General features: G+C 58.0%; 58 protein-coding genes and 3 pseudogenes (2 of these 61 cut by a window edge). 38 read left to right on the top strand and 23 right to left on the bottom strand.

What is annotated here, in order from left to right:
* The 5 genes and pseudogenes from CKW19_RS09125 to CKW19_RS28370 form a co-directional block, all read left to right on the top strand.
* Positions 1–49 carry the 3' end of a helix-turn-helix domain-containing protein gene (locus CKW19_RS09125; protein ID WP_008439377.1) on the top strand. 302 nt of this gene lie to the left of the window's left edge, so only the last 49 of its 351 coding nucleotides appear in the window; its start codon lies beyond the left edge, outside the window; its stop codon occupies positions 47–49.
* A complete protein-coding gene (locus tag CKW19_RS09120) occupies positions 50–1,066 on the top strand; it encodes an ImmA/IrrE family metallo-endopeptidase (RefSeq protein WP_095057606.1) in 1,017 nt (338 codons plus the stop codon).
* A complete protein-coding gene (locus CKW19_RS09115; protein ID WP_095057605.1) occupies positions 1,063–1,713 on the top strand; it encodes a C1 family peptidase in 651 nt (216 codons plus the stop codon). Before CKW19_RS09120 ends, CKW19_RS09115 begins: the two co-directional genes overlap by 4 nt.
* Positions 1,691–2,491, top strand: coding sequence for a hypothetical protein (locus tag CKW19_RS09110; RefSeq protein WP_095057604.1), 801 nt, complete (start codon positions 1,691–1,693; stop codon positions 2,489–2,491). Before CKW19_RS09115 ends, CKW19_RS09110 begins: the two co-directional genes overlap by 23 nt.
* A gap of 200 nt (positions 2,492–2,691) precedes the next feature.
* Positions 2,692–2,787, top strand: a pseudogene (locus CKW19_RS28370) (transposase domain-containing protein); the annotation flags it as partial.
* 33 nt (positions 2,788–2,820) lie between these two features.
* Here CKW19_RS28370 and CKW19_RS09105 read toward each other — a convergent pair.
* The 4 genes from CKW19_RS09105 to CKW19_RS09090 all read right to left on the bottom strand — a co-directional run bounded on the left by CKW19_RS09105 (position 2,821) and on the right by CKW19_RS09090 (position 6,034).
* On the bottom strand, positions 2,821–3,525 hold the full coding sequence (locus tag CKW19_RS09105; RefSeq protein WP_143500301.1) for an HNH endonuclease: 705 nt from the start codon (positions 3,523–3,525) through the stop codon (positions 2,821–2,823).
* 297 nt (positions 3,526–3,822) lie between these two features.
* Positions 3,823–4,494, bottom strand: coding sequence for a uracil-DNA glycosylase (locus CKW19_RS09100; RefSeq protein ID WP_095057602.1), 672 nt, complete (start codon positions 4,492–4,494; stop codon positions 3,823–3,825).
* Positions 4,495–4,499: 5 nt separating this feature from the next.
* Entirely contained in the window at positions 4,500–5,711 is a 1,212-nt protein-coding gene (locus CKW19_RS09095; RefSeq protein ID WP_095057601.1) for a nucleoside triphosphate pyrophosphohydrolase family protein, read from the bottom strand.
* Between the two features lie 29 nt (positions 5,712–5,740).
* Positions 5,741–6,034, bottom strand: a complete 294-nt coding sequence (locus CKW19_RS09090; RefSeq protein ID WP_095057600.1) for a DUF4031 domain-containing protein — start codon at positions 6,032–6,034, stop codon at positions 5,741–5,743.
* A 44-nt stretch (positions 6,035–6,078) separates the two neighbouring features.
* Here CKW19_RS09090 and CKW19_RS29445 point away from each other — a divergent pair, with 44 nt between their 5' ends.
* Both CKW19_RS29445 and CKW19_RS09080 read left to right on the top strand, forming a co-directional pair.
* A complete protein-coding gene (locus CKW19_RS29445) occupies positions 6,079–6,465 on the top strand; it encodes a helix-turn-helix transcriptional regulator (RefSeq protein ID WP_095057599.1) in 387 nt (128 codons plus the stop codon).
* Positions 6,466–6,918: 453 nt separating this feature from the next.
* Positions 6,919–7,530, top strand: a complete 612-nt coding sequence (locus tag CKW19_RS09080) for an HAD family hydrolase (RefSeq protein ID WP_095057598.1) — start codon at positions 6,919–6,921, stop codon at positions 7,528–7,530.
* Positions 7,531–7,898: 368 nt separating this feature from the next.
* Here the strand turns inward: CKW19_RS09080 and CKW19_RS09075 are convergent, their stop codons facing one another.
* Genes CKW19_RS09075 through CKW19_RS09065 form a run of 3 tightly spaced genes read right to left on the bottom strand, consistent with a single transcriptional unit; the run spans position 7,899 to position 10,839 of the window.
* On the bottom strand, positions 7,899–8,996 hold the full coding sequence (locus tag CKW19_RS09075) for an AIR synthase related protein (protein ID WP_095057597.1): 1,098 nt from the start codon (positions 8,994–8,996) through the stop codon (positions 7,899–7,901).
* Positions 8,945–10,204 carry a phosphotransferase gene (locus tag CKW19_RS09070; protein ID WP_095057596.1) on the bottom strand — a complete coding sequence of 420 codons (1,260 nt, stop codon included), beginning with the start codon at positions 10,202–10,204 and terminating at the stop codon, positions 8,945–8,947. The genes CKW19_RS09075 and CKW19_RS09070 overlap by 52 nt, the downstream gene beginning before the upstream one ends.
* Positions 10,201–10,839 (bottom strand): HIT family protein, encoded by a 639-nt coding sequence (locus CKW19_RS09065; protein WP_095057595.1) that lies wholly within the window; start codon positions 10,837–10,839, stop codon positions 10,201–10,203. The genes CKW19_RS09070 and CKW19_RS09065 overlap by 4 nt, the downstream gene beginning before the upstream one ends.
* 431 nt (positions 10,840–11,270) lie before the next feature.
* Here CKW19_RS09065 and CKW19_RS09060 point away from each other — a divergent pair, with 431 nt between their 5' ends.
* The 3 genes from CKW19_RS09060 (at position 11,271) to CKW19_RS09050 (ending at position 14,553) form a co-directional block, all read left to right on the top strand.
* Positions 11,271–12,596, top strand: coding sequence for an AAA family ATPase (locus CKW19_RS09060; RefSeq protein WP_095057594.1), 1,326 nt, complete (start codon positions 11,271–11,273; stop codon positions 12,594–12,596).
* A complete protein-coding gene (locus CKW19_RS09055; protein WP_095057593.1) occupies positions 12,583–13,248 on the top strand; it encodes a retron system putative HNH endonuclease in 666 nt (221 codons plus the stop codon). Before CKW19_RS09060 ends, CKW19_RS09055 begins: the two co-directional genes overlap by 14 nt.
* A gap of 573 nt (positions 13,249–13,821) precedes the next feature.
* Positions 13,822–14,553 (top strand): ABC transporter substrate-binding protein, encoded by a 732-nt coding sequence (locus CKW19_RS09050; RefSeq protein WP_159953400.1) that lies wholly within the window; start codon positions 13,822–13,824, stop codon positions 14,551–14,553.
* A gap of 496 nt (positions 14,554–15,049) precedes the next feature.
* On the opposite strand, the pseudogene CKW19_RS09045 reads toward CKW19_RS09050, so the two are convergent.
* A pseudogene (locus CKW19_RS09045) lies at positions 15,050–15,901 on the bottom strand (YifB family Mg chelatase-like AAA ATPase); the annotation flags it as partial.
* Between the two features lie 228 nt (positions 15,902–16,129).
* On the opposite strand from CKW19_RS09045, the gene CKW19_RS09040 reads away from it, so the two are divergent.
* Together CKW19_RS09040 and CKW19_RS09035 are read left to right on the top strand one after the other, a co-directional pair.
* Positions 16,130–16,408, top strand: a complete 279-nt coding sequence (locus tag CKW19_RS09040) for a type II toxin-antitoxin system RelE/ParE family toxin (RefSeq protein ID WP_095057591.1) — start codon at positions 16,130–16,132, stop codon at positions 16,406–16,408.
* Between the two features lie 8 nt (positions 16,409–16,416).
* Positions 16,417–16,722, top strand: a complete 306-nt coding sequence (locus tag CKW19_RS09035) for a HigA family addiction module antitoxin (RefSeq protein WP_095057590.1) — start codon at positions 16,417–16,419, stop codon at positions 16,720–16,722.
* A 155-nt stretch (positions 16,723–16,877) separates the two neighbouring features.
* Here CKW19_RS09035 and CKW19_RS09030 read toward each other — a convergent pair whose 3' ends face one another.
* Positions 16,878–17,138, bottom strand: a complete 261-nt coding sequence (locus tag CKW19_RS09030; protein WP_095057589.1) for an accessory factor UbiK family protein — start codon at positions 17,136–17,138, stop codon at positions 16,878–16,880.
* Between the two features lie 409 nt (positions 17,139–17,547).
* Between CKW19_RS09030 and glnK the strand changes: the two genes are divergently transcribed.
* From glnK to sutA, 4 genes are all read left to right on the top strand, one after another.
* Positions 17,548–17,886 carry a P-II family nitrogen regulator gene (gene glnK / locus CKW19_RS09025; protein ID WP_002555808.1) on the top strand — a complete coding sequence of 113 codons (339 nt, stop codon included), beginning with the start codon at positions 17,548–17,550 and terminating at the stop codon, positions 17,884–17,886.
* A 35-nt stretch (positions 17,887–17,921) separates the two neighbouring features.
* Positions 17,922–19,259 carry an ammonium transporter gene (locus CKW19_RS09020; RefSeq protein WP_095057588.1) on the top strand — a complete coding sequence of 446 codons (1,338 nt, stop codon included), beginning with the start codon at positions 17,922–17,924 and terminating at the stop codon, positions 19,257–19,259.
* A 214-nt stretch (positions 19,260–19,473) separates the two neighbouring features.
* Positions 19,474–19,899 (top strand): secondary thiamine-phosphate synthase enzyme YjbQ, encoded by a 426-nt coding sequence (locus CKW19_RS09015; RefSeq protein ID WP_095057587.1) that lies wholly within the window; start codon positions 19,474–19,476, stop codon positions 19,897–19,899.
* 101 nt (positions 19,900–20,000) lie between these two features.
* Complete coding sequence (sutA, locus tag CKW19_RS09010) at positions 20,001–20,327, top strand: transcriptional regulator SutA (RefSeq protein WP_095057586.1); 327 nt, start codon at positions 20,001–20,003, stop codon at positions 20,325–20,327.
* Between the two features lie 171 nt (positions 20,328–20,498).
* On the opposite strand, the gene CKW19_RS09005 is transcribed toward sutA, so the two are convergent.
* From CKW19_RS09005 to CKW19_RS08980, 6 genes are read right to left on the bottom strand one after another with little or no spacing between them, the layout of a single operon-like run.
* Positions 20,499–21,215 (bottom strand): HAD family hydrolase, encoded by a 717-nt coding sequence (locus tag CKW19_RS09005; RefSeq protein WP_095057585.1) that lies wholly within the window; start codon positions 21,213–21,215, stop codon positions 20,499–20,501.
* Entirely contained in the window at positions 21,212–22,111 is a 900-nt protein-coding gene (gene xerC / locus CKW19_RS09000) for a tyrosine recombinase XerC (RefSeq protein ID WP_095057584.1), read from the bottom strand. Before xerC ends, CKW19_RS09005 begins: the two co-directional genes overlap by 4 nt.
* A gap of 2 nt (positions 22,112–22,113) precedes the next feature.
* A complete protein-coding gene (locus CKW19_RS08995) occupies positions 22,114–22,839 on the bottom strand; it encodes a DUF484 family protein (protein WP_095057583.1) in 726 nt (241 codons plus the stop codon).
* Positions 22,840–22,852: 13 nt separating this feature from the next.
* Positions 22,853–23,683, bottom strand: a complete 831-nt coding sequence (dapF, locus tag CKW19_RS08990; RefSeq protein WP_095057582.1) for a diaminopimelate epimerase — start codon at positions 23,681–23,683, stop codon at positions 22,853–22,855.
* A gap of 3 nt (positions 23,684–23,686) precedes the next feature.
* On the bottom strand, positions 23,687–24,934 hold the full coding sequence (lysA, locus tag CKW19_RS08985; RefSeq protein ID WP_095057581.1) for a diaminopimelate decarboxylase: 1,248 nt from the start codon (positions 24,932–24,934) through the stop codon (positions 23,687–23,689).
* A gap of 9 nt (positions 24,935–24,943) precedes the next feature.
* Positions 24,944–25,120, bottom strand: a complete 177-nt coding sequence (locus tag CKW19_RS08980) for a lipoprotein (protein ID WP_095057580.1) — start codon at positions 25,118–25,120, stop codon at positions 24,944–24,946.
* Positions 25,121–25,329: 209 nt separating this feature from the next.
* Between CKW19_RS08980 and cyaY the strand changes: the two genes are divergently transcribed.
* From cyaY to rnk, 3 genes are all read left to right on the top strand, one after another.
* On the top strand, positions 25,330–25,662 hold the full coding sequence (cyaY, locus tag CKW19_RS08975; RefSeq protein ID WP_095057579.1) for an iron donor protein CyaY: 333 nt from the start codon (positions 25,330–25,332) through the stop codon (positions 25,660–25,662).
* Between the two features lie 4 nt (positions 25,663–25,666).
* A complete protein-coding gene (locus tag CKW19_RS08970) occupies positions 25,667–25,891 on the top strand; it encodes a DUF1289 domain-containing protein (RefSeq protein WP_095057578.1) in 225 nt (74 codons plus the stop codon).
* Between the two features lie 126 nt (positions 25,892–26,017).
* Positions 26,018–26,428 carry a nucleoside diphosphate kinase regulator gene (gene rnk / locus CKW19_RS08960; protein WP_095057576.1) on the top strand — a complete coding sequence of 137 codons (411 nt, stop codon included), beginning with the start codon at positions 26,018–26,020 and terminating at the stop codon, positions 26,426–26,428.
* 5 nt (positions 26,429–26,433) lie between these two features.
* Here rnk and CKW19_RS08955 read toward each other — a convergent pair whose 3' ends face one another.
* From CKW19_RS08955 to CKW19_RS08945, 3 genes are all read right to left on the bottom strand, one after another.
* Complete coding sequence (locus CKW19_RS08955; protein ID WP_095057575.1) at positions 26,434–29,280, bottom strand: class I adenylate cyclase; 2,847 nt, start codon at positions 29,278–29,280, stop codon at positions 26,434–26,436.
* Between the two features lie 193 nt (positions 29,281–29,473).
* Positions 29,474–29,719: a TIGR02647 family protein gene (locus CKW19_RS08950; RefSeq protein WP_095057574.1), complete on the bottom strand. Its 246-nt coding sequence runs from the start codon at positions 29,717–29,719 to the stop codon at positions 29,474–29,476.
* Positions 29,720–30,049: 330 nt separating this feature from the next.
* The gene (locus CKW19_RS08945) at positions 30,050–30,334 is read right to left on the bottom strand and encodes a hypothetical protein (RefSeq protein WP_053163768.1); all 285 of its coding nucleotides are present in this window, start codon (positions 30,332–30,334) and stop codon (positions 30,050–30,052) included.
* 124 nt (positions 30,335–30,458) lie between these two features.
* Between CKW19_RS08945 and CKW19_RS08940 the strand changes: the two genes are divergently transcribed.
* Complete coding sequence (locus CKW19_RS08940; protein WP_095057573.1) at positions 30,459–31,118, top strand: glutathione S-transferase family protein; 660 nt, start codon at positions 30,459–30,461, stop codon at positions 31,116–31,118.
* A 181-nt stretch (positions 31,119–31,299) separates the two neighbouring features.
* Positions 31,300–31,974 (top strand): glutathione S-transferase family protein, encoded by a 675-nt coding sequence (locus CKW19_RS08935; protein WP_095057572.1) that lies wholly within the window; start codon positions 31,300–31,302, stop codon positions 31,972–31,974.
* Positions 31,975–32,025: 51 nt separating this feature from the next.
* On the opposite strand, the gene argH is transcribed toward CKW19_RS08935, so the two are convergent.
* Positions 32,026–33,420: an argininosuccinate lyase gene (gene argH / locus CKW19_RS08930; protein WP_095057571.1), complete on the bottom strand. Its 1,395-nt coding sequence runs from the start codon at positions 33,418–33,420 to the stop codon at positions 32,026–32,028.
* Between the two features lie 345 nt (positions 33,421–33,765).
* On the opposite strand from argH, the pseudogene CKW19_RS29440 reads away from it, so the two are divergent.
* The 8 genes and pseudogenes from CKW19_RS29440 to rsd form a co-directional block, all read left to right on the top strand.
* Positions 33,766–33,888: pseudogene (locus CKW19_RS29440) on the top strand (sensor histidine kinase); the annotation flags it as partial.
* Positions 33,885–34,631, top strand: coding sequence for a LytTR family DNA-binding domain-containing protein (locus tag CKW19_RS08925; protein WP_095057570.1), 747 nt, complete (start codon positions 33,885–33,887; stop codon positions 34,629–34,631). The pseudogene CKW19_RS29440 and the gene CKW19_RS08925, both read left to right, overlap by 4 nt.
* Before the next feature lie 138 nt (positions 34,632–34,769).
* Positions 34,770–35,711 carry a hydroxymethylbilane synthase gene (hemC, locus tag CKW19_RS08920; RefSeq protein ID WP_095057569.1) on the top strand — a complete coding sequence of 314 codons (942 nt, stop codon included), beginning with the start codon at positions 34,770–34,772 and terminating at the stop codon, positions 35,709–35,711.
* The gene (locus CKW19_RS08915) at positions 35,708–36,475 is read left to right on the top strand and encodes a uroporphyrinogen-III synthase (protein ID WP_095057568.1); all 768 of its coding nucleotides are present in this window, start codon (positions 35,708–35,710) and stop codon (positions 36,473–36,475) included. The genes hemC and CKW19_RS08915 overlap by 4 nt, the downstream gene beginning before the upstream one ends.
* A 16-nt stretch (positions 36,476–36,491) precedes the next feature.
* Positions 36,492–37,649, top strand: coding sequence for a uroporphyrinogen-III C-methyltransferase (locus tag CKW19_RS08910; RefSeq protein ID WP_095057567.1), 1,158 nt, complete (start codon positions 36,492–36,494; stop codon positions 37,647–37,649).
* Positions 37,646–38,884, top strand: coding sequence for a heme biosynthesis protein HemY (locus tag CKW19_RS08905; protein WP_095057566.1), 1,239 nt, complete (start codon positions 37,646–37,648; stop codon positions 38,882–38,884). The genes CKW19_RS08910 and CKW19_RS08905 overlap by 4 nt, the downstream gene beginning before the upstream one ends.
* A gap of 241 nt (positions 38,885–39,125) precedes the next feature.
* Positions 39,126–39,677 (top strand): disulfide bond formation protein B, encoded by a 552-nt coding sequence (locus tag CKW19_RS08900; RefSeq protein ID WP_095057565.1) that lies wholly within the window; start codon positions 39,126–39,128, stop codon positions 39,675–39,677.
* A 177-nt stretch (positions 39,678–39,854) separates the two neighbouring features.
* Positions 39,855–40,313 (top strand): sigma D regulator, encoded by a 459-nt coding sequence (gene rsd / locus CKW19_RS08895; protein WP_095057564.1) that lies wholly within the window; start codon positions 39,855–39,857, stop codon positions 40,311–40,313.
* Between the two features lie 61 nt (positions 40,314–40,374).
* On the opposite strand, the gene CKW19_RS08890 is transcribed toward rsd, so the two are convergent.
* Positions 40,375–41,040 (bottom strand): FKBP-type peptidyl-prolyl cis-trans isomerase, encoded by a 666-nt coding sequence (locus tag CKW19_RS08890; protein ID WP_095057563.1) that lies wholly within the window; start codon positions 41,038–41,040, stop codon positions 40,375–40,377.
* A 193-nt stretch (positions 41,041–41,233) separates the two neighbouring features.
* Here CKW19_RS08890 and CKW19_RS08885 point away from each other — a divergent pair, with 193 nt between their 5' ends.
* Entirely contained in the window at positions 41,234–42,277 is a 1,044-nt protein-coding gene (locus CKW19_RS08885) for an AlgP family protein (RefSeq protein ID WP_095057562.1), read from the top strand.
* Here the strand turns inward: CKW19_RS08885 and CKW19_RS08880 are convergent.
* Positions 42,274–42,738: a TIGR02444 family protein gene (locus tag CKW19_RS08880; RefSeq protein ID WP_095057561.1), complete on the bottom strand. Its 465-nt coding sequence runs from the start codon at positions 42,736–42,738 to the stop codon at positions 42,274–42,276. The two genes, CKW19_RS08885 and CKW19_RS08880, sit on opposite strands and share 4 nt — an antisense overlap.
* 50 nt (positions 42,739–42,788) lie before the next feature.
* Between CKW19_RS08880 and CKW19_RS08875 the strand changes: the two genes are divergently transcribed.
* From CKW19_RS08875 to CKW19_RS08855, 5 genes are all read left to right on the top strand, one after another.
* Positions 42,789–44,699: an ATP-binding cassette domain-containing protein gene (locus CKW19_RS08875; protein WP_095057560.1), complete on the top strand. Its 1,911-nt coding sequence runs from the start codon at positions 42,789–42,791 to the stop codon at positions 44,697–44,699.
* Positions 44,699–45,280 carry a mechanosensitive ion channel family protein gene (locus tag CKW19_RS08870; RefSeq protein WP_095057559.1) on the top strand — a complete coding sequence of 194 codons (582 nt, stop codon included), beginning with the start codon at positions 44,699–44,701 and terminating at the stop codon, positions 45,278–45,280. The genes CKW19_RS08875 and CKW19_RS08870 overlap by 1 nt, the downstream gene beginning before the upstream one ends.
* Positions 45,281–45,458: 178 nt before the next feature.
* Entirely contained in the window at positions 45,459–46,091 is a 633-nt protein-coding gene (gene rhtB, locus CKW19_RS08865; protein WP_095057558.1) for a homoserine/homoserine lactone efflux protein, read from the top strand.
* Positions 46,092–46,250: 159 nt separating this feature from the next.
* Positions 46,251–48,149, top strand: a complete 1,899-nt coding sequence (locus tag CKW19_RS08860) for a cytochrome c/FTR1 family iron permease (RefSeq protein ID WP_095057557.1) — start codon at positions 46,251–46,253, stop codon at positions 48,147–48,149.
* Positions 48,150–48,258: 109 nt separating this feature from the next.
* Positions 48,259–48,714: a YaiI/YqxD family protein gene (locus CKW19_RS08855; RefSeq protein WP_095057556.1), complete on the top strand. Its 456-nt coding sequence runs from the start codon at positions 48,259–48,261 to the stop codon at positions 48,712–48,714.
* Positions 48,715–48,785: 71 nt separating this feature from the next.
* On the opposite strand, the gene elbB is transcribed toward CKW19_RS08855, so the two are convergent.
* Positions 48,786–49,454 carry an isoprenoid biosynthesis glyoxalase ElbB gene (gene elbB / locus CKW19_RS08850; RefSeq protein WP_095057555.1) on the bottom strand — a complete coding sequence of 223 codons (669 nt, stop codon included), beginning with the start codon at positions 49,452–49,454 and terminating at the stop codon, positions 48,786–48,788.
* A gap of 115 nt (positions 49,455–49,569) precedes the next feature.
* Between elbB and CKW19_RS08845 the strand changes: the two genes are divergently transcribed.
* Positions 49,570–50,805: a sterol desaturase family protein gene (locus CKW19_RS08845; RefSeq protein ID WP_095057554.1), complete on the top strand. Its 1,236-nt coding sequence runs from the start codon at positions 49,570–49,572 to the stop codon at positions 50,803–50,805.
* Here the strand turns inward: CKW19_RS08845 and CKW19_RS08840 are convergent.
* Entirely contained in the window at positions 50,786–51,418 is a 633-nt protein-coding gene (locus tag CKW19_RS08840) for a DedA family protein (protein WP_095057553.1), read from the bottom strand. The genes CKW19_RS08845 and CKW19_RS08840 overlap by 20 nt on opposite strands.
* A gap of 207 nt (positions 51,419–51,625) precedes the next feature.
* Here CKW19_RS08840 and hemB point away from each other — a divergent pair, with 207 nt between their 5' ends.
* A complete protein-coding gene (gene hemB / locus CKW19_RS08835; protein ID WP_095057552.1) occupies positions 51,626–52,639 on the top strand; it encodes a porphobilinogen synthase in 1,014 nt (337 codons plus the stop codon).
* 18 nt (positions 52,640–52,657) lie between these two features.
* On the top strand, positions 52,658–54,679 hold the 5' portion of the coding sequence (ppk1, locus tag CKW19_RS08830; RefSeq protein WP_095057551.1) for a polyphosphate kinase 1. 201 nt of this gene lie beyond the right edge of the window; only the first 2,022 of its 2,223 coding nucleotides appear in the window; it begins with the start codon at positions 52,658–52,660; its stop codon lies off the right edge, out of view.

The raw sequence follows: 54,679 nt of genomic DNA, 5'->3' as shown, positions 1-54,679 counted from the left end.
TGATGAGGTAGCTCGCTTCGCCGAGTTTCTCAAGCACAAGGGACAGTAAATGGGCTTCCGCGATGTTGTTTTGCGAGCCGCACAGCGTGCGGTCGAGGTCATCAATGAGAGCGGTGCGATGGCCCGCATCGAGCAGGACGGATACACGCGAATAGACCCTTTCCAGATCGCTGCTGATTCTGGGGTGATGGTCATGCTGCGCCCCATGGAGAAGCTGCTCGGGGCATTTCTGAGTGATGAAACGCCTGGAATATTGGTCAATGTGGATCGCCCAGCAGGCTTGGTTCACATGACCTGTGCCCACGAGCTGGGTCATTTTTTCATGGGGCACGGCAGCAGCGCCGACGAGAAAATCTATTACGGTTCTCAGGCTGCGCTCGTCGAGCAGGAAGCGGATCAGTTCGGGTACAACCTGCTGGTGCCTCGCAAGCTGATCGTCAAAATCATGCAGCGCAAGCAATGGACCAAGCAGGCGCTGTTCCGGCCTGACGTCCTTTATCAACTGGCGCTACGCATGGGGGTCAGCTACGAAGCGGCGGCATGGTCGCTCAGCCGGCATGGCGTCATGAGCGCTGATCAAGTCCGGGAAATGTTGCGGACCAAGCCCGCGATGATCAAGAAAGCGCTGCTCGGCGACCGTTTGGTGGATGCCCGCAAAGAGGTGTGGCTGCTCGACAGCGATGATCGAACTTCAATCCTTGAGCCTCGCCCGGATGACCAGCTGGTTGTTCGATTGCCAAGCCGTGCACCGTCAGGATATCTCTGGGAAGCCGATTCCGAAGAGTTAAAGGCGCAGGGATTTCAGCTGGAACCGTTGACCGTACCCTCGACGCCTTCAGTGGATAAGTCGCCGGTTTTCGGCGGTACAGAGATGATGGACTACCTCCTCACTGGCGGAAGGACCAGCGATTCAGAGCCCGTAGGCGTGCGGCTCTCGGAGCGTGCGCCATGGGATGCCTCGAGCTCAGCCACTGATACATTCAGCTCATGCGCCAAGTTTGAGTCGTTGAATCTCGGGCTGACACCGCACTCGCGTAAGCAGTTGCTCAAGGACGGGCTAGCGTGATCGTCCCTAAGGTGTTGCTCGATGGCTTCGGTTCGCAAGCAAGGCCTCAGGGGCGGCGTCCGACCTGCCTGGCATTTGCATTATCGGATCTGAATCGATCGAAATCGCCCGCCGATTTGAGTCCTGAATACCTTTATCGGGCGGCCGCCATTTTGACACCGGGTTGGGCGCCGGGCGGCGGAATCACTTTCGATGCGATGCGAGAGGCATCTCGTGTCGGTCAGCCTGAGGAAGCCGCATTCCCCTACTGCTCTGAAGAGCCTTCGCTCCCAATTCCCGATCTGCCCTCGGGACTTCAGCATTACGGTGACTTATTGCAGTGCGTATCGGCTGACCCTACCGATATCGCCTATTTTATAAGTGCCGGTCAGCCGATCGGATTGGGTCTGCGGGTAACGCCTGAATTCTTCAAACCTAAAGGGGGCCTAGTGGCTTTCGGTGATCAGGTCATGCCAGGACTTCTCCATGCGGTAGTCGCTATTGGCGTGGGGCATGAAAATGGAAATAGTGCGCCATGGTTCTACGTGCGCAATAGCTGGGGCCCCCAGTGGGGTGTAGACGGACACGCCTGGATTTCAGGCGCCTATGTAAGCGCGCATGCCGAATGTGCTTTTGGAGTAGAGAATGGCAAAACTGATCGCATCTGAAAGTTTGGGGCAGGCTTGGGTGGCTGCGGCGCGACATCTGGCGGGATGCAAGCAGCGCAAGGATCGGAATTTGATCCTGGAAATCAGCGCTCCTCAGAAGCTGGGCAAGGATGATCTGAAAATCATCAAGGCTGTGGATGCGGCGTTGCGCAGCAGTCGTGAGGACCTGAGTGTCGAGACCGTGGCGGGCACCATTTTCCCCAATGGGTTGGCCCGACGGTTTTCTCGTCCCGAGCTATACACAAATTACTTGGCGTTGCTGGCCAAGGGCAAAAAGCGCAGTTCGTGGGGCACGTATGCTCAGCGCATGATGAGTCGTCCGAGCCGAAACGGTACAGGGGCCATTAACCCATTGGACGACCTGATTGAGCGTCTGCTTCAAACGCACAACGGTACCAAGTACCAATCGGCGTTCGAGCTGGGGGTCAGTGATCCCGATATTGATCTGGCACCGCCACTCGACGGACATGGGTATGAATTACCGGTGTTCGACCCATCTCGAGATGCAAAACCCCTCAACGTCCCTTGCTTGAGTCATCTGAGCTTCAAAATTACAGATGGCAAGCTGGATCTAACCGCGATCTACCGCTCTCAGTGGTACTGCCAGCGTGCGCTGGGCAACCTTATCGGGTTGAGCCAGCTTCACTCGTTTGTGGGTAAGGAATCCAAGTATGAATGTGGAGTGCTTACCTGTATCGCAACACATGCGTATTTGGATACGGAGACCTTTGGCAAGGTAGGTGTCACCAAAGATCTCTTGGCTTCTCTACCTGGTTGAAAGCAATCGTTAGAGCAGCCAAGCCTAGCGACTTCGCCAGCAGATGTTTGGATGATAGGTGATTCCAAGGAGTGCGATTGCAATGACCCAAATGCGTTCGGGATGCGAGGGTTCTGGCTGGATCGGCAAGGCCGAAGCCCCCATAGCTCTCTAGATCAATTTGCCCAGGGTGTGCTTGGCTTTCGCTAATGGCTATGTCGCCGTATGCCTATTTTAAGGACGTGCTCACAAGCTTGCCGGCGCAGCAGGAGAGTGAAATCGATCATTTGCTGCCGCATAAGTGGCAGCCGGTTTAATCACGCAAGGCTTGATGGCCGGACGCTTACGTTTTAAGGCTCATCATAGTCATCAGCGGTGATATGCGTAGGCAGGTCTCCTAATGCCACAGGCGGCATCCAGCCCATCGCCGATATGCACTCCATGCATGCCGGATCAGGTCCGCCTTCCTGATTGATTGGTTGAAAGACCCGCTGCATCGATCCACACACGCTGCACCCATTTTGCAGTTCCTCCTCCCTCAGAAGCACGACCAAGGCTGCCTCTCCCTGCTCAAAAGGGGGTATGGACCAGTGCGTTACCCCCCAACTCCTCGCGTCCTCGACTGTTGTTGTCCTTAATTGATACGACTGCGTGAACATGAACGGTTGCCCCTTGGGTATCAGTCCCTGCTCTGAAGAAAATTGCACGATGTCCGACAATCGTCGTCGTGTTTCCTCATCGAAGTCTTGACCGCTTTCGTGTGCTTTTTCCAGCGCGCCAAGGGCAAGGGACACCTGCCTGTTGTTAACAGCCTTGGCGGCAATGGCACTTGTCTTAGCAGCTTTCTTCGCCGCCTTTTGCAGCTCAATCTGGATGAGTGGAGTAGGCGCAAATTCAGTCTGCCCTTTTTTCAGATTGCATGGCCCGCACGCCGGCATCCAGTTTTCATATGAGTCGATGTCGAATGAATCCTCGAGGCCGAATATCGATCGAGTAATCCCAAATTGGACGTCATCCTTGAGAAGCCGCTCGGGCAAAATGTGATCCACTTCCATTGAAGTGAGGTCCAGTGGGCGGCCGCACATGTAGCACTTCATACCGTGGTTTAGAAATATGGCGTACCGTTGGGCAGTGGTGAATTTATACATCGACATTTGCAATCCCTATCGTTCAGGCAGCGTAAATGCTGGGCTCCATTGATGATCCATAGCCTAGCTTGAATACTCTGAAGCCAACGCTCGCGGATTGGGAGTCGCCTGTCGCTCCCTTATCTACTTCCTCACCTTTCTCAAGAATTTGGTAGAAACATAACTAAAGAACTCTTGGCTTCTCTACCTGGTTGAAAGGAATTGTTAGAGCAGCGAAGCCTGGCGACTTGCTTGAGAAATCAGGGGGCGCAGATCGTAGAGTTTGGCCATCCCTGCGCGGAAGTCACGGACTCCCCCGTAGCTCGGGTGGCGAATGGTTTCTATGGGCAGGCCAAAGCGCGACGCATAGTGCGCGGCGTCCTGACCAATCGCGATAATCTTCCTGATTCTAAGCCAACTGAACAGCTCGCTATTGAGCTCATCCACCAACGCCAGCTCTTTTGCGCTGAATTTGCGGTTGGTGAATGGGTTGCCTGGCTCATGCGGATGAAATGGGAAAACATTCCACAGCAGGGGAGGAATATCGACAGCCTTCAGGACGGCCCAAATCTCCGCAGCAGTACGTTCGGCGATTGCTGGGCCCCGGGTCGCCTGTTGCGACTCGCATCCTGGATAGACGCGAGTCATCTCGGAAAGGTGGAATTCGTCGGTAAGGGCCAGTCCGGTCCGTCGCCCTCCGCGATAACCTAGATCGCGCCCCATCCAAATGGTGTCGGTGCCTAGATCTGATACGGCCTGAAGATAGGTTTTTAGGTTTTTCCGGCGAGATGCGGCTGCTCCCACGCGATCATGCACAGGGCAGGTGTCTGCGTACGGGTTGAACACATTGTCGAGGCTGAATTCAGACAAGGCCTTTACGAAGGATGTAGGGGTCATTGCGTTTAGGCCTCTTTGAGGGGCTTGTGGAAAGTCAGCGTCCCTTCAGTGATGTTGACTACCACCGAGCCTCCTCGATGCTCGCGCAGTTCGCGGAACATTCTGAAACCTTCGATGATGGCAAGCTCCCACTGCCAAAGCTTGCATCGCTCAACCTCGTAACCCCGAACCATCCCTTGGATCTGCTTGAGTAGGCCGTAGTCGAGACGTCCAGGTTGAGTTGCTGCGTAGTAGTCATATTTTTTCGCGTGATCGAAAATCCAAGTGGCGATGCCTTCTTCAATGATCGCTGCGCGAGCGCCATCGTCGTTCTCATCCTTAGCGGGGTCGGATTTCCGTTTGCGCTTGAGCAGTGCTCGCAACACTGGTGACCAACCCAGATACGCCACATAAGCCAAATGGAAGACATCGTGGAAGCGATAGTCGTCAGGCTCGTTGCTGTTGTCTGTAAGGCGGTCACCGATATAGACGCCATTCAGGCGCTGAACCACATGCTTGTTCTGGCCTTCGCCGCGTTCGATGAATTCGATAGTGAATTCGCGCTCGAACTGCTCATGCTCCGGAAAACCTTCATCGAAAAGTGGAAATTCACGCTTCTGTTCACTTGGCCAGCGACTGGCCGTTTTTTCCAGGTTTCCCAAGGCCACATCTTCAAGGTTCAGGTTGAAGCTGGAGCAGGTCTTGGCGAGCTCCGACAACAGCTGTCCGAAATAAGCCTCGCGTTTGGGTGGCGCCATACTTGCCAAGCTGGCATGCGACATTTCAGCCAGCACACCGGCGCTTAGCGCAAGCTTACCCAGCTGCGTTGGGCGGGGGATTGTATCCTCATCGCGCTGTGTTTCGATAAGACCGTCTATCTGACGAAACGTAATCGGCGGCGCGGGAGCTTTCTTGCTTTCGCCGAATTCATCGCGAAGGACAAGGATGCAGTGCTCCCCGAGAGCGTCGGCGGGGATTTTCAGAAGGTGCGCCGCAATGGTCAAGTACCACAGCGCGTCGCCCAGTTCTTCTGCGGCCAAGTCGTTTTGTGCGGCCTGCAAGCGGTCACGACCTGCTTTTTTTACAGAGGAAAGTAAGCCACCAATCTCGCCAAAGTATCCGAAGCGAATGTATTGAAGGCTATCGGCATCGTCCTTGAAGCGCATGCTCTCCCGCGCTTTGAGCATGTACTTGGCTACGGTAAGTGCCACCGGACGCGGTTGAGGTACTGGCGCCATCAATCCTCCTTGATCATTTTTAAGCTATTTCATGCGAGTGCCAGCACCTGCTGTCGTAGCACTTGCTGCCGTAGCTCCATCTTCAGCTGCTTGCAGCGACCGACGATTGTCTCGCGATCGGCGTCGATTGCTCCCATTGTCAGCGCGCGTTCACGCACCGAAACGGTCACATCGTAGTGCGGGTAACCCTTGGATTGGAACCAGCTTTTGCGCAGGCCCAGTCGAGAGGCGAACGAGTGAAGCTCATCCAGAGTATCCGCTGCCAGATGGCACCAGAGCTTGCCCCGCCACAGGATCTCTTCTGAATCCACGTAGACCGCCATTCTGCTCGCCTTCTGTGAAAATATATGCAAATATTTTGCACATTATGGGAAAAAAATTCAACTCCTCATCCGATGTAGCCTTTGTTGGGGCGCAGATCCGCCAAGCTCGCTTGGGTCGTGGTCTAACGCTCGTAGATCTCGGCCGTGCGGTCAATGTTCATCATTCTCAGATCTCTCGCTACGAGCGGGGGCAGATGAGTAGTGTCGGCAAAAATTTGCATAAAATATGCACATTTCTGCAAATTAAAGACGATCCGCGTGAGTATTCAACCGGTACCGCGAGCTTGGGGCGAAAGGTGGACGAGCTGCTTCGAGTTGCGCCAGGGTGTGAACCGGCAGTGACGAAATTGGTAGAAGCTTTGGAGGAGCTCATCGCCGCGGCGCTTCCCGCAAATACGTCTGCGAGCAGCTCTGTGTCGGCAGTCGATTAGCACGCATTAATGCTCCCAGCGCCCGCTTATCACCTTGGTTGTGAATTTCTAGGGGGGCAGCGCGGTTGATTGCGTTGCGTCCTTGACCGTGCGTAGGACCAGTACGAAGATTGCAGTCGTAGGGAGCCAGCCTAAGAAAACCACAGGTATGTAAGTATCCTGGCTGTTTGTTGGCTGATCGCAGGTCTAACTTATGAGCACGTCACGTAAACGCCCAAACCCTTGGCAGAAGACAGGTGCGACAGCTCGCATCGAGAGTTTGAGGCGGGTTGTAGCGAAGTCCAATCGCACGGATGTATAGATGCTAGATCGACTGGCGGCATGCACGGTGTCGCTCGAGCCTGCAGGACCTTTGGCAGGTAAAGTCGCCAGCGGCTTGGCGAATGTGTGCTCGGAATAGGCTGATTCTTTCAAATTTCCTGGAAACGCATCCTTTCGAGAGCCAGTGCTGTTATGCCCATTCCCGCAGTCATCTTCGACGCCTTCGGCACCCTCATAAAGATCAGTAAAGGCAGTAGCCCTTACCGAAAAATCCTGAAAATCGGGATCGAGCAGGGTCGCCGCCCTCAGCCACACGATGCGGAATGTATCCTGTCTTTGCCTATGGACTTACGCCAGGCGGCTGATTTCTTCGGGATTAGTGTCGATCCCTCGCTGATGGTTTGCTTGGAGTCAGACCTCGTCCGCGAACTTGCCGACATCCAGGCCTACCCGGATGGCATTCATGCCGTTCGACTGCTGCAAGAAGCAGGCGTCAAGGTAGCGGTCTGTTCAAATCTCGCGAAACCTTACGCAGCGGCTATTGAACGTCTATATCCAACACTCGATGGATACTCCTACAGCTTTGAGGTGGGCGCCGTTAAGCCCTCTTTCAAAATATACAACCATGCGATTCACGCTGTATCGGCTTCGCTGGCAGACGTGTGGATGATTGGGGATTCTAAGGAGTGCGATTGCGATGGCCCAACTGCGTTCGGGATGCGAGGGTTCTGGTTGGATCGGCAAGGCCGAAGCCCCCATAGTTCTCTAGATCAATTTGCCGAAGGTGTGCTTGATTTTTGCTAATAGCCATGCCGTTGGCTGGGTAATTGCACTGAGTTGATCATCCATCTACATCGGACTTTCCCGGTACGTCCCGTAACCATGAGCGGCAGAAAACGGCCCAGAGTGTGTAAAAACGCTGAACCAAAATTGAAGTCTGCGCTTCTATGCCAAATCTGAAATTTATTGGCTGGTTGGCAGACCTGGATTTTGCGTAGAAACGCGACTTTCAGTTCTACTTTGGACACCAAGCGCGCTGAAAAACGTTTTTACACACTCTGGGCCAGTAGCAGACGGTTGGCCTTAAAAAAATCAGGCGTGACTTCAGGAAACCGGCAGCAAAAAAAGCGCGACCAGCGATCGCATGTGATAGTGACGATCAGTTTGGCACGTTATCCAAATATGGGGCGTCGAAGGTATTGCTCGATCAGATCCTCAACTTCATTGATCGAGTTGTAGCCACCTTGAAAGTTCTGATTCAGCGCACTGAGCTGTAACGTCCGACCATCTTCGACAGTTACGTGGCCGGTACCTTCGTGGCCTCGACCAAGCTTTGTTAGCGAGAAATGTCTCATAGCGCTCTCGAAGAACACGCAGAACTCATCTGGCACTAGGCATGCTAGCTGCCAATCTCCGAAGCTATAGCAGGCATTCTCGAGTGAAATCCCTTTCCCGGAGAGAAACAAAATTAGCTCTTCAGATAAGGACCAGGCAGGGTCTGCGAAGAGGGTAATATCCATTTTGTTCAACTGAGACAGTTGATACATTGCATTGGCTGGTCCGTCTGAACAGTCCATACAAGCGATGGAAAATGGCAGGCGACCAAGAGCTATGCCGGCTTCTACCTGAGGGCGAGGAAAACAAAGAGCGTTATCCAAGTACTGCTGAGTCGGAGCAGAAAGACCCGATGCGTCAAAGAAATTTGCCACAACGGAAGACCAAAATGCCCCGCTCGGGCCAACTAAATATGCGGTGATAAGGGGGCTATCAATCTTTCTGGTAACTGTTCTATCACCGGCGGCACCAAGAATTGTTCCAGTAGCGGAAAATCTCTTAGTGCTCTTAACGTTTCCCCCAAGTAGCTTCGCACCTGCGTCTTTCAATGTAGCCATCAGCCCAGCTTGAAAACCACGAACGAAAGAAACGGCGGTATCGTCAGGCAATTCCATTGATACAAGCATGCCGATCGGCCGGCCCCCTGATGCAGCAATGTCAGAGAGGTTTATTGCTGCGGTATAGCAGCCCCAAACCTCTGGCGAGGCTTTGCCGAACCAATCTGCAACAGGTGTTGGGCACGGATCCATTGACCACAGCAGTGTACCCTGGGGAACTTGGATAAGCGCACAGTCGTCATTTTGCGAGCTTTGATTCGCAGACACGTCAGGCAAAATTACCTCCTGGAGGAGGCGAATTTCACCGAGATCAGAAACGGTTTGCTCTAGCTGCTCCATATTTTGGCGCCCATTTTTTGCAGCCCAAGTAAGGTCCATATCGGTTCCATTTCCGACATGCTGCTCAGCCCAAGCACGACTAAAAAAAGACTGACAAAATAGTGGCGCTCCGCAGATTTATGTTCGTTTTCCATATACTCATTACAGTATTGGTTCAGCAACTCATTAGCTGAGTTTCGAACAACTCTTAAGCAAGTGTAGACACGAACGAGTGCATCTTTTTGAAGCTCATGAAGTTCGCCTAGATTGAGGAGGAAGCGCTTGAACTCTTCCACCTCTGGAAGTTGCAACCCGTGGTCACATAGGAAATCTTCGAACCGCTCATAGGCGGCTACAGAAAGATGCAGCGAGATTTTATTTTTCTTTGTTAAGCCAGCCAAAAACTCATGGAGCAGCATAAATTTCAGCGTAGCTTCCATAAGGACAAAATCCTTGGCTGGATGCCCGTAGTTTACCCATCCAAAATCAATCAGCTCCGTCCGGGTGGGATCCTCAGAGTTGACCATCAGGTTACGAGCGTGTAAGTCTCCATGAACAAGATACGGTACGATCTTGAAATTGAACTTTGCTAGAATATCATCATGATATTTAACTATTTCTTGCGCAACCTCCTGAAGACCGATGTTAGTCACCTGCCCACCTCGCATCGCTTTTAGGCGTTCAAGCGGCATGGCAGATCGCTCCACGTACCTTTTATAGTCGCTATAAAATAGATACTCCTCTGGATCTGTTGGATTGGGATTTTTTCCTATAAATTTGAACGCTGAAACAAGAGCACTTTCACAACTCTCCGTGCTGGCATCGCTCAAAAAGAAATTGCGGAATTCTATGTGATTGCCAACCCGCGCCAGATCGCAGATCAGCATGCCAAGGTCTTTATTAAGTAATTCGAATTTCGTTACTGCAGTTGCCATTTGAGCCGTACTTGCTTTGAACGCAGACGCATGCTCTCTTTTTGTATTTTTGATATTTTGAAATTTCGCAATGAAACGCCTGGGGTAATCTAGGTTCTTAATTCTTACATCAAGATAAAACACTTCGCTGCCGCTTTTACCAGCCCGCTCTACCGGAAAGAGTGTTACGCTGTCGAGCTCTATTTCATCTGGTGCGTCGTCTAAGTATCTTTTTGTAAATTCAACCATGAGGTGCTTACGGTCTGCTAAATCTTCGTGATGCTGCTTTAGATTCTCTTTAAATCGATACTCGAATTTTATCAAAGATTCGACATTTTGCACGTCGGGAGTCATGGATTAACTCCTTCCAGTGACTTCAGCAGGGATACTTCTCGACCAGCCTTTCGCCAATCCCATTCGCCAATCTCCAGTGCTGCGGCGACCTTCTTTCGAAGCGTTTGGCTAGGGAGGGGTTCGGTGAGGTTCCAGCTTGTAAATCCGTGTTCAGCACTCCCTATCAATGCATAGGATTGCTTATGAGGAATGCCCTCATAGAGCAGCTCCAATGACGCGCTTTCGAAGCGGCTAGTGCTTTCAATAAAGCTGCGGCCATTGATGTGTCCTGCATTTGGTAAGACGTGCAGATGCGCATGGTAAATCCCGCATCCTCCATCGCTAGCGCTCAGTGCACCATGTTCAAAAAGAAGGCTGTCACTGAGCCGCCGCCCTAACGCTTCATGGGCAGAGTTAAGCAAAACTGTCAGCTCGAATCCTGCAGACACGATTCGGCCGCGGGCCTGAGCCAAGGTACAATCATGATCTCGCGGAACTACTAAAAAGTGCCCCTCTACAAGCTGGCCGATACAAGGGAATGCAACAAACGATTCAGTTTCTGCTATGACCCTACTACGGAGCTCCGGGTACAGCCGAGCAAAATTGGTGTCTCGGCCTCCTTGCAGTTCACGACAAAAAACGCAGTCATTTGGCATTACGTACTCCTTTCAGCCCACATGTTGATGAGAGGCACTTTCGGCCGATGATTCTAATTCGATTCCAATGACCTCGATTATATCCCCTCCCACTTACTCTAACCGAAAGCCTTTTAGCTCATGCTGCACAACGCCTACGCATTGCTATCGAAACAGCCAGGGTGAGTTTTGGGCAGCGTTTCAGGGTGCTGCACCATCAAAAGGTGCTCCCCTCGCAAGCTCATTTGTGTCGCGTTTGAAAAAAAGATAGGCCGGGGATGTCTACCTTTCAGGGGCAACCTAACGCTACCAGTTAGGTGTCTACAAAACCGAGGCGATCAGTATCCCGAGAACACAGCCATAACGGTGTGAGCATCATCGGGTCGCTTTGATAGGCATCCTTCCCCTATTCCGGTAGTCTGCGGATAGGGTAAAACAGAAGCGAAACCGTCATGTGGATTAAAGAATTCTCCATCGAAAACATCAAATGTTTCGAGCAGCAGACCTTGAAGCTCGATCAGGAGAATACTCCCTACCAGTGGATTACATTTCTCAGTGAGAACGGCTGCGGTAAAAGCACAATTCTGCAATCGCTCGGCTTGCTACTTGCCGGGCCAGACAGTATCCCCAGCCTGCTGCCTCGTCCCACTGGCTGGCTGCGCGATGAAAAGATGGCGGGTAAAATATCTATTCGAGTTCACCAAGGTCCTATGGATCCAGGGGACTTTGGCGAGGAAAAGCGTCGACGCGTTTTCGCCTACAGCTACCATATTACAGGTGACCGGGCTGTCACAATCCGGAACAAGATCCACACCGCACCGGGTGTTCACGAAAACCCGGATCGGGCTTTGAGCTGGCTTCGGCAGAACGCATTCACGAGCAAGGGGCAAGGTTGGTTCTGCGCAGGTTACGGACCTTTTCGACGACTTACTCGCTCTCATCAGATCATTGTGCCGACCCTGGAGCCGCAAGCTCGGCATAACAACTTCATCAGCCAATTCCAGGAAGACGAAGCGCTGGCGGTTTTTGAACGCTGGATGGTCTACCTGGATTATCGAATTGCTAAAGACGGTCATGAAAAAGATCGCAGGACCTTGAAGTACGGTATAGAGGCCATCGACAGTCTCTTACCGGATGATGTCCACTTTGATTCCATCTCCTCCGAAGGACGCATCCTCTACAGCGTCAATGGAGAAAAAGTACCCACGCTCTCGCTCAGTGATGGGTATCGGAGCATCTTGGCGTTTGCGGGCGATTTGGTCTGGCGCTTGCTGCTAGCGTTTCCTGAGAGCAAAAACCCAGCTCACGAGCAAGGCGTGGTGCTGATTGACGAGTTGGACATCCACCTGCATCCGTTGTGGCAAAGGGATATTGCCCTCAAGCTCAGATGTGCGTTCCCCAAGCTTCAATTCATCGTGACCACCCACAGCCCCTTGGTCGCCGCAGGCGCGGGCGAAGATGCGTTAACCGTTAAGATTTCGAAGGGCGACAAGGGCGCTACATTCCATCCAGTGGATAACCTACACAAGCTATCCGTAGACAAGATATTGACTACAGAGGCGTTTGGCTTGGTGTCAGCATATTCGCCACAAACCAACGAAAAAATGGAACAGTACTCCCAGTTATTCAATAAACCGGACAAAACGCGTGCGGATAAGGCCGCTCTGAAAAAGCTCCAGCCCCAGATCAAAGATCTTACGAGCGTCCCATCTGGCGCTCAGGAACTGGATCGGAGAATTGATAAACTCCTGGCGAGCTTTATAGATGATCAAGCTTAAGCGACCGTTAAAACCCAAAATTCTCAAGCAGAATGAAACGACTTGGACGGCTGATTACCTAGCAGCCAAGGCATCTGGTGATACTGACGCGATCGACGCTGCAGAAAGGAAATATCGCCATAAAGAAATCAAGAATGCCTTACGCGACATGCACCAGCGTAAGTGTGCCTTTTGTGAATCTTTCATTGAGCATGTTTCTTACTCCCATATCGAGCACTTTAAACCTAAAAAGCGCTATCCGAAAATGCTAGTCAGATGGAGCAATCTCCTGCTGGCTTGCGGTGTGTGCAACGGGACGGCCTATAAAGGTGACAAATTCCCGACTGCGGCTCAAGATGGGCCTCTTATTAACCCGGCTAACGAAAATCCTGACGATTTTCTAACCTATGTATTTGATCCTGTGGCGAATGTAGCGCTGATCGGTTACAAACATCCCCGAGGGAAAACCACCATTGATACTCTAGGTCTAAATCGTCCAGATTTAGCAAAAGACATTCGATGCCAAGTTGTCAAAAAATTATTCGCCTTACGAAAGATTATTGATCAGCCGAACGTTGAGGACGATGTTCGACAGCCCATGCTAGACATCTTGTTCGAAGCGGCTGACAGCGGCCAACATTACTCCGCGTTTGCAAAGGCGTTGCTACCCTGAATGAATTGCTCCGGCTTTCTTTGACACTGTTCAGCCTAAATGCCGTCCTAACATGAGAAGCTCAACCAGCGGCGGCTTCTGGCCGATTTCTGCCCGTCGCGAGGGGCAGAAAACGACCCATTGCTGCCAGTCGTGGCTGGCAGTCAATGATAGATTTTCAGGAAGGCTTTACATTCAATGCACCTAGGATTTGATCAGCTACGCTTGGTGTAAGACAAACTTCAAGGATGATGCTGTCCAACTGGCTAACCCAACCTCTGAAGGTGGCTCGAATTTGTCCTCGCGTGCTCAAGCACAATCTATTTCTTTGAATAAATACCCTCCGACCGTTTGCACTTGCTGACGGGATTAGACGAGGCTTCAGATGGCGCCCGTTAGAAAACATTGGCACTCTGTCGTCGTTCGATGGGAATCGGAGGCCCAATCTGAGTGCCTGAAAACGCTGGCACCAATCGATGACCGTAGGGCGAGTTGTCGATGCTCGCTGTCGACTTGAATCATCTGGTGACGCGTTTATAGTGACTCGAAGGATGAACAGGAGCGGCCCGAGTGGGATGTATGAAAAGGAGGATGTTGGCCGCGATTCTGGCTTTCAGCTCATCCCATGTCCTGGCCGATGAGTGGCAGGTATTGACGCACAGTACCGGCCTTGAGGTGTCCCGTACGAGCGGGAGCCTGCGCGGCTTGCCACATAGTGGGAAGCGCGCCTTCTACCTAGAGCTGGTACGAGCGTTGTTGTCAGAGCTCGGCGAGCCTATGGAGATTACCGAAGTGCCACTGGCTCGAGGCCTGGCGCTGGTACAACAAAACGAAGGCATTGCCTTTTTCAATGTAAGCCGAACGGCGGACAGGGAATCGACCGTCAATTGGGTAGGGCCGATTTCCAGCGAAACGGATCGGCTATATGAAAGCGCCGAACATCCAACCGGAATCAAAACGCTATCTGATGCTCGCCATTTACCCGTCTGTGTGCTGAACCACAACGTGGATGATGCTGCCCTTGTGAGCCAAGGTTTTACTGCCATCATCCGTAGCAATAGCTATTCGGGCTGCTTCAAGATGCTGCAAGCGGGCAGAGTGCTGCTTGTAGCTTCATCGATATGGGGCTTACAACATAAGCTGGCCGAAGCCAAGGTCTCTGCCTCTGCATTGCGTCTAACGCCGGTGACGATCCTCACCTCCGATGGATACATAGCACTGTCCAAAAGCACACCTGGTTCGGAAGTGGCTCGATGGCAACGGGCACTCGACCAGATCAAACAGAGCGGCAAGTATGACGACATATTGAGTCTTTATGCGGATTGATCGGGCTGTACGAGATCTATCCTGCCGAGAAGAAAGCAGGCACAAAGGAAACGACTGATCTGAACTGATTTAACCGGTCGCGCATTTCACCAGAAAGGCTCGAGGATGCAGAATCTTGATGTTTATTGCTCCGTGTATCGACGACCAGCGCCAAAAAAAGCCTTTTAAATTGGCCTGTTGGTACTTCAATATCAACTTCAAACCATAGTGGGTGGCTCTGGTCATTGTCGACAAGCTAGGTGGGCTCTGGCGATCACATTCTTAGGTGTATTGTTTTACAACATGAGGATCTGCGAGCTACCCGGCTCAAGGTGCGAATTCGTGTTTACCTGAGTGACCGCTATTGGCCGATGACTGCCTGTCGCCACGAGTCGCAATAGACAGAACTCTGTCGATCATGTTGACTAAGCATGCAGACAAAATCCGATGGAATCGGTGGTCAAAGCCATTGCAATCAGTCGCATTTAATTCGAAAAATTCGCATCTATTTCCAAAACCTACAGCCGCCGCCGACCAATGCCGGCCCGGAAGCGGAATGGTGGGGTTGGCGGAATGGTCTTTGCGGCCATTGGCTCAATGGCACGCAACTGGTAACGGATTGAATGGCTGCGACTTCAAGAGCTTCATTTTCGGCCAGCGGTGGAAGCAAACCCGGTAAACGACTCGCCAACAGCGTTTTCCCCGTCCCCGGCGGTCCGCTGAGCAAGAGGTTGTGAGCCCCCGCCGCTGCAATCAGCAAAGCGCGCTTGGCCGAGAGTTGGCCCTGCACTTCATTCAAGTCAGGATAGGGTTTGCTGGCATAGAGCAAGCCGTTGGAGACATAAGGCTCAATCGGTGTATGCCCATTGAAATGCGCAACGGCCTCAAGCAGATGATCCACCGCAATCACTTTCAGTCCCGAGGCCAGGCACGCTTCCTCGGCGTTAGCTCGCGGCACCATCAACCAGCGCCCGGCCTTGCGTGCCGCCAGCGCCGCCGGCAGAACCCCACGAACCGCCCGCACTGCGCCCGAGAGCGCCAACTCCCCAAGGCATTCCACATCATCGAGCGTCAACGTCGGCACCTGCACACTGGCCGAGAGAATCCCCAGGGCAATCGCCAGATCGAACCGTCCGCCATCCTTGGGCAAATCCGCAGGCGCCAGATTCAAGGTGATCCGTCGTGCCGGAAATTGCAGCCCCGAATTGATGATCGCGCTGCGTACCCGGTCTTTGCTTTCCTTCACGGCGGCCTCGGGCAAGCCGACCATGGTCAGCGACGGCAGGCCGTTGGCCAGGTGAACTTCTACGGTGACGGCAGGCGCATCCACACCCACCTGGGCGCGGCTGTGGACGATGGAGAGGGACATGGTCGTTCCTTGAAATGACGGGAGCCGCTTCCTGCGGTTTTTTCAAGGGTAGTCATAAGTGCCGGTATCAGAGGCTGCAAACCTTCGCAGAATGTTGCTGAACGTCCAGCGCCTGAAAAGCTGCACGTAGTCCATTTCCTAAAGTCTGGAGGAACAAGGGGGGTGAGGTTGTCTTTATGAGCACTCGATATACACTGAAGATTAATGCATAACGTTAAGCTTTAAATTCTGATCGTTAGCTTTAAGTGTTCTGAGACCGAGTACCTGTTTCGCAACGGTAAGACCCGTATGTGGTCAGCCATTCTGAGTGTCGTGGAACGAAAGATGACGATGCTTGATGCCGCTGCGGTGCTGATAGACCTTCGATCCCCGCCGGGCAATCGCTTAGAGACATTGGAGGGAAATCGAAAAGGTCAGCACAGCATCCGCATCAACGCTCAATGGCGAATTTGCTTCATCTGGGGGCCTAACGGACCAGAGAATGTCGAAATCGTCGATTATCACTGAGGTGAGTAATGACTAAGAATGGTATGCGCCCGGTACACCCTGGCGAGATCCTCAAGGAGGAATACCTGGAGCCCCTGAGCCTTACGGCTGCAGCATTGGCCAGAGCGTTGAGCGTTTCGACGCCCACGGTGAACGATATCGTGCTCCAGCGTCGAGGCGTCAGCGCTGATATGGCTCTACGGCTATCTATCTGCCTGGACACGACCCCGGAGTTTTGGCTGAACCTGCAATCGACCTACGATCTGCGTAAAACCGAGATCGAGCGAGGGGCTGCGATCCGGGATCAGGTTGAGCGGCTTCCACACTGCGCCTGATTGTGCCAAAGATTGATTGAACCCCACGTCAGAACTTGGGGTTTTTTGTCTTCAGAGTGCGTGAAAAGATCGCAGCTTTCGGCAGCTCCAAGTGAAGCGCAAGGTCGTTCCGACCTTCAATCGTGAGTAGGCTCGCTCCCACAGGGATCGTAGTGTTATTCGGTTGGTGGAGTGAGCTTCGCTTCAAGCTCGGCCACTTTCGCTTCGAGGCTTTCCAGCCGGGCGCGGGTACGCGCCAGCACCACCATCTGACTATCGAACTCTTCCCGGCTCACCAGATCCAGTTTGCTGAAGCCGCTCTGCAGCAACATTTTGAACTGACTTTCGATTTCGGCTTTCGGCAGCGGGGTGTCGCCGCTGAAGAGGCGGGAGGCGGTGCCGGTGAGGGCGTCGAGGAAGTCTTTGGGCGCGAGCATGGGCGATGTCCTGGTAACGATGGCGGGCAGTGTATCACGCAGTGTCTATAGTGAATTTCGTGGGTAGGGGATGCACGCTTTTCGCGCATGGGGACGGACGGTCGCGCACCGTTGTTGTGCGTATCGCGCCGGGTGTTGCGGCGAAGTCGCTGCCATCTGCGGGCAAAGGCTTGAAAACAATCGTTTTTGTGGAGATGGCAAGGTTTCTGCTTAGACGCTAGTGACCCATGCACTGATGCAGTCGCTGTGACGAATGCAGTGCGCCAAGCGAAGCGGGGGGAGTGTTTCGTGAGGGGCGTCGGACGGGCAGGTCAGGGCCGACGATGCGTTACAAAGCCAGGCACTGCGCTTAGACTTGAGACGGGTTTGTTTTCCTGGGGCAAGTCCACCTATTCGGGAGAGAGTTTTCATGAAGCTAGTCACTGCCATCATCAAGCCGTTCAAGTTGGACGACGTGCGCGAGTCGTTGTCCGAGATCGGCGTGCAGGGCATTACCGTTACTGAAGTCAAAGGCTTCGGCCGGCAGAAGGGTCACACCGAGCTGTATCGCGGCGCGGAATACGTGGTCGATTTCCTGCCAAAGGTGAAGATTGATGTCGCCATCGACGACAAGGATCTGGACCGGGTTATCGAGGCGATAACCAAGGCGGCCAACACCGGCAAGATCGGTGACGGCAAGATCTTCGTGGTCAATCTGGAACAGGCGATTCGCATCCGTACCGGCGAAACCGATACCGACGCGATCTAAGCCGCCACAAACCCAACGCCCCAGGAGAAAACAATATGACTCTGCGTAAATTCGCAGGGCTAGGAGCCCTGTTGTCCATCGTCATGCCCAGCCTTGCTTTGGCGGCAGACGAAGTGGCGGCCCCAGTCCTCAACTCCGGCGACACCGCCTGGATGTTGACCTCGACAGCCTTGGTGCTGTTTATGACCATTCCCGGCCTCGCGCTGTTCTACGGCGGCATGGTTCGGTCGAAAAACATTCTTTCCGTGATGATGCAGTGCTTCGCCATTACCGCTCTGATCAGCGTCCTGTGGGTCATTTATGGCTACAGCATCGCGTTCGACACCACCGGTATGGAGCAGGGCGTCGTCAACTTCAACTCGTTCTTCGGCGGCATGGGCAAGGCGTTCCTTGCGGGTGTCACGCCGGCCAGCCTGACCGGTCCGGCAGCGCTGTTCCCTGAAGCCGTGTTCATCACCTTCCAGATGACCTTCGCGATCATCACCCCGGCGCTGATCGTCGGTGCGTTCGCCGAGCGGATGAAGTTCTCCGCGATGCTGATCTTCATGGCCATCTGGTTCACCCTGGTTTATGCACCTATCGCGCACATGGTCTGGGCCGGTAACGGCGGCCTGATGTGGGACTGGGGCGTGCTGGACTTTGCTGGCGGCACCGTGGTGCACATCAACGCCGGTATCGCCGGTCTGGTGGCCTGCCTGGTACTGGGCAAGCGCAAAGGCTTCCCAAGCACCCCGATGGCACCGCACAACCTTGGTTACACCCTGATGGGCGCGGCCATGCTGTGGATCGGCTGGTTCGGCTTCAACGCCGGTTCCGCTGCGGCGGCCAACGGCACCGCTGGCATGGCGATGCTGGTGACACAAATCGCAACCGCCGCCGCTGCGCTGGGCTGGATGCTCGCCGAGTGGCTCACCCACGGTAAACCGAGTGCACTGGGTATCGCTTCGGGTGTGGTTGCCGGTCTGGTCGCCGTTACTCCGGCTGCCGGCACCGTTGGCCCGATGGGTGCGCTGGTGATCGGTCTGGCTGCGGGCGTGGTCTGCTTCTTCTGCGCCACCACCCTGAAACGCAAGCTCGGTTACGACGATTCCCTGGACGCCTTCGGTGTGCACGGTATCGGCGGTATTCTCGGCGCGATCCTGACCGGTGTGTTCGCTGCACCGTCGATGGGTGGCTTCGGCACCGTGACCGACATCGCCGCACAAGTGTGGATTCAGTGCAAAGGCGTAGGCTTCACGGTGATCTACACCGCGATCGCCACCTTCGTCATTCTCAAGGTGCTGGACGCGGTCATGGGCCTGCGCATCACCGAAGAAGAAGAGGCTGTCGGCATCGATCTGGCGCTTCACAACGAGCGCGGCTACAACGTGTAAGCATGCGTACAAAAAATTTGCCCGGCTTGCCGGGCATTTTTTTGTCTGGAATTTGTCGTTGAAGGCTGAGCTGAAAGGTTTTTTCCTACAGGTTTGATGGTGTTTGCGTCGGGTGATTTTGTACGGCCAAAGGCTTACAGGATTGAAGGAATATTAGGGCCTTTGTTTTTTCCCAGAGCGCGCTAGAATGCGCCCCGAACGTGCGGAGAACTGTATGTGGCAACAGACTCTGATTACCCTGCGGGCGAGGCCCCGGGGCTTTCATCTGGTAACGGACGAGTTACTCGCCGGTTTGCCTGAACTCAAGGCATATCGGGTCGGTCTGTTGCACCTGTGGCTACAGCATACCTCGGCCTCGTTGACCATCAACGAGAACGCCGATCCGGCGGTACGTCGCGACTTCGAACGATTTTTCAATCGTCTGATCCCACAAGGAACAGACGGCTATGAGCACAACGACGAAGGCCTGGACGACCTCCCGGCGCACTTCAAAGCCAGCGTGCTTGGTTGTCAGCTGAGTTTGCCGATTTCGGCAGGTCGACTGGCAATAGGGACCTGGCAAGGCGTTTATCTGGGCGAGCACCGCGACCATGGCGGTGCCCGTAAAGTCCTCGCCACCGTTCACGGTGAAGGGGCGTAACCGCTGGTCACCAGCGGCTGTTGATTTTTTTCCGGCAACCTTCGACAGAAGGCAAAGCTGGGCTATAACTAATCTGCTTTTCGCAAGTCATGAGGTAGAACATGAGCGACGATGATCTGGAAAACGACGACCTCGAAGTAGGCGACGAAGACGAGGCCGAAGAAGGCCTGGAAGCAGCGGCGGAAGACGTTGCTGACGACGATGGCGGTGACGACACCCCGGCCCCGGCTGCCAAAGGCAAAGCCAAGGCTGCGGTATCGGTCGATGAACTGCCGAGCGTCGAAGCCAAGAACAAGGAACGCGATGCTCTCGCGCGGGCCATGGAGGAGTTTTTGGCCAAGGGTGGCAAGGTGCAGGAAGTGGAGGCCAATGTGGTCGCCGATCCGCCCAAGAAGCCTGATAACAAGTACGGCAGCCGGCCTATCTGAGCCTGCTTTCTGCTTGCTGAAAAAGCCCGCCGTCGCTGCGGGCTTTTTCGTGCCTGAAACAAAACCCTCAGGCCTGACGCAATTTCTGTAGGAGCCGGCTTGCTGGCGATGGCAACAAGTCAGTCTATATCGATGTTGAATGATAAAGCGCAATCGCCAGCAAGCCGGCTCCTACAGATTCGATGTTGCGCCGGTATTCCATCGCGTTAACAGTGTCGGCAACTCGGTCAAACTGCGGATTTCTGCGTCTGGTAACCGGTCCGCTTCCCAGACCTTCCCCGCCGGGTTGAACCAGATCGCCCGCAATCCAGCCTGCTGCGCACCGGCAATGTCGTCACCGGGATGATCGCCGATGTGCACCGCCGTTTCGGCCGTTGCACCTCCGCGTTGCAGAGCCTCATGGAACAGTCGTGCATCGGGTTTGGCGATGCCGATGTCTTCGGCGCACAGCGCAAACTTGAAGTAATCCGCCAGTCCCAGGCGACGCACATCGGCGTTGCCGTTGGTGACCACGCCGAGGGCGTAATGGTTGGCCAGCGCTTCCAGGGTCGGTTGTACCTCGGGGAAGATGTCCAGTTGATGCCGGGCATGCAGGAACACTTCAAAGCTCTTGTCCGCCAGATCCGACGCCTCGCCATGTCCGTAGCCAGCGCCTTCCAGCGCGTGGAACAAGACCCGGCGACGCAGCGCACTGATGCGGTGCTTGAGGCTCGGTTCGTTAGCCAGCACCCGTTCGCGGATCGACCACAGATGCTCTACCGGCACCGCCCCCAGATTGGGTGCGTGCTCGGTCAGCCATTCACGCAAAACGGCTTCGGCGCTGACGATGACCGGGGCGGTGTCCCACAGGGTGTCGTCGAGGTCGAAGGTGATCAACTGAATGCTCATGAATCGTCGCCCTTAATGCGTTTGGCCCGTGGATGGGCGCTGTCGTAGACCGTGGCCAGATGCTGGAAGTCCAGGTGGGTGTAAATCTGGGTGGTCTTGATGTCCGAGTGGCCGAGCAGTTCCTGTACCGCACGCAGGTCCTGGGAGGACTCCAGCAAATGGCTGGCGAAGGAGTGCCGCAACATGTGCGGGTGCAGGTTTTGCCCCAGTTCGCGTTCACCGGCAGCCTTGACCCGCACCTGAATCGCCCGCGGGCCGAGACGCCGGCCTTGCTGGCTGATAAACACCGCATCGTCCGCCGGATTGGCCATGGCCCGCAGTGGCAGCCACTGCTCCAGCGCCTCGCGAGCCTTTTTGCCAACAGGCAGCAACCGGGTCTTGCTGCCCTTGCCGAGCACCTGGACCATACCGTCAGCAAGATCGAGTTGATCGAGGTTGAGCCCCGTCAGCTCAGACAGGCGCAGGCCCGAGGAGTAGAACAACTCCAGAATCGCCTGATCCCGGCGAGCCAGAAAGTCATCCTCCACACCCCCTTCCAGCAGTTGCAGTGCGCGGTCGGTGTCGAGGGTTTTCGGCAAGCGTCGTTCGCCTTTCGGCGGCGCGAGGCCGTTGGCCGGGTCGTGGTCGCACAGGCCTTCGCGGTTCAGGTAGTGATAGAGCCCGCGAACGGCCGACAGCAAGCGCGCCAGGCTGCGGGACGATTGACCTTGGGCGTGAAGGCGGGCGATCAGGCTGCGCAGGCGCTGGATGTCGAGCGCTGTCCAGCTGTCGATGTTCTGTTTGACGCACCAGCCCAGCACTTTGTCGAGGTCGCGGCGGTAGGCCGACAGCGTGTGCGGCGACACCTGCCGCTCACTGCGCAGGTGTTCGCAGTAAGCGTCCAGTTGCCGTTCCATGCTCAGCGTACCGAGCGCAGGGAGCTGTTGACCCGTGGCAGCACGCGGCCCATGACTTCGGCGATGTAACTCAGGAACAAGGTGCCGACCGAGCTTTTGTAGTGCTGCGGGTCACGACTGGCGATGGCCAGGATGCCGTGGATGCCTTGATGGCTGATGGCGACGACGGCGGTGGAACCGATCTGCTTGCGCTGCTCTTCGCCGAACAGGAAGTCCAGTTCATGCTCGCGCAGGCTGCCGCTGACGCTTTTGTCTTCGGTGAGCAAGCCGCCGATGGCTACTTGTGCTTCGGCGTGGGTGGCCCAGCGGCCCACCGGCATGGCGTTGTCGCCGAGCAGGATGAGGCTGACAAAGGGCACCTGGAAGTCCTGGCGCAGGCTGTCTTCGACGCAAATCACCACGTCTTCCAGGCTGGCAGCATCCATCAACGCGAGGATCAGGCGACGGGTCTTTTCGAACAGGCGGTCGTTGTCGCGGGCCACATCCATCAAGTGCGAAAGGCGATGACGCAGCTCAATGTTGCGGTCGCGCAGAATGGTCATCTGGCGCTCCACCAGCGATATGGTGTCACCGCGCCGATGGGGGATGCGCATCGCCGGAAGCAGTTCTTCGTGCTCGACGAAGAAATCCGGATGAGCCTCGAGGTACGCGGCAACAGCCGCCGCCTCCAGGTTCTCGGACGCTGATTCGTCGGCTTGTTGTGCGGGTGCCTGAGGCTTATCGGTCATGGATTTCGCTCACTCAAAGACGCACTTGTCCTTCATATACGCGGACTGCCGGGCCGGTCATCATCACCGGTTGGCCAGGGCCTGCCCATTCGATGGACAGACGCCCGCCGGGCAGGTCGATCAATAGCGGCGAATCCATCCACCCCTGGCTGATCGCAGCCACTGCAGCGGCGCAGGCACCGGTTCCGCAGGCCTGGGTTTCCCCGGCCCCGCGCTCCCAGACACGCAGCTGCGCACGGTTGCGGTCGATGACCTGGAGAAAACCGACATTGACCCGCGCCGGGAAGCGCGGGTGATGTTCGATTTTCGGCCCCAGTTCATGCACCGGTGCATTGTTGATGTCGCTGACCCGCACCACGGCATGGGGGTTGCCCATGGACACGGCGGCCAGGTCGACCGTTGTGCCGGCGACATCGAGCTGATAGCTCAGGGCCTGCTCCGGTGCCTGGAACGGAATATCCGCCGGTACCAGGCGCGGGGCGCCCATGTTGACGCTGATCTGGCCGTCGTTGCGCACATCCAGTTCGATGACGCCGCTTTTGGTCTCGACGCGGATCTGCCGTTTTGCGGTCAGGCGCTTGTCGAGTACGAAGCGGGCGAAACAACGCGCACCATTGCCGCATTGCTCCACTTCGGAACCGTCGGAGTTGAAGATCCGATAGCGGAAATCCACGTCCGGGTTGCTCGGTGCTTCGACGATCAGCAACTGGTCGAAACCGATGCCGGTGTGCCGATCGCCCCATTGCTTGGCATGCTTGGGCAAAATATGCGCGTGCTGGCTGACCAGGTCGAGGACCATGAAGTCATTGCCCAGGCCGTGCATTTTGGTAAAACGCAGCAGCATGGCTTACTCCGGCAGCAGGCTTTCGCCAGCAAACAACTCGGCTACCGTTTCACGGCGACGCACTTCGATTGCCTGATCACCGTCCACCAACACTTCAGCGGCACGGCCACGGGTGTTGTAGTTGGAACTCATGACAAACCCATAGGCGCCGGCCGAATGCACGGCCAGCAGATCGCCTTCTTCCAGCGCGAGCTGACGGTCCTTGGCCAGGAAGTCGCCGGTCTCGCAGATCGGGCCGACGATGTCGTAGGCGCGGGCAGCGGTGGTGCGCGGGCGCACGGCAGTGACGTCCATCCAGGCTTGATACAGCGCCGGGCGGATCAGGTCGTTCATGGCCGCATCGACGATGGCGAAATCTTTGTGCTCGGTGTGCTTGAGGTACTCGACCTGGGTCAGCAGCACGCCGGCATTGGCGACGATGAAGCGGCCCGGTTCGAACACCAGCGCCAGGTCGCGACCGTCGAGACGCTCGCGCACAGCTTTGATGTAGTCGGCAGCCAGTGGCGGCTCTTCGTCTTTGTAACGCACACCCAGGCCACCACCGAGATCGATGTGGCGCAGATAGATGCCGCAATCGCCGAGGCGGTCGACCAGGCCCAGCAGGCGGTCGAGGGCATCGATGAACGGCGGCAGGGTGGTCAGTTGCGAACCGATGTGGCAATCGACACCGACCACTTCCAGGTTCGGCAATTGCGCAGCACGTACGTACACGTCTTCGGCGTCAGCGATGGCGATGCCGAACTTGTTCTCTTTGAGACCGGTGGAAATGTACGGGTGGGTGCCGGCATCGACGTCCGGGTTCACGCGCAGCGAGATCGGCGCGCGAACGCCCAGTTCGGCGGCGACCACTTGCAGGCGTTCGAGCTCGTCGGTGGATTCGACGTTGAAGCAGTGCACACCGACTTCCAGGGCGCGACGCATGTCGTCACGGGTCTTGCCGACACCGGAGAACACGATCTTGTCGGCGCTGCCGCCAGCGGCCAGTACGCGTTCCAGCTCACCACGGGAGACAATGTCGAAACCGGCGCCCAAACGCGCCAGGACATTCAGTACGCCCAGGTTGGAGTTGGCCTTGACCGCAAAGCACACCAGGTGCGGCATGCCGGCCAACGCATCGGCGTAAGCCAGGTATTGGGCTTCGATGTGCGCGCGCGAGTAAACGTAGGTCGGTGTACCAAAGCGCTCGGCGATGGCAGACAGGGCAACACCTTCCGCGAACAATTCACCGTCACGGTAGTTAAAAGCGTCCATGATGTTCCCTTATTGGTAGACGTCGTGCTTGTGTGCCTTGGAAGCAGGCTGCTGTTGCGACGATTTGGCCTGCTCGACAGGGTCCATGTTCTCGTCGGGCAGGTACAGCGGGCCTTTTTGACCACAAGCCGACAAGAGACAGGCAACCGCGACGAGCGCAGCAAGGGAAGAGATCAGGCGCTTCATGGCGAAATCCTTGAAAATGCATTAATTGCGCCGGAGTATACCGGCCACCCGACAGCTTGCCTATGCAACGGCCCACCCGTCCGGCGGGGCTTGGCTTGATGTTGGTCGGCAGGATGCAATCCCACAGGTCGTTATTCTTTGCAATCGACAAGACTCGCCCGTATCTTGCGGCGCTTGAGCCTGATCAGACAATTTTTGAGGTTGCCGCAATGAGTTTGACTGAAGCCCGTTTCCACGATCTGGTCGATGAAACCCAGGAAAAGCTGGAAGACATCTTTGACGACAGCGACCTGGATGTCGATCTGGAAAGTTCGGCCGGTGTGCTGACCGTCAAGTTCGAAAACGGCAGCCAGTTGATCTTCAGCCGCCAGGAGCCGCTGCGTCAGCTTTGGCTGGCAGCCGTGTCCGGTGGTTTCCACTTCGACTACGACGCAGAAAGCGAGCGCTGGATGTGTGACAAGAGCGAAGAGCAACTGGGCGAAATGCTCGAGCGCATCGTCAAGCAACAGGCTGACGTCGAGCTCGATTTCGAAGGCCTGTGAGATCGTGACCCAGCCAGCACCCGCCCGCCCGCCCAAGCCGCTCTACAGCAATGTCAGCCCGGCGGTCCCGTCGCCGTGCAGCGGTGTGTGTCGGCTGGATGAGCAGAAAGTCTGCCTGGGCTGCTTTCGTCATGTCGAAGACATTCGCGAATGGCGCTCGGCTGATGATGCGCGTCGTCGGGTGATTTGCGCGCAGGCTTCGCAGCGCAAACAGGGCTCCGGGCCATGACTTGTATATTTTTTGAGCTGTGATAGTGTCCGGATACGCCTCAACCCATCGAGGCTCGTGAAAACCCCGCCTTCTTCTGGCGGGGTTTTGCTTTTTTCGTGCAGAAGAAAGGAGTCTGCCCTGATCATGACCGCACCTTCCATCACCCTTACCCGTCTGGACGTACAACGTCTGGAGCGCCTGATCGACAGCCTGGACGACACGCTGCCGGGCGTTATCGCGTTGCAAACCGAACTGGATCGCGCCGATACGGTGGTCGGACACGATGAAGTGCCCGCCGATGTCGTGACCATGAACTCCCGGGTGCATTGCCGTGAAGAAGGCAGCGGCAAGGACTATCACCTGACGCTGGTCTACCCGAAGGATGCCAACGCCGACGAAGGCAAGATATCCATTCTGGCGCCTGTCGGCAGTGCGCTGCTGGGTCTGAAGGTCGGTCAGCACATCGACTGGCCGGCTCCCGGTGGCAAGACCCTGAAGCTGACCTTGCTGGAAGTCGAATCGCAACCGGCCAATGGTGGCGACTTCCCGGAATGACCCCGTCAGACCTGATCGAGCGCCTCGTTCAGTGCGCGCTCCAGGTCGGCTTTGTATCTCAAGTACAAATGAGTGGAACTTTGCGCATCACCGAGCAGGCCTGACAGGTCGAGATCGGTGATGTAGCAGCGGTAGCGTTCGGTTTCCCGGCGCTGCCCGACGATTTCCCGGGCGACCACGCTGAACAGCTGGCCGCCGTGCTCAAGCTCCGAAAACTCCCGTTGATTGCAATACAGCGTGACCTGCACCTGATCGGGTGCGGCCTTGCCGATGATCGCCTGGACATCGTAGAACGGTTTATTGACCGGGGTTTGCGGTGTAGGTCGGGCTTCAATCCGGCGTGCCCGTCCCGGACCCGACGGCAACAGTTGGCAATACAACGTGTCCAGGTTCAGGGGCTGGGTTGTTTCCATTGGCAACGAGGCTTCGCGCCGATACTGGATCGATTGCAGGAAGCGCTGCAGCGGCACCAGCAGGCTTTGTTCGTCGTGCCAGGGCAAACGTTGCTGCCACAGGGCATTGAATTCATCCAGCACGTACACATCGGCCTGATCTTCATTGACCCGGTAGAACACTTGAATGCATTCCGGCTGACCTGTCGGCAGGAACAGCGCGAGGTCGTGGTCTTCCAGCGCATTCGGATCCAGGTGCAGCGGACTGAACCGCTGCCGTTCTTCGCCCAGATACTCGACCAGCGCCGGTAACGTGGCCAAGGCCATGTGCTTCACCTGGCCGGGCACCAGTTCCAGCACGTGGTAATGCTGTTGGACCTGGATCAGGTAACGGTGATTGAGCTGGCTCAGCAGCAGGTTCTGCGCGTTCTCGAGAATTTCTTCCACGCGTTGCGCGATGAATTGCGCGCGGTTGTGGCAGAAGCAACGCACCCGCAGCTTCGGTCGTTGTGATCCGACTGGCAGGTTGTTGAGGTAGTCGCACAGGCAGTCGAGCAGAGCGTGGGGACCGTCGTAGCGGCTGACCAGCACTTCGTTCCAGCTGTTGAGCGTGACCTGATCCAGGGTCAGTACGAGGTTTTCCCTGACACCGGCATAACTCAGGGAGTCGGTGCGTTCGGTGGTCATCAGGATGTTCAGGTCGCGGTGATGCTTGAGCGGATCGATCCCGATGTTGACCAGAATCAGCACTTCGCTTGGCACGCTGGCCCGCAGCAGTGGTTCCTCCGCGACAGTGGCCAGGGGCAGAGCGATGGACTGCTGGAGGCTGCCGAGCAAGTTGAACAATTCGAACTCGCTCAAGTCGCTGGTGCCGGGGTGCAGAGCCAGGCGGGTGCTGCTGTCGATCACGCCGTTGCGGTGGCACCAGGTCAGCAGCTCCAGCAAATGGCGGCTGCGTTTGATCGGCGCGAAATGCTCCCATTCCAGTGCTGTCAGGCTGCCGTTATACAAACCCCATTGATCTTGCCCCGGCTCTTTTTTGTTCGGCGCGTGCACCAGCGTCAGGGTATCTTCGGCCAGGTCCGGAGCAATGCCGGGGTTGATGATTTCGACTTTGCCGGCCTTGCGCTCGAACGCGGCATACAGGCGTCGCCCCAGGATACTGAGATCGCGTTTGTTGATCCGGCTGACCGTTTGTTCGTTGCGGGCGAACTGAGTCAGGAAGCGGTAGCTGTAATTCAGTTCGCTGACCAAGGCCCGCCGCTCAGCGCCGACCTGGCGGACTTTCCACTGGCTGCGACTGTCGAGCAAGGCCAGTTGCCGTTGGTCCCAATGCCATTCACGCGCCAACCGTTCAAGCAACGCGCGTTGCCAGCCCTGGGTTCGACCGCTGGTGCCGGTCAGTTTGCGATTGACCTTCAGATACAGCGCACGGCGCACCAACTCCAATCGTTCGGGTTCATTGCGGGCAATGAGGTATTCCTCGATGCGCCGGTAAACCACGACGTACGGGTCGAGTTCGTCGAGGTCGAGATGGTTGGCAAACACCGCTTGCTTGAAGCGCAGGCTCAGGCAATGAACCCTCGGGTGTTCGCTGGCGTAAACCTCGGTCAGCAACAGCTTGAGCACCGACTTGTAGGGCGATTCGATGCCCTTGAACAGTTGCCAGAGCCCCGCGCCGATAAATTCGCCGGGTGGTATGAACGCCAGATGCCCCAGGTCCAAGGTTTCGTCGGCGCGGATGAAACGTTTGGAAATCAGGGTGTGGGTGTAACGGTCGTAATTTGACTCTTCGTAGACCGGCACCAGCCACCAGATCGGCGTACGCCCGGCCAGCCAGATCGCGGTGCGATAAAACTCGTCCAGCAACAGATAGTGCTGGGTGGTGCCGCAATCTTCCGAACTCAGCTGGGTGTCGCGCTCACCGCGAATGAAGCGCACCGGATCGATCAGGAAGAAGTGCGCCTCGGCGCCCTGACTCGCCGCCCAGGCTTCCAGCAGCTGACATTTTTTGCGCAGCTCCGCGAGTTCGCTCTCATTCAAATCCGATCCGTGGCAGACCCAGACGTCCATGTCGCTCTGATCGGCTTGCGCCAGGGTGCCAAGGCTGCCCATCAGGAACAGGCCATGAATCGGTCGCGGCGGATTACTGCCATGGCGTGGCTTGTAGGAAAACGAGCGGGTCAGGCGCTGGGCTTCGGCCAGGAGATGGGCGTCCGGCTCGAAATTCGACAGCCCGGCCGGTGTGCTGCCCGAAACGTAACCTGGCAATAACGGGTGATTGACGTGGAAAAACAGCGGCAGCAGGGTCAGGACTGCTTGCTGGCGGGTCGACAACCCTTCCATGGCCCGGCCCAGACGGCCTTCGTTGAGTTTCAGAAAGCGTGCGCGCAGCTGGCTCAGAACCTTGCGGTCGATTCCCTCGTCCAGATCGGGGCGGATTTCATGGTTGCGGGTCATGTCAGCTCAAACCGGCTCGCAGGGCGCGGACGTGGGGCTCTTCGGATGAGGGGCAGTTTAGCGCCTAGAGCCGAGGACTTTTAAGCTGATTTTGTTTTTCTGACGTCAGATTTCTATCGGTTGGCGACAAAAAGTCAGGCGAGTGCCCGCGGAAATCCCTGGGACGGGGTTTCCGCGGGCGATGCGGCGGAATTCAGGCAGTTTCTACGGCGTTGAGAATGGTCAGCACGGTTTGCACATTTTGCGCGGCGTCACGACCCAGGCTGGTCAGGTAACCGCCATCAGGCTGGTCGGTCAGTTCTTTTTCAAAAAGGCGTTTGGCGGCGGCAATGTGTTTCGGGGCAGCGGTCTGATGAATTTTCAAACCTTCCTGGGAACTGTCCAGGTTGAAGAGTGCGAGGACTTCCAGTTCGGCAACCAACTCAGGGGTAAGCGACATAAGGACTCCAGACTTTCTTAGGAATTGGACGACAGCGCCCCTAAGGTGAGCCCACTTTCGCGGCATGTCCAGTGCTCGCGACAGGGTTTTTTCGATGGGGGCAGCGTTCCCCGGCGGGAGGCATATCACTGGGGTTGGATCAGTGTAGTCGCGGGCTGACAGGCAGCAGGACGGATTGGCAACAAATTGTGTGGGATAGGCATTTTGTGGCGAGGGAGCTTGCCTGTGGCGAGGGGGCTTGCCCCCGTTCGACTGCGCAGCAGGCGCAAAGCTTTTGGGGCCGCTGCGGCGTTCCGACAAGCGCCCTCGCCACAGTGATCGCGTCGATGCTTACTTCTTTTCCGGCGGCAATTCTGGCAATGCGCGCAGCGCTGCTTCGTACCATTCGGTATTGAACGCGCGGTCTTCTTCGAGGATCGCGTCGATTTCTACCGCCAGAACGTGAGCCATCAGATTGAGGATTTCTTCGCGCTCGTAACCCACCAGGGTCAACTTGTTGAACGTTGCCTTGGCCGCTGGCGGATTGTCGCTTTCGATCTGGTTTTCGATGGCCTGGATCAGGGTGCTTTCGGCGAACTCTTCTTCGTCGTTGTCGATATCGGTTGGCTCGCTCATGGCAGGCTCCTTGGGGAAAGGCGGCCAGTTTACCCGCATTCAGCCGCGTGATGCTGCTGGCAAGAATCCCCGCAGCGTTCTATAAACAGGCACCGCCCACCCCGCACGGCCTGGAGGCTTTGTGATGATCAAGCTTTATGGATTCTGCGTCAGCAACTACTACAACATGGTCAAACTGGCCCTGCTGGAAAAAGGCCTGCCCTTCGAAGAAGTGCCGTTTTACGCTGGTAACAGCCCTGAAGCGCTGGCCATCAGCCCGCGCGGGAAGGTCCCTGTTTTGCAGGTAGAGCAGGGCTATATCAACGAAACCAGCGTGATGCTCGAATACATCGAACAAAGCCAGAAAGGCACGCCGCTGCTGCCGAGCGATCCGTTCGAGCGCGCCCAGGTTCTTGCGCTGGCCAAGGAAATCGAACTGTACATCGAGCTGCCTGGCCGGGCCTGCTACCCGGAAGCATTTTTTGGCATGACCGTGCCGGACGCAATCAAGGAAAAAACCAAGGCTGAATTGCAGCTCGGTATGGCGGCATTGGGCAGGCACGGCAAATTCAGCCCCTACGTGGCCGGTGACAGCCTGAGCGTGGCGGATCTGTATTTCCTGTACAGCGTGCCGTTGGCTTGTGGGGTCGCCAAGAAGCTGTTTGACATAGACCTGCTGGCCGACATGCCGGCAGCCAAGGCGTTGCTGGAGCGTCTGGGGCAAAACCCGAACGTGCAGCGAGTGGCGGCGGACAGGGAGGCGGGCATGCCGGCGTTTATGGCGATGATTGCCGCCAAAAAGTAAACGAGCGGTCGGGGCCAGTGGGGGTGTCTGGAGATTTGTAATCTTTTGACCTACATGGCCCGGGCCCTTGCCTGACAGCGAGTTGAGTCAATGTCGTCGTATCAGGCAACAAACGGGCACTTTCGGGATTTCAGGCAGTGTTTACCTTGAGCATCCAACCTGCGAGGTCAAGGAGACCCCGATGCTCAAGCTCTACGGTTTTGCGGCCAGTAACTACTTCAACATGGTCAAGTTGGCGCTGCTTGAAAAAGACGTGCCATTTGAAACCGTCCCCTTCCATGGGTGCCAGAACCCGCAAATTCTCGCCGTCAGCCCGCGAGGAAAAGTGCCGGTCCTGGAAACGGAACAAGGCTTTTTAAGCGAAACCGACGCCATCCTTGATTTCATCGAAGAGACGCAGCCGGGCATTGCGCTGTTGCCCACAGACCCGTTTGCGCGGGCGGGTGTGCGGGCCTTGGCCAAGGAAATCGAGCTGTACATCGAATTACCGGCGCGAGTTTGTTATGTCGAGGTTTTTTTCGGTGGCAGGCCGACACCCCAGGCCTTGAAGGACAAGGCTGAGAGGGACTTGCTCAAGGGATTCGCTGCGCTGAAGCACCGTGCGCAGTTTGCGCCGTATGCCGCGGGGGAGCAGTTCACGTTGGCCGATCTGTATTTTCTTTACAGTGTTGATCTGGCGGTAGACGTTGGAAAGCGCTTGTTCGGTATCGACTATCTGGCTGACATGCCTGGCGCCGGGGCTTTGCTGGAGCGCCTCGCAGACAACCCCAACGTACAAAAAATCGCGGCCGACAGGCAGGCCGAAGCGCCTGCCTTTCTGGAACGGGTGCGGGCAGTGGGAAACACGAATCGTTGAAGGCACCGAGCCCGATGGATATGGCCATCGGGCTCAGGCGTCATCGTCGTCTTAGCGGCTGGCGAGCAGCGCCTGGCCGCGGGCCACGGCGGCCTTTACTTGCGCCGGTGCAGTGCCGCCGATGTGGTCACGGGCGTTGACCGAACCTTCCAGGGTGAGTACGGCGAACACGTCCTGATCGATCTGGTCGCTGAACTTGCGCAGTTCTTCGAGGCTCATTTCTGCCAGGTCCTTGCCGCTGTCCACACCGTACTTCACGGCGTGGCCGACGATTTCGTGGCAATCACGGAACGGCAGGCCGCGACGTACCAGATAGTCAGCCAGGTCGGTGGCGGTGGAGAAACCACGCAGGGCCGCTTCGCGCATCATGGCGTGCTTGGGCTTGATCGCCGGCACCATGTCGGCAAAGGCGCGCAACGAGTCGCGCAGGGTGTCGGCGGCGTCGAACAGCGGCTCCTTGTCTTCCTGGTTGTCCTTGTTGTAAGCCAGAGGCTGGCCTTTCATCAGGGTCAGCAGGCCCATCAGCGCGCCGAACACACGACCGGTCTTGCCACGTACCAGCTCCGGCACGTCCGGGTTTTTCTTTTGCGGCATGATCGAGCTGCCGGTGCAGAAACGGTCTGGCAGATCAATGAACTGGAACTGCGAGCTGGTCCACAGCACCAGCTCTTCGGAGAAGCGCGACAGGTGCATCATCGCAATGCTGGCGGCCGAGCAGAATTCAATGGCGAAGTCGCGATCGGACACGTTATCCAGCGAGTTGCCGCCGACGGCGTCGAAACCCAGCAGTTGCGCGGTGTATTCACGGTCGATCGGGTAGGTGGTGCCGGCCAGTGCAGCGCTGCCCAGTGGCATGCGGTTGGTGCGCTTGCGGCAGTCGACCAGGCGCTCGTAGTCGCGGCTGAGCATCTCGAACCACGCCAGCATGTGGTGGCCGAAGGTCACCGGTTGTGCGGTTTGCAGGTGAGTGAAGCCCGGCATGATGCTGGCGGCTTCGCGCTCGGCTTGCTCGAGCAGGCCTTTTTGCAGGCGGGTGATTTCGCTCAGGATCAGGTCGATCTCGTCACGCAGCCACAGGCGGATATCGGTAGCGACCTGGTCGTTACGGCTACGGCCGGTGTGCAGCTTTTTACCGGTCACGCCGATGCGGTCGGTCAGACGCGCCTCGATGTTCATGTGAACGTCTTCGAGGTCGATGCGCCAGTCGAACTGGCCGGCCTCGATTTCGCCCTGGATGGTGTTCAGGCCATCGATGATGCTGTCGCGCTCGGCATCGGTCAGCACGCCGACCTTGGCCAGCATGGTGGCGTGGGCGATCGAGCCCATGATGTCGTGGCGATACAGGCGCTGGTCGAAAGTGACGGAGGCGGTGAAGCGGGCGACGAAGGCGTCGACGGGTTCACTGAAGCGGCCGCCCCAGGACTGATTGGTCTTGTCAGTGCTCATGAATTCGCTCGTATCGGCTTGAAGTAGGAAGGCGTGGAACGCTGGCGCGGATAATAACAGGGTTGCCAATCCTGTCGCTGACACTGGTCGACACGTTTTTTCCGGGGGCGCGAGCCCAAGCCAGGGTGAGGCCCGGGCAATTTTGCGGGATGATATTTTTCAATTGATCAATATCGCTCCTGCAACCGTCTACAGTTGGACAGTAGGATCAGCGCACTTCTCGGTGCGGAGGCTGACTACTATTAAGACGAAGGGGTGTTCATATTGCGTATCAGCAAACCCTGTGGCGGTGCATCGCCGATGCGAGCCAGGGCCGCCAATTGCCCGGCAGATGAAAATTTAGCTGTCGGACTCGCGGCACTTTTTGACGCTCGGGCTAGTCTTAGCGTGGATCGCGGTGACGGACGTCACTTCACCTGTCTACGCTATCCTTGTGCGAGACTCACGCAGGAATCCAGCGCAATATGAATGTCCTGATCGTTGATGACGAACCCTTGGCCCGCGAGCGCCTGAGCCGAATGGTCGGCGAGCTGGAGGGATACAATGTCCTGGAGCCAAGCGCCACGAATGGCGAAGAGGCGTTGGCACTGATCGACAGCCACAAACCGGATATCGTTTTGCTCGATATCCGCATGCCAGGCCTCGATGGCCTGCAAGTGGCTGCACGACTGTGCGAACGCGAAACCCCGCCCGCCGTGGTGTTTTGCACGGGCCCCGATGAATTTGCCGTGGAAGCCTTACAGGCCAGCGCCGTAGGCTATCTGGTGAAACCTGTGCGAACTGAACAATTGCATGATGCGTTGAAAGGAGCCGAGCGTCCCAATCGCGCCCAGCTCGCGGCCCTGACCCGCCCTGCTGCCGAAAGTGGCAACGGCCCGCGCAGCCATATCAGCGCCAGAACCCGTAAGGGGATCGAACTGATTCCCCTGGATCAGGTGGTGTATTTCATTGCCGATCATAAGTACGTGACCTTGCGTCACGAGACCGGCGAAGTCCTGCTTGATGAACCGCTCAAGGCCCTCGAAGACGAATTCGGCGACCGTTTCGTGCGAATCCATCGCAACGCATTGGTTGCCCGTGAGCGTATCGAACGATTGCAACGCACACCGCTCGGGCATTTTCAGCTGTTCCTCAAAGGCTTGAACGGCGATGCGTTGATCGTCAGCCGACGCCATGTGGCCGGCGTGCGCAAAATGATGCAACAGCTTTAATTCGCTGCCCGCAGGCGAATTGCACACCCGATTGCCGGACATCCGGGGCCAGGGAGGCCGCGCAGTATCTGATACAAGTCAAAGTGGATTGGGCTGAGCTGTTATTATCCGTCATATCTATTCAGTACGGATTGATCCATGTCCTCTCGCGAAATCCGCATCGCCACCCGCAAAAGTGCGCTTGCCCTGTGGCAGGCCGAATACGTCAAAGCCCGTCTCGAAGAAGCCCATCCGGATCTTCTCGTGACCTTGGTGCCCATGGTCAGCCGTGGTGACAAGTTGCTCGACTCGCCGCTGTCGAAAATCGGCGGCAAGGGCCTGTTCGTCAAGGAACTGGAAACCGCGCTGCTGGAAAACGAAGCCGATATCGCCGTGCACTCCATGAAAGACGTGCCGATGGACTTCCCTGAAGGCCTGGGTCTGTTCTGTATCTGCGAGCGTGAAGACCCGCGCGATGCCTTCGTCTCCAATACCTACGCCAGCCTGGATGATTTGCCTCAAGGCAGCATTGTCGGCACGTCGAGCCTGCGCCGTCAGGCCCAGCTGCTGACCCGTCGCCCGGATCTCGAAATCCGCTTCCTGCGTGGCAACGTCAACACCCGCCTGGCCAAGCTCGATGCCGGTGAGTACGACGCCATCATCCTGGCGGCGGCAGGTCTGATTCGCCTGGGCTTCGAAGATCGCATCACCTCGGCCATCAGTGTCGATGACAGCCTGCCGGCTGGCGGCCAAGGTGCGGTGGGCATTGAATGCCGCAGCGCCGACAGCGAAATTCATGCGCTGCTGGCGCCGCTGCATCACCAGGACACCGCCACTCGCGTCACCGCCGAACGCGCCCTCAACAAACACTTGAATGGCGGCTGTCAGGTACCGATTGCCTGCTACGCCGTGCTTGAGGGTGAACAGGTCTGGTTGCGTGGTCTGGTGGGTGATCCGAACGGGGGCAAGCTACTCAGCGCGCAAGCCCGTGCACCCCGTGAAGCTGCCGAAGCATTGGGCGTGCAAGTGGCCGAAGACCTGTTGAGTCAGGGCGCCGGTGACATTCTCAAAGCAGTCTATGGCGAGGCAGGTCACGAGTGACCGGTTGGCGCTTGCTGCTGACGCGTCCTGCCGATGAGTCGGCGGCGCTCGCCGATTTGCTGGCCGCGCAGGGGATTTACAGCAGCAGCCTGCCGCTTTTGGACATCGTGCCATTGGCGGCCACTGGCACAATACTCCAGGCGGTTCAGACGCTGGATCAATACAGCGCGATCATTGTGGTCAGCAAGCCAGCCGCCCGATTCGGTGTCGAATTGTTGAACCTGCATTGGCCTCAGCCTCCGCGCAACAAATGGTTCAGTGTGGGGGCCGCGACGGCGCAGATTCTTCAGGCTCGGGGGCTGGATGTGAGCTTCCCGGCAGAGGGTGATGACAGCGAAGCTTTACTGAAACTTCCTCAGTTGCTCGAGGCCATTGGCGGCCCTGATCCGCGAGTGTTGATAATGCGCGGCGAAGGCGGGCGCGAATTGCTCGCTGAGCGTTTGCGCACGCTTGGTGCTAGTGTCGAGTATCTGGAATTGTACCGCCGCGACCTGCCGCAATACCCGCCGGCAGCACTGCCCGAAAGAATCGAGGCGGAACGCCTGAACGGGCTGGTGGTCAGCAGTGGACAAGGTTTTGAGCACCTGCATCAGTTGGCCGGCGATGCCTGGCCGCAATTGGCGCAGTTGCCGTTGTTTGTACCAAGCCCCAGGGTTGCCGAGCTGGCACGTGCCGCCGGGGCCAAAACAGTTGTGGATTGTCGCGGCGCGAGTGCCGCGGCTTTGCTGACGGCGTTACGGGAGCATCCCGTGCCCGTTTTCTAATGCAAAGGATGGATACGTGAGCGAAACAGCCTTGCCTAAAGATGACGTGCGGCCGGTGCCTGATGCACCGGTTGATGTACCTGGCGATGACATGCCGCCGCCTGCTGCCGTGCAGCGCCGAGGCAACGGGCTGGCAATCGTCGCACTGTTATTGGGGGCCGCCGGTGTCGCGGTCGGTGGCTGGGGTGTCTGGCAGGTGCGCCACCTGCAGGCCAATAATCAGCAGCAGTTGAGTCAGGTGCAGGCATTGAACGATCAGGCGCAAAGCTTGAAACTCAATGAGGAGCGACTGGCTGCGCGTCTGGCGCAATTGCCTTCGGCCGATGAGCTGGAGTCGCGCAGCCGCCTGGTGATTCAACTTCAGGGCGATCAACAGCGCTTGAATCAACGACTGGAAACGGTCCTCGGCGCAAGCCGCAAGGATTGGCGTCTGGCCGAGGCCGAGCACCTGTTGCGTCTGGCCAGCCTGCGACTGTCCGCCTTGCAGGACATCAGCAGTGCGCAGGCGCTGGTGCAGGGTGCGGATGAAATTCTGCGCGAACAGAATGACCCGGGTTCGTTCGCCGCCCGCGAGCAAGTGGCCAAAACCCTGGTGGCCTTGCGCAGCACCGAGCAACCGGATCGCACCGGGCTGTTCCTGCGTCTCGGTGCGCTACGTGATCAGGTCATCAGCCTCACCGAACTGGCTCCCGAATATAAGGACCGCGGCGATTCGTTGCTCGGCCTGACCGCCGATGGCGATGGTGCCAGTCGCTGGTCGCAATGGTGGGATCAGATCTCGCGCTACATCCGCATCGACTTCAATGCCGACAAAAATGTTCGACCGCTGCTGGCCGGGCAGGGCCTGAGTCAGGTTCGTCTGGCCCTGAGCCTGGCCCTGGAGCAGGCGCAGTGGGCCGCGCTCAACGGTCAGGCCGCCGTGTATACCCAGGCGCTGGATGAAGCGCGGGACGTTCTCAAAGGCAACTTCAACCCGGATAACCCGCAAAGCAAAGTCATGCTGGAGCAGGTGACCGAGTTGAGCGCGCAGCCGGTCACGGTGATCACGCCTGACCTGACGGGTACGCTGAGTGCAGTTCAAGGGTATCTGGAACGGCGCAACGTCAATGCCGAGGACTCCATCAAGCCGCTGCCAAAACCTGCCGCGAATGCTGTGCAGGAGGCCACGCCATGAAACGCCTCTATGTGATCGTGTTCCTCGTGATCGCTGCCGCCGCGGCATTGGGGCTGGCGATTGCCGAGCACTCCGGTTACGTGCTGGTCGCCTACAAGTCTTTCCGATTCGAGTCCAGCCTGTGGGCGACTCTGGCACTGGTGGCGGTGCTGTGGCTGGTGATCTGGGGCATCAAGGCGCTGGTCGAGCTGGTAATGACCTCCAGTGGCGTGGTCAACCCGTGGTCTCGGCGCAACCGCAGCCGTCGGGTGCAGGTCGCAATCGAACACGGCCAGCTGGATCTGGCTGAAGGTCGCTGGGCGAGTGCGCAACGTCATCTGTTTCGTGCCGCTGAAGCCGAGCGCCAGCCGCTGCTTTACTATCTCGGCGCTGCCCGGGCCGCGAACGAGCAAGGGAATTACGAAGAAAGCGACAACCTGTTGGAGCGCGCACTTGAGCGTCAACCCCAGGCCGAGCTGGCCATCGCATTGAATCACGCACAGTTGCAGACCGACCGTGGCGACACTGAAGGCGCCCTGACCACTCTGCAAGCAATGCGCGAACGTCATCCACATAACGCGCAGACCCTGCGTCAGTTGCAGCGCCTGCACCAGCAGCGGGGCGACTGGTCGGCGGTGATCCGTCTGCTGCCGGAGCTACGCAAGGATAAAGTCCTGCCGGCCGCCGAGCTTGTCGAACTGGAACGCCGGGCCTGGGGCGCGAACCTTTCCCTGGCAGCACAGCGGGACGAGGACGGCGCGGTCGGCCAACAGTCACTCGATCGCGCTTGGCAGCAACTGACGTCGGCACAGCGACAAGAGCCGCAACTGGTGCTGGCCTATGCCGAACAGTTGCGACAACTGGGTGCCCAGACTGAAGCCGAGGAAGTCCTGCGTACGGCGCTAAAACGCAACTACAGCAGTCATCTGGCGCGTCTCTACGGACTGGTTCGCGGCAGCGATCCGGCCCGTCAGCTGCAGGTTGCCGAAGGCTGGCTCAAGGATCATCCGACGGACCCAAGCCTTCTGCTGACCCTTGGCCGGCTGTGTCTGCAAAACAGCTTGTGGGGCAAGGCTCGGGATTATCTGGAAAGCAGCCTGCGCGTGGAGCGCAATCCGGAAGCCTGCGCGGAACTGGCGCGGCTGTTGGCGCAGATGGGTGACACCGAGCGCAGCAATCAGCTGTTTCAGGAAGGTCTGGGGCTGCTGGACGAGCGCTTGCTGGCGGCTCCACTGCCGGTACCGGTTCGCGCCTGAAAAGCGCGCATTTGCAGCCACGGGCGAAGCCTGCGCCAGTGGCTGCCATCGTGTCAAAACCCTACGATTTTCACTTTCCTGGGGTGTCTTCAGCAAAGTCCTACAGAGCCCTACGTTTAATCCCCTCGAATGCGTCGGGATTTCCCTACACCTGTGGTGAAGTGTCTCTGGCAATCAGCCTTGAAAGCCTGCCGCGCTTTCCTCTACCGTAACTGTCTGTCTCAACTGTTACGGAAAAGCCATGATTTTGGCCCGCTCACGCTCCTTGTTTTTCATGGCTTTCATCGCCGGTGCCCTGGCGTTGGGCGGCTCCTATTATCTGGAATATGTGATCGGCCTGCGATCCTGCGGTTTGTGTCTGTTGCAGCGTTTTTGCCTGGCGCTCTTTGCCGGCGTCTGCCTGATGGCTTCAATCCATGGTCCCGGTCGCGTCGGCAATTGCCTCTATTGGTTGCTGGCCCTGGGTTGCAGCCTGGCGGGGACCACCACGGCATGGCGACAAGTGTTGCTGCAAAGCAGTCCATCAGTTCATCCAGGGGTGTGCTCAACCAATCTGGCGGAGCTGTTCGCCAGTACGCCTTGGGTGCCTTTAGTGCAGAAGATGTTCAGCGGCACGGTCGATTGTGTGGAAATTTCCTGGACGCTATTCGATTTGAGTATCGCGGAGTGGAGTCTGCTGCTCTTTATCGCCGTGATGATTCTGGCTGTTTCCCAGTTGTGGCGCCTGGTCTGGAGCCGCTGCCTGCGACCGCTCAGCGGCGAGTCGTCGCACCGGGCTCTTATCAGTGATTAAACACTTGTATGAACTTTATCGCCTGAGTACCTTGAAGCCAGTGTCGCGCGGGCATAATCTGGCCCGCACGTGTCATTGGAATTACGTTGCTCGATGACGCTATGCCTGACCGCCCACCGACGTTACAAGAGGCGAGCGGGCGTAGAGCATCTGACCCCCAAGGGAAGAGAGATCACCATGCTCGAAAGTTGTCAGAATGCTCAGGAACGCTGGGGCGGAGTGCACCTGCTGATCGACCGCTGGTTGCAGGAGCGAAAAGAGCTGATCGATGCATACGACAAGCTCGGTGCAAAGCCTGAGGCGCTGAGCGAGAATCGAAAGCCCTTGCAGGAGTTCTGCGGCGTGCTGGTCGATTACGTGTCTGCCGGGCATTTTGAGATCTATGAGCAGCTGACGGGGGAGGCCAAGGCTTTCAACGACAAGCGTGGCCTGGAACTCGCCGAGACGATCTACCCGCGTATCGACGTCATTACCGAGAAGCTTCTCGCGTTCAATGACCTTTGCGATGAAGGCAAATGCGTCGCCGAGAAATTCAAGGAACTGGGCGGGCTGTTACACGAACGCTTTGAGCTGGAAGACTGCCTGATCGAAGTGCTGCATACCGCACACAAGGAAGCCGATTCGGTTCAAGCCTGAATCGCTTCCCGCAAGACCTGAAAACGGTGCGCCAAGGCGCACCGTTTTTTGTGCCCGCGATTTAACGGGTGGCGCCACGTAACTCGACTTCGAACACCAAGGGTGTGAACGGTGCGATCACGTCACCGGCACCCTCGGCGCCATAAGCTTGCGACGAGGGAATCACCAGTCTCCACTTTGCCCCAACCGGCATGTTTTGCAGCGCGCTACGCCACCCGGCAATGACGCTGTCGAGGCTGAACCATTGTGGTTGGCTGCTCTGGTCGAACACCGTGCCGTCGGGTAAGCGACCGATGTACAACACTTGCACCTTGCCGTTCGGTCCTGCCTTGGCGCCATCGCCCGCAGTCAGTTCGGTCAGCAACACGCCATCCGCCAACTCACGCACGCCGGGCCTGGCTTTTTCTTCGGCGAGAAAACGCTGCTCTTTTTCCAGGGCTGCTTCGCTGCGCGGTTCGGCCGATTGCATGGCAACCCGAGCTTCGTGCTCGCTCAGTATCTGTTCGATCTGCTCGTTTTTGGGCGCCAGAGGTTTGCCTTGATAGGCTTGTTGCAGGCCCTCGACCAACGCCTGAAGTTGCAGGTCGGGAACCTCTTGGCGCAAGCGTTCACCCAGGCTCGCACCCAGGCTGTAGGCGAGATCGTGAGCCTCGTTTTCTCGTGTGCTTTCGGCGGCATGGGCCACGGAAAAAAACACGCACAGCGATAAAAAAAAGTAGCGCGACATGGGCACTCTCCGACCGAAATTGCGAACGATTATGCCAGTGAGAATGCGCGCAACGGTGAACTGCTTTTGCATCGGCACAGAAGTTTTTCTGTCCTTTGCAACGCAACGCTTTCGATAGTGTCAACATGCCCTAGCGGCGGTTGCAGCAGAGGTCTAGTATGAGCCGCAACTCACTTCAGCCAGGAGGTAAACCATGTCGGCCACCAAGAAGCCAGTAAACACTCCGTTGCACCTGCTCCAACAACTCTCGAGCAGCCTGCTCGAGCATCTTGAAACCGCTTGTTCCGAAGCCTTGGCTGATGCTGAAAAATTGCTCGCCAAACTGGAAAAGCAGCGCGGCAAAGCGCAAGAGAAACTGCACAAATCCCGCATCAAATTGCAGGACGCCGCAACAGCCGGCAAAGCCAAGGCACAAGCCAAAGCCAAAGGTGCAGTGGGCGATCTCGAGGAGTTGCTTGATGCGCTCAAGGATCGTCAATCGGAAACCCGCGCCTACATTCTGCAACTCAAACGCGATGCTCAGGAAAGCCTGAAACTGGCCCAGGGCGTTGGCCGTGTGCAAGAGGCTGTCGGCAAGGTGTTGACCCTGCGTGCGGCCAAACCAGCTGCTGCGCCTGCAAAGAAAGCAGCCGCCAAACCGGCTGCTGCAAAAGCACCGGCCAAGCCTGCTGCGAAACCCGCTGCTGCCAAGCCAGTAGCGAAAACTGCCGCCGCCAAGCCAGCTGCAAAACCTGCCGCGAGAAAACCCGCTGCCAGCACTGCCAAACCAGCGGCTAAAACCACCGCGGCGAAACCTGTTGCTGCACGGTCTGCTGCTGCAAAAGCTGCTGCTGCCAAGCCAGTCGCCGCTAAAACTGCCGCCGCGAAACCAGCGGCAAAAATAGCTGCAAAACCGGCCGCTAAACCTGCTGCCCGAACCGCTGCCGCTAAACCTGCAGCCAAACCTGTTGCGGCCAAACCCGCTGCCAAGCCAGCGACCAAACCCGCTGCCAAAGCACCGGCGAAACCAGTCGCTAAAACGGCTGCTGCGAAACCCGCCGCTGCCAAGCCTGCGGCAAAACCAGCAGTGAGAAAGCCAGCTGCCGTCAAGCCAGCCACAGCACCTGCGGCCAAACCGGCGACCCCGGCTCCAACCGCAACACCTGCCTCGGCATCCACCCCATCGACAGCTACGTCAGCACCCACGCCGGCGTCTGCTCCGAGTGCAGCAGTGACCTCCCCAACCAGCGCTTCCTAAGTGCCGGTTACCGCGACGCGCAGCTGATGCAGCGCGTCGCGGTCCAGGTGGGCGGCGCCAGCCGTCACGCCTTCAAGCCAGACCGAGAGATCGGTTGCCTTATCCTGCGGCCAATTGTGTGCCGATCGTTCCAGTCGCAATAGCAGATGTCGCTCGGCTTCCAGCTCCAACGCCTTCACCTGTTCACGCAAAGCATGCAAATCGACGTCGTCCGTAGCCGCCGCTTTCCACTGCGTGCGCAAGGCTCGTAACGGTCGAACCACGTCGGCGTCCCAGGACTCGGCCACAGTGCGAAGTTGTTGCAAACGCTGTTCATTGCAGGCAACTCCTCGCTGGCCCAGCCAAGCGGCGCACAGCAGCAGGCAGACGTTAACGCCCGCAGACTGCAATTGCAGGCACGCCTGTTCAACACCCGGTCGGGCGTAAGTACTCAGGGAAAAGCTCCACAGGTCAGAGGACATAGTGCTACTCGCGCCAGTTGCGAGCGAAGCTGGTAGACTCCGCCGCCATTATGATTCGACTTCAGAACCTGACTTTACAGCGTGGCCCGCAACGTCTGCTAGAAGACGCCGAGCTGACGCTGCACGCCGGCCAGAAAGCCGGCCTGATCGGTGCCAACGGCGCCGGCAAATCGAGCCTGTTCGCCTTGCTTCGGGGTGAGCTGCACCCGGACTCGGGTGACTGCTTCCTGCCGGCCGACTGGCGTATCGCCCACATGCGCCAGGAGGTCGACACGCTCGAACGCCTGGCGGTCGACTACGTGCTCGATGGCGACCTGCGCCTGCGTCAGGTGCAACGCGACCTGGCGGCAGCCGAAGCGGCCCACGACGGTGCCGCTCAGGCCCGCCTGCACTCCGAGCTCGATAGCGCCGACGGTTACACCGCCGATGCCCGTGCCCGCAAGTTGCTGGCCGGTTTGGGGTTCACCAACGAGCAGATGGATCGCCAGGTAGGAGATTTCTCCGGTGGCTGGAGGATGCGTCTGAACCTGGCGCAGGCCTTGATGTGTCCTTCGGACCTGCTGCTGCTCGACGAACCAACCAACCACTTGGACCTCGACGCCATCATCTGGCTCGAAGAGTGGCTCAAAAGCTATCCCGGCACCTTGATGCTGATTTCCCACGACAGGGACTTCCTCGATGCCGTGGTCGATCACGTGGCTCACGTCGATCAACGCAAGATCACCTTGTACCGCGGTGGCTATAGCGCCTTCGAGCGTGCCCGTGCCGAGCGTCTGGCCCAGCAACAGCAGGCCTACGAGAAGCAACAGGTGCAACGTGCGCACATGGAAAGCTACATCGCCCGCTTCAAGGCCCAGGCCACCAAGGCCCGTCAGGCCCAGAGCCGGATCAAGGCACTGGAGCGGATGGAGGAGCTGACCGCGGCTCACGTCGACTCGCCGTTCGATTTTGTCTTCCGCGAATCGCAGAAAATCTCCAGCCCGTTGATCGACCTGTCCGATGCCCGATTGGGCTACGGCGACAAAACCGTGCTGGAGAAGGTCAAGCTGCAATTGACCCCGGGCGCGCGGATCGGCTTGCTCGGCCCGAACGGGGCCGGCAAGTCGACCCTGATCAAGAACCTGGCAGGTGAGCTGTCACCGTTGGCCGGTCGCTTGACCCGTGGCGAGAACACCGTGGTCGGTTACTTCGCTCAGCATCAGCTCGACTCGCTGGACTCCAAGGCCAGCCCGTTGCTGCACGTGCAGCGTCTGGCGCCGACCGAGCGCGAACAGACACTGCGCGACTTCCTCGGCGGTTTCGACTTCCGTGGTGCGCGGATCGACGAGCCGGTGCTGAATTTCTCCGGTGGCGAGAAAGCGCGCCTGGCCCTGGCGTTGATTGCCTGGGATCGGCCGAACCTGCTGCTGCTCGACGAACCGACCAACCACCTGGACCTGGAAATGCGTCTGGCGTTGACCATGGCCCTGCAAGAGTTCAGTGGTGCGGTACTGGTGGTTTCCCACGACCGTCATTTGCTCAAGAGCACCACGGACAACTTCTATCTGGTGGCGGACGGCAAGGTAGAGGAGTTCGACGGCGACCTGGAGGACTACACCCGTTGGCTCGTGGAATACCGTCAACGCAATGCCCCGGTCAGCAACACCCCGGTCAACCCGGACAAGACCGACAAGAAAGCCCAGCGTCAGGCCGCTGCTGCGTTGCGTCAGCAACTGGCGCCGCACAAACGCGAGGCCGACAAGCTCGAAGCCGAGCTGGGCAAGCTTCACGAAAAACTGGCGAAGGTCGACGCCAGCCTCGGCGACAGCGATATCTACGAGCCGGCGCGCAAGAACGAATTACGTGATCTGCTGGCCGAACAAGCCAGGTTGAAGGTGCGTGAGTCGGAGCTGGAAGAGGCCTGGATGGAAGCGCTCGAACTGCTGGAAAGCATGCAGGCGGAGCTGGAGGCGCTGTCCTGATGGACGCCTTCAAGCTGCCGCTACCGGCTGTGTGGGTCGAGCCGATCTGGCTCGGCGTGCAAATCCTGCTGATCCTGCTGGCCGGCTACATTGCCCAGCGTTTCGTCGCCAAATGCCTGACCCGTCTCGGCGAGCGCTATCCGTTTCCGCCGCAGTTGCTGATGCCGCTGCGCGGTGGTCTGCGCTGGCTGATCATGGGCAGTGCATTGATTTTCGTGCTGGAGCGCCTCGGGGTTTCGGCCACGGTGCTCTGGACGGCGTTGTCCGGTTTCGTCGCCGTCGCGGCCGTGGCGTTTTTCGCCATGTGGAGCGTGCTCTCCAATTTGTTGTGCGCGATCCTGATCTTTACCGTCGGCCCATTCCGCATTGGCGACGTGGTCGAACTGGTGGACACCACCGACAAGCCTGGCGTCAAAGGCCGGGTGATTGCGATCAATCTGCTCTACACCACATTGATCGAGGCCGAGGAACTTGGTACCGGCAGCGCCATGGTGCAAGTGCCCAACAGCTTGTTCTTCCAGCGTTCGGTCAGGCGTTGGCGCGGGACGGATGTGTTTCCTTCCAGCGGGTTTGAGAAGTAGCCCTAAAGATTGCAGCCTTCGGCAGCTCATTGGAACGTGTTTTCCCGTAGGAGCTGCCGAAGGCTGCGATCTTTGTGTTCGACCAGATGAAGCCCCTTTTCCTGCAAAAAATCGGTAGTCATTGGCCCAAAGCCGCATTAGCTTAGACGTCTGTCACGAGTCTGAGTCGAGGTGTGCAATGGAGCTTCAAACATGGCTGGCGTTCTTTGCCGCCTGCTGGGTGATCAGTCTTTCTCCCGGTGCCGGCGCCATTGCGTCGATGTCCAGCGGTCTGCAATACGGTTTCTGGCGCGGCTACTGGAATGCGCTGGGTCTGCAATTGGGCCTGGCGGTGCAGATCGCAATTGTCGGCGCCGGTGTTGGCGCAATTCTCACGGCGTCAGCGACGGCCTTCTATGCGATCAAATGGTTCGGCGTGGCGTACCTGGTTTTTCTCGCGATCAAGCAATGGCGTGCGCTGCCCAGCGACATGAGCGATGACGCGGCGGTGCGTCAGATCGGCAAGCCAATGGCGCTGGTGTTCCGTGGTTTTCTGGTGAACATCAGCAACCCCAAGGCACTGGTGTTCATGCTCGCGGTGCTGCCGCAGTTCATTGACCCGCATGCGCCACTGCTGATTCAGTACGTGATCATTGGCGTCACCATGATCTGCGTCGATCTGATCGTCATGGCCGGCTACACCGGGCTGGCCTCCAAAGTGTTGCGACTGTTGCGCACACCAAAACAGCAAAAACGCATGAACCGGACGTTTGCCGGGCTATTCATCGGCGCGGCCGCCTTCATGGCGACACTGCGCAAAGCGGCCGCTTAAAACGCTCCCGTGTAAAAAAGGCGACCCTGGCGGTCGCCTTTTTCGTTTGGGGGCCGCTCGCGAAACCAATGCGATTACGAAGAACTATCAACAAAGCTTGAGCGAAACCCGTCTGGCGTTAACAATATGTAACTTCGTATTTCCAATTGAGATTTATTCATGATTGCCCCGTCCCGTTTATTGGCCTGGCTGCTGTTGCCGCTGTTCGCGACATGCAGCTTTCAATTGCTGGCCGACCCCGTCGATGGCGCGCCTCAGGCGTTGCACGTGCTTGATTACATCAGCGCGGATTACCCGGAGACGGTGCGGGCGGGAAGCATCATCAATCAGGCCGATTACCGCGCCCAACAACAGTCGATCAAGGCACTGCAAGAGTGGGTCGGGTCCATGCCGGCCAAACCGGAGAAAGCCTCTCTGGAACAGGGCGTGGTTGATTTGCGAAAGGCCGTCAGTGCTCGTCAGGAGGGCGCCGATGTCGCCCGACAGGCTCGGCAATTGGGCGCGAAGTTGGCCGTGGCCTATGAAGTCAGCCAAGCCCCGATCATTACGCCTGACCCTACTCGTGGTGCGCCGTTGTACGCCCAGCATTGCTCAGTCTGCCATGGCGACACCGGGGCCGGCGATGGCCCGGCGGGTGTTGGCCTGATGCCGCCGCCGTCCAATCTTCGCGATGCCTCGCGTGTGGATCGCCTGAGTCTCTATGCGATCTACAGCGCCGTTGGCCTGGGTGTGGAAGGGGCGGACATGCCGGCCTTCGCCGATCAACTGGACGACCGTCAACGCTGGGACCTGGCGTCCTACATCGCCAGCTTCAGTGTCGACCTGGTTACGTCCGCCAGCGACAAAACCTACAACATCGCCGACCTGGCCCGTCAGACACCGACGGAAGTGCAAGTGGCCGAGGGGCCGCAAGCAGCGGCGACGTTCCGAGCCCAGCGGGCGCAGCCTCCGCAGGTCAAGCGTGGTCCGGCGCAGTTGCTCGATTACACCGCCGCCACCCTGGATAAAAGCATCGCGGCGTATCGCGCCGGTGATCACGATCAGGCCTATGACCTGTCGGTAGCGGCTTACCTGGAAGGCTTCGAGCTTGTTGAAAGCTCGCTCGACAACGTCGATGCCAATGTGCGCAAAGACACCGAAAAATCCCTCATGGCGTACCGACAGTCGTTGCAGGACGGTTTGTCGGTGGGCGAAGTCGAGCAGCGCCTGGACGCGGCCAAGGCGAAACTGAAAACGTCGGCGGGCCTGCTGGGCAATGATGGCCTGAGCTGGTCCCTGAGCTACATCTCCGGTCTGCTGATCCTGCTGCGCGAAGGGCTGGAAGCGATTCTGGTACTGGCGGCGATCCTGGCTTTCCTGCGTAACACTGGCCAGCAATCGGCGGTTCGCAGCGTCAACGTCGGTTGGGGTCTGGCGCTGGTGGCAGGTTTGGCGACTTGGGCACTGGCGGCCTATGTGATTGATGTCAGCGGTTCGCAGCGTGAGTTGCTGGAAGGCGCGACGGCCTTGTTTGCCGCCGTCATGGTGCTCTGGCTGGGCGTGTGGATGCACGACCGTCGCCACGCTGCGGCCTGGCAGGACTACATCAAGAGCAGCCTGGTGGGCGGCGGTGGTCGGTTCGGTTTTGCGACCCTGGCGTTTTTCTCGGTGTATCGCGAGCTGTTCGAAGTGATTCTGTTCTACGAAACCCTGTGGTTGCAGGCGGGGCCGGCGGGGCATAACGCGGTGTTGGCCGGTGGCGCGACGGCGCTGGTACTGCTGGTCGGTCTGGCGTGGGTGATTTTGCGCGGTTCGGCCAAGCTGCCACTGTCGTTGTTCTTCAGCATCAACGCCGGTCTGTTGTGCGCGTTGTCGGTGGTGTTCGCCGGGCATGGCGTGAAAGCGTTGCAGGAGGCCGGTATTTTCGGCACGCGGCCGGTGCCGTTCATTGAGTTTGACTGGCTGGGGATTCACGCGGACGCGTATTCGCTGGGTGCGCAGGCTGTGGCGATCATCGCGGTTGTTGTGTTGTATGGTCGTAGCTGGGTGGCGGAGAAGCGGCGGGTTCAGGTTTCTTGAACGGCATTCGCTGCGCTCACTTTCGCGGGCGAGCCACGCTCCCACAGGTTTAGCGTTAACCTGTAGGAATGTGGCGTGCTCGCGATGCTTTTCAACAGAGGTAAACAAGATGCGTGTCTGGATCGATGCCGATGCCTGCCCTCGGGCTGCCAAGGACCTGGTGGTGAAATTCGCCCTCAAGCGCCAGTTCGAAGTGGTGCTGGTGGCCGGGCAGCCGCAGATCAAGCCGGGCCTGGCACTGGTCAAATTGATCGTGGTGCCGAGTGGCCCGGATGCCGCCGACGATTATCTGGTGGAACACGCGGTTCCGGGCGAGCTGGTGATTTGCAGCGATGTGCCGCTGGCCGATCGCCTGGTGAAAAAGGGCGTGGCAGCGCTGGATCCGCGGGGCAAGGAGTTCGATGCACAGAACATGGGTGATCGGTTGGCGGTGCGCAACCTGTTCACCGATTTGCGCGAGCAGGGCCAAGTGAGCGGCGGACCGGCCCCGTTCGGCGAGCGTGAGAAGCAGGCGTTTGCCAATGCGCTGGACCGGATTCTGACTCGGCTCACCCGCAAACCCTGAAAAGATCGCAGCCCGCGGCAGCGCCTACGATGGATCGGTGCGTATCCGGAGCTGCCGCAGGCTGCGATTTTTTATGCGTCGTTTTCGTGGGTCAGTTCCAGCACGCGGTCCACGAGTTTGTTGATTCCGGACGCCGCTTCACTGATCGACTGCGCCAGCATGTAAGCCGGTGTACTCACCAGTTTGCGTGCCTTGTCTTCGACGATGTCACTGACTGCGCATTCCTTGTGGGTCGCGCCCATCTTGTTCAGGGCTGTGGCCGTGTCGGTGTCGTTGCCGATGGTGCAGGTCACGCCGGGGCCGTAGATTTTTGCGGCCAGGGCCGGCGAAATGCAGATCAGGCCGACCGGCTTGCCAGCCTCGGCAAAGGCTTCGGTCAGCGTCAGGACATCGGGTTGAACGGTGCAGCCGGTGCCTTCGATGGCAAAGTTGGAGAGGTTCTTGGCCGAACCGAAACCGCCGGGGATGATCAGCGCGTCGAAATCCTCGGCGTTTGCCTCGCGGATGTCCTTGACCTCGCCACGGGCAATTCGCGCCGACTCCACCAGCACATTGCGCGCCTCGGGCATTTCTTCGCCGGTCAGGTGGTTGATCACATGCAGCTGCGCAATGTCGGGTGCGAAACACTGCACCTGCGCGCCACGCTGATCAAGACGCAGCAGGGTAATCACGCTTTCGTAAATCTCGGCGCCGTCGTATACGCCACAACCGGAAAGGATCACTGCAACTTTTTTGCTCATGGGCTTTTCTCCAGATTCATGGCGTTAAATGTCCACTAATTTGTCACTCGTTGCCATAGGGTTAGTTCGCGGTTACACCTAGCATCTGTCCTCAGGATTCCGATCAGGGCGCGTCATGGACTTCATTCTGTATGCGGTGCCGTTTTTCTTTGTGCTCATTGCCGCTGAATTGCTGGCCGATCGTTGGCGCGGGGTCACTAATTATCGGCTGGCAGACGCGATCAACAGCATCAGCACCGGCGTGTTGTCGACCACTACGGGGCTTTTGACCAAGGGTGTGGGGTTGCTGACCTACGCTTTTGCCCTCCAGCATCTGGCGCTGTTCGAACTGTCGGCCGACAGCGTCTGGGTCTGGGTATTGGCCTTCGTCCTTTATGACTTCTGCTACTACTGGCTGCACCGCATGGGCCATGAGCGCAACATCCTCTGGGCCGCTCACTCGGTGCATCACCAAAGCGAGGAGTACAACCTGTCCACCGCCTTGCGCCAGACCAGCACCGGTTTTGTGCTGAGCTGGATCTTCTACCTGCCGATGGCGGTCGTCGGCGTGCCCTTGCTGGTGTTCGTCAGTGTCGCAGCGCTCAATTTGCTGTACCAGTTCTGGGTGCACACGCGACACATTCCCAAGCTCGGCTGGTTCGAGTGGTTCTTTGTCACGCCGTCCAATCATCGGGCTCACCATGCACAGAACGCTCTCTACATGGATCGCAACTACGGCGGGGTGTTCATTATTTGGGACCGTCTATTCGGCTCGTTCCAGGAAGAGGACGACAACGAACCGGTGATTTTCGGCGTGACCACACCGTTGGAGAGCTGGAATCCGGTGTGGGCGAACCTGCAGTTCTACGCTCAGCTGTGGGCTGATGCCCGACGGACGCAAAGCACCTGGGACAAGCTGCGGATCTGGTTTATGCGCACCGGCTGGCGCCCGGCCGACGTGGCGGCCAAATACCCGATGAACAAACCTGACCTGACCCGGTTCCGCAAATTCGAAGTGCCGCTGGACAGGCGTCAGCAGATTTATGTGCTGTTGCAGTTCTGCGTCTACATCGCGCTGGGCAGTTACCTGATGAATCTGGAACCGAACTTGCCTGCCTCCGCCCTGGTGTTGGGCTGGGGGGCGGTGGCGTTCGGTCTGTTTGTGCTGGGCGTGGCCCTGGAGAATCGCCCGTGGGCGTTGAAGCTGGAGCTGCTGCGGCTGGTGTCGAACGTGCCACTGGTGTGGCTGGCGCCGATGGTTGGGCTGTGGCCGGCCAGTGCAGTGGGCTGGGTCGGCCTGCTCAGTTACAGCCTGTTGAGCGGGATCGGTCTCTACTGTTGCAGAAACCGCTTCACTCGGCTGGCGTCGTAGGTCCTTCGGTTTTGGCTCGTTCGGCTTTCAGGGCTTGCTCGTCGGCGTAGATTTTTTTGGCCAGGCGCGCGTTCTTGAAACGCCGGCGCAGCCACAGCCCCACGCCCAGGACCAGCAGGGCGCCGAGCACCCACAGCTCGTACTTCTTGACGCTGCCGAGCAGGCCTTCGAGTACCGCGCCGAAGTGATAGGCCGCGGCCGCGAGGGCGGTGGCCCAGATCGCTGCGCCAATCCCGTTCAGCAGCAGATAACGTCCCGGCGGATAGCCCGACAGGCCGATGGCCACCGGCATGACGGTGCGCAAACCGTAGACGAAGCGAAAGCTCAGGACCCAGATGTCCGGGTGTTTGCGGATATGCTCCAGCGCCCGGTCACCCATCATTTGCCAGCGGGGTTTGCGGGCCAGCAATTTGCGGCCGTGCTTGCGCCCCAGGAAGTACCACAGCTGATCGCCGGCATAGCTGCCGAAGAAGGCCACGACCACCACCAGGTTGATGTCCATGTATCCACGGAACGCAAGGAAACCCGCGAGCACCAGAATGGTTTCGCCTTCGAAAAACGTGCCAAGGAACAGGGCAAAGTAGCCGAAGTCATGCAGAAATTGTTGGAGCATTGTCTGGGTGCTGGCGAAATGAACGCGCAGCCTAACCCTTCGGACACATTCAGGAAAGTGTCCAAATGTGTCTCGACGTGAACATTTCCTACAACGACAATGGAATGCGGCTACCTGTCACAGGGTACGCACAACTGTCATGTGTTCGTCATAATGGCCGCTTATAACTGTCACGCTCGCCCGTCTGTGCGGGCTCAGGAGTCTGCCGTGAGTTTTACCCCCGCCAACCGTCTGTTCCCTGCAACCCGCCTGCGCCGTAACCGTCGTGATGATTTTTCGCGTCGTCTGGTCCGTGAAAACGTCTTGACCGTCGATGACCTGATCCTGCCGGTGTTCGTGCTGGACGGTGAAAACCGCCGTGAAGCGGTCGCCTCGATGCCGGGCGTCGAACGCCTGACCATCGACCTGTTGCTCGAAGAAGCGGCCAAGTGGGTTGAGCTGGGTATTCCGGCGCTGGCGCTGTTCCCGGTGACGCCGGCAGGGCTGAAGTCGCTGGACGCCGCCGAAGCCTGGAACCCTGAAGGTATCGCCCAACGCGCCACCCGTGCCTTGCGCGCGCAGTTCCCTGAACTGGGCGTGATCACCGACGTTGCGCTGGATCCGTTCACCACCCACGGCCAGGACGGTATCCTCGACGAGGAAGGCTACGTTCAGAACGACATCACCGTCGACGCACTGGTCAGGCAAGCCCTGTCCCATGCCGAAGCCGGTGCTCAGGTCGTGGCCCCGTCGGACATGATGGACGGTCGCATCCAGGCGATTCGCGAAGCGCTCGAAGTGGCCGGTCACGTAAACGTGCGGATCATGGCCTACTCAGCGAAGTACGCCAGCGCCTATTATGGTCCTTTCCGCGATGCAGTCGGCTCGGCGCTGAACCTGGGCAAGGCCAACAAGGCCTCGTATCAGATGGACCCGGCCAACAGCAACGAAGCCCTGCACGAAGTGGCGGCAGACTTGTCAGAAGGCGCAGACATGGTCATGGTCAAGCCAGGCATGCCGTATCTGGACATCCTTTGCCGGGTCAAAGAAGAATTCAAAGTGCCGACGTTTGTTTATCAAGTCAGCGGCGAATACGCCATGCACATGGCGGCGATCCAGAATGGCTGGTTGAGCGAAGGGGTTATCCTTGAGTCCCTGACCGCTTTCAAACGTGCAGGGGCTGATGGCATCCTGACGTACTTTGCCGTTCGTGCTGCTCAATTGCTACGAGAGCAAAAATAGCCCTCCCAGGAACATTCGATGAATACCGAAGTACTCACTGAAGTTGCCGTAAAAGATGCTCAACCGGTGGTGGAGAAAATCGACGAGACCCCGCCGGAGCTGGAGCCAGCTCCGCCCGCGGTGGTCGTCGAGCCCGCTGCGGCAGCGCCTGCGATTACCATTCCAGGCCTGGATGACAGCAGCCTGTACATCCACCGCGAGCTGTCGCAACTGCAGTTCAACATTCGCGTGCTGGAACAGGCGCTGGATGAGTCCTACCCGTTGCTGGAGCGGCTGAAGTTTCTGCTGATCTTCTCCAGCAACCTGGACGAGTTCTTCGAGATTCGTGTTGCCGGCCTGAAAAAGCAGATCACCTTCGCCCGTGAACAAGCGGGCGCCGATGGTCTGCAACCGCATCAGGCATTGGCGCGCATCAGCGAGTTGGTGCACGGTCACGTTGACCGCCAATACGCGATCCTCAACGATATTCTGTTGCCGGAGCTGGAAAAACATCAGGTCCGCTTCATCCGTCGCCGTAACTGGACGACCAAGATCAAAACCTGGGTCCGTCGTTATTTCCGCGACGAGATCGCGCCGATCATCACGCCGATCGGACTCGACCCGACGCACCCGTTCCCGTTGCTGGTGAACAAAAGCCTCAACTTCATCGTCGAGCTCGAAGGCATCGACGCCTTCGGCCGCGACTCCGGTCTGGCGATCATTCCTGCGCCGCGTCTGCTGCCGCGGATCATCAAGGTGCCGGAAGAAGTCGGCGGCGCGGGCGACAACTATGTCTTCCTGTCGTCGATGATCCACGCCCACGCCGATGACCTGTTCCAGGGCATGAAGGTGAAGGGCTGCTATCAGTTCCGCCTGACCCGAAACGCCGACCTGGCACTGGACTCCGAAGATGTGGAAGACCTGGCCCGTGCCCTGCGCGGCGAGCTGTTCTCCCGTCGCTACGGTGATGCGGTGCGTCTGGAAGTCGCCGACACGTGCCCGAAACACCTGTCCGATTACCTGCTCAAGCAATTCAACTTGAGCGAGTCGGAGCTGTATCAAGTCAATGGTCCGGTGAACCTGACGCGTCTGTTCAGCATCACCGGCCTGGACAGTCAGCGTGAGCTGCAATACCTGCCGTTCACCCCGCAGATCCCGAAACTGCTGCAAAACAGCGAGAACATCTTCAGCGTGATCAGCAAGCAGGACATCCTGCTGCTGCACCCGTTCGAGTCGTTCACGCCGGTGGTCGACCTGTTGCGCCAGGCCGCGAAGGATCCGCATGTATTGGCGGTGCGCCAGACCTTGTACCGGTCGGGTGCCAACTCGGAAATCGTCGATGCGCTGGTGGATGCGGCGCGTAACGGCAAGGAAGTCACCGCGGTGATCGAATTGCGTGCGCGGTTTGACGAAGAGTCCAACCTGCAACTGGCCAGCCGTCTGCAAGCAGCCGGTGCGGTGGTGATCTACGGCGTGGTCGGCTTCAAGACCCACGCCAAGATGATGCTGATCCTGCGTCGCGAGGCCGGCGAGATTGTGCGTTACGCGCACCTCGGCACCGGTAACTACCACGCCGGCAACGCTCGTCTGTACACCGACTACAGCCTGCTGACCTCCGACGACGCCTTGTGCGAAGACGTCGGCAAACTGTTCAGCCAGTTGATCGGCATGGGTAAAACCCTGCGCATGAAGAAGTTGCTGCATGCGCCGTTCACCCTGAAGAAGGGCATGCTCGACATGATTGCCCGGGAAACCCAGTTCGCCGTCGACGGCAAACCGGCGCACATCATTGCCAAGTTCAACTCGCTGACCGATCCGAAGATCATCCGCGCGCTGTACAAGGCCAGCCAGTCGGGCGTGCGCATCGATCTGGTGGTGCGTGGCATGTGCTGCCTGCGACCGGGCATCGCCGGGGTATCGCACAACATCCACGTGCGTTCGATCATCGGGCGTTTCCTGGAACACACCCGGGTTTTCTACTTCCTTAATGGCGGCGACGAGCAGATGTTCCTCTCCAGCGCCGACTGGATGGAGCGCAACCTCGACAAGCGCGTCGAGACT

This window comes from Pseudomonas sp. Irchel s3f7 (assembly GCF_900187615.1).
Lineage (GTDB): Bacteria > Pseudomonadota > Gammaproteobacteria > Pseudomonadales > Pseudomonadaceae > Aquipseudomonas.
This window is presented reverse-complemented; position numbering and strand designations above follow the sequence as displayed.

Excerpts from the sequence above, each read along its gene's own strand:
- CKW19_RS08900 (WP_095057565.1), top strand. The coding sequence starts at position 39,126 with ATGATTTTGGCCCGCTCACGCTCCTTGTTTTTCATGGCTTTCATCGCC.
- rhtB (WP_095057558.1), top strand. The coding sequence starts at position 45,459 with ATGGAGCTTCAAACATGGCTGGCGTTCTTTGCCGCCTGCTGGGTGATC.
- CKW19_RS09105 (WP_143500301.1), bottom strand. The coding sequence starts at position 3,525 with ATGGAAGTGGATCACATTTTGCCCGAGCGGCTTCTCAAGGATGACGTC.
- sutA (WP_095057586.1), top strand. The coding sequence starts at position 20,001 with ATGAGCGACGATGATCTGGAAAACGACGACCTCGAAGTAGGCGACGAA.
- CKW19_RS08935 (WP_095057572.1), top strand. The coding sequence starts at position 31,300 with ATGCTCAAGCTCTACGGTTTTGCGGCCAGTAACTACTTCAACATGGTC.
- CKW19_RS08860 (WP_095057557.1), top strand. The coding sequence starts at position 46,251 with ATGATTGCCCCGTCCCGTTTATTGGCCTGGCTGCTGTTGCCGCTGTTC.
- CKW19_RS08955 (WP_095057575.1), bottom strand. The coding sequence starts at position 29,280 with ATGACCCGCAACCATGAAATCCGCCCCGATCTGGACGAGGGAATCGAC.
- xerC (WP_095057584.1), bottom strand. The coding sequence starts at position 22,111 with ATGGAACGGCAACTGGACGCTTACTGCGAACACCTGCGCAGTGAGCGG.
- CKW19_RS09100 (WP_095057602.1), bottom strand. The coding sequence starts at position 4,494 with ATGACCCCTACATCCTTCGTAAAGGCCTTGTCTGAATTCAGCCTCGAC.
- CKW19_RS09075 (WP_095057597.1), bottom strand. The coding sequence starts at position 8,996 with ATGGACCTTACTTGGGCTGCAAAAAATGGGCGCCAAAATATGGAGCAG.
- CKW19_RS08840 (WP_095057553.1), bottom strand. The coding sequence starts at position 51,418 with ATGCTCCAACAATTTCTGCATGACTTCGGCTACTTTGCCCTGTTCCTT.
- glnK (WP_002555808.1), top strand. The coding sequence starts at position 17,548 with ATGAAGCTAGTCACTGCCATCATCAAGCCGTTCAAGTTGGACGACGTG.
- CKW19_RS08870 (WP_095057559.1), top strand. The coding sequence starts at position 44,699 with ATGGACGCCTTCAAGCTGCCGCTACCGGCTGTGTGGGTCGAGCCGATC.
- CKW19_RS08885 (WP_095057562.1), top strand. The coding sequence starts at position 41,234 with ATGTCGGCCACCAAGAAGCCAGTAAACACTCCGTTGCACCTGCTCCAA.
- CKW19_RS08855 (WP_095057556.1), top strand. The coding sequence starts at position 48,259 with ATGCGTGTCTGGATCGATGCCGATGCCTGCCCTCGGGCTGCCAAGGAC.
- CKW19_RS08940 (WP_095057573.1), top strand. The coding sequence starts at position 30,459 with ATGATCAAGCTTTATGGATTCTGCGTCAGCAACTACTACAACATGGTC.
- CKW19_RS09015 (WP_095057587.1), top strand. The coding sequence starts at position 19,474 with ATGTGGCAACAGACTCTGATTACCCTGCGGGCGAGGCCCCGGGGCTTT.
- CKW19_RS08880 (WP_095057561.1), bottom strand. The coding sequence starts at position 42,738 with ATGTCCTCTGACCTGTGGAGCTTTTCCCTGAGTACTTACGCCCGACCG.
- CKW19_RS08950 (WP_095057574.1), bottom strand. The coding sequence starts at position 29,719 with ATGTCGCTTACCCCTGAGTTGGTTGCCGAACTGGAAGTCCTCGCACTC.
- CKW19_RS29445 (WP_095057599.1), top strand. The coding sequence starts at position 6,079 with ATGGGAAAAAAATTCAACTCCTCATCCGATGTAGCCTTTGTTGGGGCG.
- CKW19_RS08890 (WP_095057563.1), bottom strand. The coding sequence starts at position 41,040 with ATGTCGCGCTACTTTTTTTTATCGCTGTGCGTGTTTTTTTCCGTGGCC.
- CKW19_RS08905 (WP_095057566.1), top strand. The coding sequence starts at position 37,646 with ATGAAACGCCTCTATGTGATCGTGTTCCTCGTGATCGCTGCCGCCGCG.
- CKW19_RS08945 (WP_053163768.1), bottom strand. The coding sequence starts at position 30,334 with ATGAGCGAGCCAACCGATATCGACAACGACGAAGAAGAGTTCGCCGAA.
- dapF (WP_095057582.1), bottom strand. The coding sequence starts at position 23,683 with ATGCTGCTGCGTTTTACCAAAATGCACGGCCTGGGCAATGACTTCATG.
- CKW19_RS09065 (WP_095057595.1), bottom strand. The coding sequence starts at position 10,839 with ATGCCAAATGACTGCGTTTTTTGTCGTGAACTGCAAGGAGGCCGAGAC.
- CKW19_RS09070 (WP_095057596.1), bottom strand. The coding sequence starts at position 10,204 with ATGACTCCCGACGTGCAAAATGTCGAATCTTTGATAAAATTCGAGTAT.
- CKW19_RS09030 (WP_095057589.1), bottom strand. The coding sequence starts at position 17,138 with ATGCTCGCGCCCAAAGACTTCCTCGACGCCCTCACCGGCACCGCCTCC.
- CKW19_RS09120 (WP_095057606.1), top strand. The coding sequence starts at position 50 with ATGGGCTTCCGCGATGTTGTTTTGCGAGCCGCACAGCGTGCGGTCGAG.
- elbB (WP_095057555.1), bottom strand. The coding sequence starts at position 49,454 with ATGAGCAAAAAAGTTGCAGTGATCCTTTCCGGTTGTGGCGTATACGAC.
- rsd (WP_095057564.1), top strand. The coding sequence starts at position 39,855 with ATGCTCGAAAGTTGTCAGAATGCTCAGGAACGCTGGGGCGGAGTGCAC.
- CKW19_RS09060 (WP_095057594.1), top strand. The coding sequence starts at position 11,271 with ATGTGGATTAAAGAATTCTCCATCGAAAACATCAAATGTTTCGAGCAG.
- rnk (WP_095057576.1), top strand. The coding sequence starts at position 26,018 with ATGACCGCACCTTCCATCACCCTTACCCGTCTGGACGTACAACGTCTG.
- CKW19_RS09035 (WP_095057590.1), top strand. The coding sequence starts at position 16,417 with ATGACTAAGAATGGTATGCGCCCGGTACACCCTGGCGAGATCCTCAAG.
- CKW19_RS08995 (WP_095057583.1), bottom strand. The coding sequence starts at position 22,839 with ATGACCGATAAGCCTCAGGCACCCGCACAACAAGCCGACGAATCAGCG.
- CKW19_RS08875 (WP_095057560.1), top strand. The coding sequence starts at position 42,789 with ATGATTCGACTTCAGAACCTGACTTTACAGCGTGGCCCGCAACGTCTG.
- CKW19_RS09090 (WP_095057600.1), bottom strand. The coding sequence starts at position 6,034 with ATGGCGGTCTACGTGGATTCAGAAGAGATCCTGTGGCGGGGCAAGCTC.
- CKW19_RS08925 (WP_095057570.1), top strand. The coding sequence starts at position 33,885 with ATGAATGTCCTGATCGTTGATGACGAACCCTTGGCCCGCGAGCGCCTG.
- hemC (WP_095057569.1), top strand. The coding sequence starts at position 34,770 with ATGTCCTCTCGCGAAATCCGCATCGCCACCCGCAAAAGTGCGCTTGCC.
- CKW19_RS08980 (WP_095057580.1), bottom strand. The coding sequence starts at position 25,120 with ATGAAGCGCCTGATCTCTTCCCTTGCTGCGCTCGTCGCGGTTGCCTGT.
- CKW19_RS09080 (WP_095057598.1), top strand. The coding sequence starts at position 6,919 with ATGCCCATTCCCGCAGTCATCTTCGACGCCTTCGGCACCCTCATAAAG.
- CKW19_RS09055 (WP_095057593.1), top strand. The coding sequence starts at position 12,583 with ATGATCAAGCTTAAGCGACCGTTAAAACCCAAAATTCTCAAGCAGAAT.
- CKW19_RS09095 (WP_095057601.1), bottom strand. The coding sequence starts at position 5,711 with ATGGCGCCAGTACCTCAACCGCGTCCGGTGGCACTTACCGTAGCCAAG.
- CKW19_RS08845 (WP_095057554.1), top strand. The coding sequence starts at position 49,570 with ATGGACTTCATTCTGTATGCGGTGCCGTTTTTCTTTGTGCTCATTGCC.
- cyaY (WP_095057579.1), top strand. The coding sequence starts at position 25,330 with ATGAGTTTGACTGAAGCCCGTTTCCACGATCTGGTCGATGAAACCCAG.
- lysA (WP_095057581.1), bottom strand. The coding sequence starts at position 24,934 with ATGGACGCTTTTAACTACCGTGACGGTGAATTGTTCGCGGAAGGTGTT.
- CKW19_RS09110 (WP_095057604.1), top strand. The coding sequence starts at position 1,691 with ATGGCAAAACTGATCGCATCTGAAAGTTTGGGGCAGGCTTGGGTGGCT.
- argH (WP_095057571.1), bottom strand. The coding sequence starts at position 33,420 with ATGAGCACTGACAAGACCAATCAGTCCTGGGGCGGCCGCTTCAGTGAA.
- CKW19_RS09020 (WP_095057588.1), top strand. The coding sequence starts at position 17,922 with ATGACTCTGCGTAAATTCGCAGGGCTAGGAGCCCTGTTGTCCATCGTC.
- CKW19_RS09005 (WP_095057585.1), bottom strand. The coding sequence starts at position 21,215 with ATGAGCATTCAGTTGATCACCTTCGACCTCGACGACACCCTGTGGGAC.